Here is a 48,138-nt window from a genome sequence, read left to right as displayed (position 1 = left end):
GTCAGTGGAGGCGCATTATAGGGAGTTATTCTGAAGTGACAAGCACAAAATACAAAAAACTTTTCGTTCGCTCACTTTTCAAACTTAACGCTTATTTAAGTCGCGAATCGCCCGTTAAATGTGCGATTTCCCGCGCAAAACTGGCTACCTGCGACCAGTCGGTATAAACCACTTCTTTACGCGTATCGGTTTCTCCCCCCGTCATCTTCATAATTAGACGGATCATAAAGCGGTCATACCAGCGGTAGCGAGGGTAGCGCAGCGCGCCGGCAAAAACGGCGCACAGGTCTGGCTGCCACGGCGAGCTGAGTAAAAACTTGCGTGTGTAGCTGTTGGTCTGTGGCGTGCGCTTCTCCGCTTTACGCGCAACCAGATTGACCGAGTAAAACGCGCCTGGCATTTTGTTGAGTACTGCCGTGTGCTTTTTCACAAAGCGATCCAGCGCCGGATGGAAATGCCCGTAACGAATAGATGCACCAATCACCACGCGGTCGTAATCCTGCCAGGCAATCTGTTCCGCACGGTTCAGGTTCACCACATCCGAGTAAATACCCAACTCTTTTAATTCCGATGCAAGGTATGCGGCAATCTCACGCGTTTGTCCGTCTCGCGTAGAAAAAAGAATCAGTGTTTTCATCAATGGCTCCTTACTCGCGCCAGAATGTAGGGGTGAACAGCACCAGCAGCGTAAAGACCTCAAGACGACCAAACAGCATATTGGCGATGAGGATCCATTTCGCGACCGGGTTCATACTGGCAAAGTTATCCGCCACCACGCCCAGGCCAGGCCCGAGGTTATTCAATGTTGCGACGACGGACGCAAAGGCGGAGAAATCATCCACTCCCGTCGCGATAATCGCCAGCATACTGACGATAAAGACCAGCGCATACGCCGAGAAGAATCCCCACACCGCTTCGAGGATACGTTCCGGCAGCGCGCGGTTCCCCAGCTTAATGCTGTAGACTGCATTGGGGTGGACCAGACGCTTCAGCTCACGGTTGCCCTGCTTGAACAGCAGCAGAATACGGATCACCTTCAGACCACCGCCCGTCGACCCCGCACAGCCGCCGATAAACGCGGAACAGAGCAGAAGCACCGGCAGGAACAGCGGCCAACGGGCGATGCTGTCCGTGGTAAACCCGGCGGTCGTCGCCATCGACACCACCTGGAAGAAGGCCTGGTTTAGCGTGGTCAACGCGGAGTTATAGACATCATGGAACCACAGCACCAGCGTACAAATGATCACCAGCGTCAGCTGGACCCCAATGAACATGCGGAACTCAGGGTCACGCCAGTACACCTTCAGGCTGCGCCCGCTCAGTAAAGAGAAGTGCAGGCCGTAGTTACAGCCGGAGATCAGCAGGAAAATGGCAATGATAGTGTTAATCGTTGGGCTGTCGAAATAGCCCACGCTGGCATCGTGGGTGGAGAACCCGCCGATGGCAATCGTCGCAAAACTGTGTCCTATAGCATCAAACGCAGGCATCCCGGCAAACCATAGCGCCAGCGCGCAGGCTACCGTCAGCAAGACATAAATCAGCCACAGGGTTTTCGCCGTCTCGGCAATACGCGGCCGCATCTTGTTATCTTTCAGCGGTCCCGGCATTTCGGCGCGATAGAGCTGCATCCCCCCGACGCCCAGAATCGGCAGGATGGCCACCGCCAGGACGATGATCCCCATACCGCCGAACCACTGCAGCATCTGGCGATAAAAGAGAATCGCGTGCGGCAGCGAATCCAGCCCCACCAGCGTCGTGGCCCCGGTCGTCGTTAAGCCGGAGAAGGATTCAAAGAAGGCATCCGTGATGCTCAGGTTAGGCTGTTCAGAGAAGATAAAGGGCAGCGAACCGACGCTCCCCAACACCGTCCAGAACAGGACCACAATCAGAAAGCCTTCGCGAGATTTCAGCTCACCTTTCTGACGACGGTTCGGCCACCACAGCAGGGAGCCGATCGCCAGCGCGACAAAGAAGGTCTGGGTAAATGCCCGCCCCGCCCCGTCCCGGTAGATAAGCGCCACCAGTCCAGGGATAATCATCGTCCCGGAAAAGAGTATGACCAGCAGTCCAACGATTCGGGTTATGGCACGAAAATGCATCTCTGCCGCTTCCTTTGGTATTCAAAAGTGAGGTGGGGATTATTCTTCAATCGGCAGCAATTGCAACGAACCACGACTAAAATCAGCCAGTTTTGCTGAAAAAGCAGCCAGTTCCGCCTGAGGAAGCGCCACGCGTAATTGCACCATCGCCTGATATTCACTGTGTGCGATGACACCGTTAAACTGCCTCAGCAGCGCTTCAATACCCGAGAGCTGGGCGTAATCGCATAACAAAGTATATTCGGTGAGAGGCGTTTTGCGGGTGGTCTTCAGGATATTCAGTGCCTGCTGAACGCCGCCGCCATACGCTTTTACCAGCCCACCCGTACCTAACAGGATGCCGCCGTAGTAGCGCACCACCACGGCGGTAATTTCACCCACGCCGCTACCCATCAGCTGCGAGAGCATGGGTTTACCGGCCGTGCCCGCCGGTTCACCGTCATCGGAAAACCCCAGCTGCTGCGAATCGTCCGGCGGCCCTGCTACCCACGCCACGCAGTGGTGACGGGCGTCAGGATGCTCAGCCCGGACGGACTCGACAAACGCTTTTGCCGCCTCTACGCCGTCGGTATGCGCCAGCAGCGTAATAAAGCGGCTTTTCTTGATTTCCTCAACAAAGGTGACCGGTTCAGCCGGTATCAGCCAGCTTTCCATCAGGCCAGCTTCAGGTCTCGCGTCATATTCTCGATACCGTTTTCGTGAATCACCACGTTATCTTCGATACGAATGCCGCCAAACGGCTTCAGCGCGTCAATTTTTGCCCAGTTGAAGTGCTTGCTGAACTGGCCTTCACGCCACGGCGCCAGCAGGGATTCGATAAAGTAGATCCCCGGTTCAATCGTCAACACCATGCGCGGCTCCAGAATACGGGTGCAGCGCAGGTAAGGATATTTAGACGGTGCCGCCAGGTGCGTACCGGTATCATCCTGCATAAAGCCCGCAACGTCGTGCACCTGCAGGCCCAGCGGGTGGCCGATACCGTGCGGCATAAATGGCCCGGTCAGATCGTTCTCGACCATCGCCTCTTCGCTCATGTCTTTCACAATCTGATGCTTACGCAGCAGTTTAGCAATGCGCTGATGGAACTGGATGTGGTAGTCCACGTAGCTGGTTCCCGCCTTCATAGTGCCAATCAGCGCCAGCTGTTCATCGTTCACGTCTTTGATCAGCTGTGCAAAATCGGTATCCGCATTTGCCGCCCAGGTACGGGTCAGATCGGCCGCGTAGCCGTTGTACTCGGCCCCTGCGTCCAGCAGGAAGCTGCGCATTTCTGAAGGAACCTGGTGATCCAGTTTGGTGTAGTGCAGGACGGACGCGTGCTCGTTGAGCGCGACAATGTTGCTGTACGGCACGTCGGTATCGCGATGACCGGTGGCGGTCAGGTACGCCTGGTTGATATCGAACTCGCTCATGCCGGACTGGAAGGCTTCATGCGCCGCACGGTGACCGTTTACCGCGGTCTTTTGCGCTTCACGCATGCAGTAAAGTTCGTAGTCGGTTTTATACGCGCGGTAATAGTGGAGGTAATCCAGCACCCCTTTCGGGTTGAGCTTGTCTGCCGCAATATCCAGGCTTAATGCACGCTCCGGAACAGGACCAATATAAGCGATGTTGCCACGCGCGGCAGGCAGCTGGCCGCCAATGCCGTCCGCTTTTGGCAGCGCAATGACCTCAATTTCTTCCGTCCAGAAAGAGGTCGGCAGCGGCTCAACGTTGTGCCAGTAATCGACCGGCAGGTAGAACCACAGTTTCGGCTTGTTCACACCATCCACCAGCAGCCAGCAGTTGGGAACCTGCGTCACTGGTACCCAGGCCTTAAACTGTGGGTTCACCTTAAACGGATAAGCGTGGTCATCCAGAAAGGTATTCATCAGCTCGCCGGAGTGGATCAGCAGCGCATCCAGCTTAAAGCGGGCCAGTACATCGCGGGTACGTTCCTGTAGGGTAACGATATGATTTTTATAAAGCGAAGCCAGTGAGTCCATCATTATTCCTTTCGTTTTTTGACCTCAAGTCATCGCATCTTAGCACACCTCACTCCGCCTGCGTGATTTCCACCGACCGTGATCAATGCAGCAATTTCTTAATGAGTAATTTGCATTTTATTAACATAAATCCCACACTCCGACTCATCTGGTATGACCAGATCCACTTGCTGGATTCAGGAGACTGACATGCTCTACAAAGGCGACACCCTGTACCTCAACTGGCTGGAAGATGGCATTGCCGAACTCGTGTTCGATGCCCCCGGCTCAGTCAATAAGCTCGATACCGCGACGGTGGCCAGTCTTGGCCAGGCGCTGGATGTTCTGGAAAAACAAACTGAATTAAAAGGGCTGCTGCTGCGCTCGAACAAAGCGGCCTTTATCGTCGGTGCCGATATCACCGAATTCCTTTCGCTCTTCCTGGTGCCGGAAGAACAGCTGAGCCAGTGGCTGCACTTTGCCAATAGCGTCTTTAATCGTCTGGAAGATCTGCCTGTCCCGACCATTTCCGCCGTTAACGGCTACGCGCTGGGCGGCGGCTGTGAGTGCGTGCTGGCGACCGACTACCGCCTGGCGACGCCGGATCTGCGCATCGGCCTGCCGGAAACCAAGCTGGGCATTATGCCGGGCTTTGGCGGCTCCGTCCGTATGCCGCGCATGCTGGGCGCCGACAGCGCGCTGGAGATCATTGCCGCGGGTAAAGACGTCAGCGCAGAACAGGCGCAGAAAATTGGCCTGGTCGACGGCGTTGTAAAACCGGAGAAGCTTATTGAAGGCGCACTCGCCATTCTGCGTCAGGCCATTAACGGCGAGCTCGACTGGAAGGCCAAACGCCAGCCGAAGCTGGAGCCGTTAAAGCTCAGCAAGATTGAAGCCACCATGAGCTTCACCATCGCCAAAGGCATGGTGATGCAGACGGCGGGTAAACACTACCCGGCGCCGATCGCGGCGGTGAAAACCATCGAAGCGGCTGCCCGTTTCGGGCGCGATGAAGCGCTGAAGCTCGAAAATCAGAGCTTTGTCCCGCTGGCGCACACCAATGAAGCGCGCGCGCTGGTCGGTATCTTCCTGAACGATCAGTTCGTAAAAGGGAAAGCCAAACAGCTGACCAAAAACGTTGAGACGCCAAAACATGCGGCGGTACTCGGCGCGGGCATTATGGGTGGCGGCATCGCCTACCAGTCTGCCTGGAAAGGCGTGCCGGTAGTGATGAAAGACATCAACGAGAAATCCCTGACGCTGGGCATGACCGAAGCGGCCAAGCTGCTGAATAAACAGCTTGAGCGCGGCAAAATTGACGGACTGAAGCTCGCAGGCGTGATCTCCACCATTCAGCCCGTGCTGGAATACAGCGGTTTCGACCGTGTCGACGTGGTGGTCGAAGCCGTTGTCGAGAATCCGAAAGTGAAAAAAGCGGTGCTGGCGGAAACGGAAGACAAGGTTCGCCCGGATACCGTGCTGGCCTCTAACACCTCCACCATTCCAATCAGCGAACTGGCGAGCGTGCTGAAGCGTCCGGAAAACTTCTGCGGTATGCACTTCTTCAACCCGGTACACCGTATGCCGCTGGTCGAAGTGATCCGCGGGGAAAAAACCTCAGACGACACCATCGCCAAAGTGGTGGCCTGGGCCAGCAAGATGGGCAAAACGCCGATCGTCGTTAACGACTGCCCGGGCTTCTTCGTCAACCGCGTGCTGTTCCCTTACTTCGCCGGTTTTAGCCAGCTGCTGCGCGACGGCGCGGACTTCCGCAAAATCGACAAAGTAATGGAAAAACAGTTCGGCTGGCCGATGGGCCCGGCGTATCTGCTGGACGTTGTGGGCATTGATACCGCCCACCACGCCCAGGCGGTGATGGCGGCAGGTTTCCCGCAGCGCATGCAGAAAGACTATCGCGACGCCATTGACGCGCTGTTCGACGCTAACCGCTTCGGTCAGAAAAACGGCCTGGGCTTCTGGCGCTATAAAGAAGACAGCAAAGGCAAACCGAAGAAAGAAGAAGATCCGGCGGTGGATGGCCTGCTGGCCGACGTCAGTCAGCCAAAACGCGACTTCACCGACGATGAAATCATCGCCCGGATGATGATCCCGATGATTAACGAAGTGGTGCGTTGCCTCGAAGAAGGCATTATCGCCAGCCCGGCGGAAGCCGACATGGCGCTGGTGTATGGCCTCGGCTTCCCTCCGTTCCACGGCGGCGCGTTCCGCTGGCTGGACACGCTCGGCAGCGCACGCTATCTCGATATGGCCCAGCAGTATCAGCACCTCGGCCCGCTGTATGAGGTGCCGGAAGGGCTGCGTAACAAAGCGCGCCATAACGAACCCTACTATCCCGCAGTTGAGCCAGCCCGTCCGGTTGGCGAGCTGAAAACGGCTTAAGGAGTCACAATGGAAAAGGTTGTCATTGTTGATGCGATTCGCACCCCGATGGGCCGTTCAAAAGGCGGCGCGTTCCGTAACGTGCGTGCGGAAGACCTCTCCGCGCACCTGATGCGTAGCCTGCTGGCGCGTAACCCGGCGCTGGATCCGGCTGCGCTGGACGATATCTACTGGGGCTGCGTGCAGCAGACCCTGGAGCAGGGCTTCAACATCGCCCGCAACGCGTCGCTGCTGGCGGAGATCCCGCATTCGGTTCCGGCCGTCACCGTCAACCGCCTGTGCGGTTCGTCAATGCAGGCGCTGCACGACGCGGCCCGCATGATCATGACCGGCGATGCGCAGGCTTGCCTGGTGGGCGGCGTCGAGCACATGGGTCACGTCCCGATGAGTCACGGGGTCGACTTCCATCCCGGCATGAGCCGCAACGTGGCGAAAGCTGCGGGGATGATGGGTCTGACCGCCGAGATGCTCTCCCGCCTGCACGGCATCAGCCGCGAAATGCAGGATGCCTTTGCCGCGCGCTCTCACGCTCGCGCCTGGGCCGCCACGCAGTCCGGCGCCTTTAAGAACGAGATCATCCCCACCGGCGGCCACGATGCAGACGGCGTTCTGAAGCAGTTCAGCTACGATGAAGTCATTCGCCCGGAAACCACCGTCGAAGCGCTTTCCACCCTGCGTCCGGCGTTTGACCCCGTCACCGGTACGGTCACGGCAGGTACTTCGTCGGCGCTGTCCGACGGCGCCGCCGCGATGCTGGTGATGAGCGAAAGCCGCGCCCGCGAGCTGGGGTTAACGCCTCGCGCCCGCGTGCGTTCGATGGCGGTCGTGGGCTGCGATCCGTCGATCATGGGCTACGGCCCGGTTCCGGCTTCAAAGCTGGCGCTGAAAAAAGCGGGATTAACCGCCAGCGACATCGATCTGTTTGAGATGAACGAAGCGTTCGCCGCGCAGATCCTGCCGTGCATTAAAGATCTGGGGCTGATGGAGCAGATCGACGAGAAGATTAACCTCAACGGCGGCGCGATCGCCCTCGGACACCCGCTGGGCTGTTCCGGGGCGCGTATCAGCACGACGCTGATCAACCTGATGGAACGCAAAGATGCCCAGTTTGGTCTGGCAACGATGTGTATCGGTCTGGGTCAGGGTATCGCGACGGTGTTTGAGAGAGTGTAAGGCTATAACGTAGGCCCGATAAGCATCGCGCCATCGGGCTTTTGCCGGGAGGCGCTGCGCTTTCCCGGCCTACGAGAGGTACCTCGCCGCCGGTCGTGTCACTGGCGAAGAGAAACAGTTTAGTTGCCGTTCTTCCCGCCTGTCAGGGGCGGGTTTTTTTATTTAAATGAAGGCAAACGCATCGCCAAACAGGCGGTCTTCACGCGCATCACGTTCGTTACAGAACAGATCGCGGGCGATTTTCGCCATCTCGAAACGCCCTGCAATATAGATGTCATGTCCTGCCAGCGTACCGTGATCCTGCAGCACTGCCGTCAGTACCGTACCGCTACGCCCGCGCCAGCCCTCTTCCGGCTGCTCAACCACCGGCTCAATGCGCAGGTTAGGATGGGTGACGCTCAGCGCTTCGAGTTCGGACAGGTCATACAGGTGCTTCTCTTCGCGGCCGCCCCAGTAGATGGTGATATCACGTTCCGGGTTACGCGCCAGTGCGGTCAACAGAATAGAGCGCACGTAGGAGAAGCCTGTACCACCGGCAATCAGGATCAGCGGACGGTCTTCATCATCGCGCAGCCACGCATCACCGTGCGGAATATCCACCACGATCTCGCGCTCTTTCAGAATGCGGTCCATGACGGCCATCGCATACAGGTTAAGCTCTGACGCACCAATATGAAGCTCAATAAATTCCTGCTCCGCTGGCGTTGAGGCCATAGAGAAAGGACGCTTATCACGCTCATCCATCACGACCATCAGATACTGACCCGCGCGGAAAGAGAATGGCGCTTCTGGCACTAAACGGACGCGATATACGGTGTCGGTGATGGCATCTACCGAGGTCACTTTACAGCTTAAGGTTGTCATTCGCTCTCTCTGTCGGGAAGTCTATAGGGCTTAACGGTCAGCTCAGGGTTTACCGTTATTCATTATGGCCAGTTCGTCCCAGATCGCATCAATGCGCGCGGTCACAGCAGGATCTTTTTTGATCGGGCGACCCCATTCACGATCGGTTTCGCCAGGCCATTTATTTGTGGCATCCAGTCCCATTTTTGAGCCAAGGCCGGAAACCGGCGAGGCAAAATCCAGGTAATCTATCGGCGTGTTTTCGACTAACACCGTATCGCGCGCCGGGTCCATTCGCGTGGTAATAGCCCAGATTACGTCATTCCAGTCGCGGGCGTTAACGTCATCATCGCAGACAATAACAAATTTGGTATACATAAACTGGCGCAGGAAAGACCACACGCCCATCATCACGCGTTTCGCGTGACCAGGATACTGCTTCTTCATCGTGACCACAGCCAGGCGATACGAGCATCCTTCAGGCGGCAGATAAAAATCAACAATTTCCGGGAACTGCTTTTGCAGGATCGGCACAAACACTTCATTCAGCGCCACGCCCAGTACTGCCGGTTCATCCGGTGGACGCCCGGTATACGTGGAGTGATAAATCGCATCTTCACGCTGCGTAATGTGCGTCACGGTAAACACCGGGAAGTTATCCACTTCGTTGTAATAGCCGGTGTGGTCGCCGTAAGGGCCTTCTGGCGCCAGTTCACCCTGCTCAATGTAACCTTCCAGCACAATTTCTGCACTGGCCGGGACTTCAAGATCGTTAGAGATACACTTCACGACTTCCGTTTTCGTTCCGCGAAGCAGGCCTGCAAAGGCATATTCCGAGAGCGTATCCGGTACGGGCGTGACGGCCCCGAGAATGGTGGCCGGATCGGCGCCCAGCGCGACAGACACCGGGAAGCGTTCACCCGGACGCGCTGCACACCACTCCTGAAAATCCAGCGCGCCGCCGCGATGCGACAGCCAGCGCATGATGAGCTTATTCTTGCCAATCAACTGCTGGCGGTAAATACCAAGATTCTGGCGCTCTTTGTGCGGACCGCGCGTGACGGTCAGTCCCCAGGTGATCAGCGGCGCGGCATCTTCCGGCCAGCACTGCATGATAGGGATTTTAGTCAAATCAACCGCATCGCCTTCCAGCACCTTCTGCTGGCAGGGCGCGCCGCGCAGGCGTTTGGTGGGCATGTTTAGCACCTGCTTAAACTGCGGCAGCTTGTCGAACAGATCGCGGAAGCCTTTCGGCGGCTCCGGCTCTTTCAGGAAGGCCAGCAGCTTACCGACCTCACGCAGGGCCGTGACGTCTTCCTGCCCCATCCCCAGTGCGACGCGACGCGGTGTACCAAACAGGTTGCACAGCACCGGCATGGCGTACCCTTTCGGATTTTCAAACAGTAATGCGGGGCCACCGGCACGCAGGGTGCGGTCAGCAATTTCTGTCATCTCCAGATAAGGATCGACAGGAAGTGTTATACGTTTGAGTTCACCCTGCTTTTCCAGCAGCGTCAGGAAGTCGCGGAGATCGTGGTATTTCATGCAGTTAATCATGGCCTCTCTGTAAGCGCTTCATTATACGGCGTAAGACTGCTTGATGCTGTAATTTTGTTAAATTAGCGTGAAGTTATGCGTTCTGTCCCATTTTCGCCCATTATAATCAACTTAGCGATCCCGCCAGGGTTTTGATATGCTTGCGCCCCGAACTAAGGGAAAGAGTGATTATGCAGGCCTGGTATTTACTGTATTGCAAACGCGGGCAACTTCAGCGCGCGCAGGAACATCTTGAACGTCAGTCAGTCAATTGCCTGACGCCCGTGATCACGCTTGAAAAAATGCAGCGCGGGAAGCGCACAACCGTTAGCGAGCCGTTGTTCCCGAACTACCTGTTCGTGGAGTTCGATCCGGAGGTGATCCACACCACCACCATCAGCGCCACGCGCGGCGTCAGCCATTTTGTTCGCTTCGGCGCCCACCCCGCGACGGTTCCCTCATCGGTCATCCACCAACTGTCGATTTATCAGCAGCCCGAAGACCTTACCGACCCGGAAACGCCCTACACGGGCGATAGCGTCGTGATTACCGAAGGGGCTTTCGAAGGCCTGCAGGCGATTTTTGCCGAGCCGGACGGGGAAGCGCGCTCTATGCTGTTGCTTAATCTGCTGAACAAGCAGGTGCTGCAGAGCGTTAAAAACACCGACTTCCGCAAACTTTAAACGTTTATCCCAAACAGATTACGCACGTTGTCATCCGTCTGTGCGGAAAGCCAGTGCGGATCCTCTCCGCGCCACGTCGCGACGCGCTCAACTATGTGCCCCAGATAAGCGGGCTCATTGCGTCGCGATGCCGGTTTGGGTTGCATATCGCGCGGGAGCAGATAGGGCGCATCCGTTTCAAGGAGCAACCGGTCAGCCGGGATCGCGGGTAGCAGCTCCCGAAGCTCAAGCCCGCGGCGCTCGTCGCAAACCCAGCCGGTAATCCCCAGATAAATCCCGCGCTCCAGGCACTCCAGCGCCTCCTGCCGTGAGCCGGTAAAACAGTGCAGCACCGCGCCGGGCAGTTTCTCGACCCACGGATCCAGAAGCGCCAGGAAACGCTCATGCGCGTCGCGGCAGTGCATAAATACGGGCATTTCAAGCTCTGCCGCCAGCGCAAGCTGGGCAGTGAATGCCTTTTCCTGCTCTTCAGGCGTGGAAAAGTTACGGTTGAAATCGAGGCCGCATTCGCCAATCGCCACCACTTCTGGTGTCTTCGCCAGCCTGCGCAGGGTTTCCCCGCTTTCCGGGGTCCACTGGCTGCTGTCGTGAGGATGCACGCCAGCGGTAGACCAACAGCGTTCGTAGCGTTGCGCCAGCTGCTGCGCCTGCTCGCTCTCATGCAGGTTGGTGCCCGTCAGCAGCAGCCCTTTCACCCCAGCGGCAAACGCGCGCGCAACCACCTCATCACGATCTTTCGCAAACTGCGAGCTGGTCAGGTTGAGTCCGATATCAAACATGCGAATCCCCATATAACAACCGCCCTGACGGGCGGCTGGTTTTACTCTTCAGTGGTCTTGTCGGAGGTATCGTCTTCGTCATCCGACCGACGCCCTTTACCCACGTAGAAACGTGAGAAGAAGACACCGACCTCAAACAGGCAGTACATCGGTATGGCCAGCAGCGTCTGGGAGAATACATCCGGCGGGGTCAACAGCATGCCGACCACGAAGGCGCCGACCAGGATATACGGACGCTTCTTACGCAGGTCATCCGGCGTGGTGACCCCTACCCAGCAGAGCAGCACAATGGCCACCGGCACTTCGAATGCCACCCCAAACGCCATAAACAGCGCCATCACAAAGCTAAGATAGCTGGCGATATCCGTCGACACCTGGACGCCTTCCGGCGCGGTATGTGTCAGGAAGCCGAAGGCCAGCGGGAAGACAACGAAATAGGCAAACGCCATGCCGATATAGAACAGCAGCGAACTGGATACCAGCAGCGGAATGACCAGCTTGCGTTCGTGCTTATACAGTGCCGGCGCCACAAAGGCCCACACCTGGTACAGAATCACGGGCGCAGAGGCAATCAACGACACCCAAAAGGTCAACTTGATGGGGGTAAAGAACGGAGAAGCAACGTCTGTTGCAATCATCGTTGCGCCCAGCGGCATCTGCTTGATCAGCGGCGCAGAAACCACCTGGTAGATATCGTTGGCGAAATAGACCAGGCATAGAAAAATAACGAGAACCGCAATAATGCAGTTTAACAGACGCTTACGCAGCTCTATGAGGTGCGTAATCAGCGGTTGAGTATCATCTACAGCCATGTTTACGCTTTATCACTCGACGAGGGGGATGATTCGGAAACGGGTGCGGCGGGCTTTGCCTCGGCAGCGTTAACCACGGGCTTTTCCGGCTGCACCTGTTTTTTCACTTCGGTTTCCTGCGGCGTCTGTTCAGGCGCAGCAGCCTGATGTTCAGCGCTGGCAGGCGTGACGCCCTCACGCTGTTCTTCGCTGCCCTTCACCACCGGGTTATGGATGGTGTTCGCTTCATCGCTCGCTTTTTCAGGATCGTTGATGCTATAGGAGCGCTTCATGGATTCCGCCGCTTCGCGCAGCTCATCCATTGACGCTTTCAGTTCCGGCGTCAGGTTATCCATGCTCGCCTTCTCAACCTTTTTCAGGCTTTCCTGAAATTCCTGCAGCTTAAGCTCCTGGGCCAGTTCATTCTGAACGGTCGATGCCAGCGATCTCAGCGCACGAACCCAGCCCGCAACGGTTTTCACCGCCACCGGCAGACGCTGAGGCCCCAGCACGATCAGGCCAATCACAAAGACCAGCAGGAGCTCACTAAAACCAATGTCGAACACGACTTACATCTGCTCTTTATCGTGGCGTTTAGCGTCTTCCTTTTTGGCTTCTTCTTGCTTGTCGGTGATGGATTTAGCAGTAAAGTCAGCGTCCTGGCTGGTTTTATCCTGCTTGCTCTCATCATCGCTCATCGCTTTTTTGAAGCCTTTGATAGACGCGCCCAGATCGGAACCAATAGAACCGAGCTTTTTGGTGCCAAACAGCAGCACGACGATGACGGCAATGATCAACAATTGCCAGATACTGATACCACCCATACATGTTCCTCAGGGATAGATGATTAATAAGTCAGGTCGCATTATACGTATGCGACCTGTCGATAGCGACGCAAACTCAGCGCGTTTTTCGCCATCCGGCAAGCCAGACAACCACCCCGGCGGCCATCAGCCAGGCGGGCATCATCTGCCACTCCGGGCGGTTGATCAGCAGCAGCGTACCGCTCAGCAGCAGCGTTGCGCCAATCCCAAAGAGATAGCGTGACTGGCCCTGGCGAACACGGCTGGACTGAAGTTCGCGAGCGATTTTATCCATGCTATGCTGAAGGTTCTTGCTCTGACGCAAACTGTCATAAACCAGTTCAGGAATTTCAGGCATTTTTTCTATCCAGAACGGGCCTTTCTCTTTCAGCGAGCGCACCAGCGCCGGAATGCCAACCTGATCCTTAATCCAGGATTCCAGGAAGGGTTTCGCGGTCTTCCACAAGTCTAACTGAGGATAGAGCTGTCGGCCTACACCCTCAACGTAAAGTAGTGTTTTCTGAAGTAAAACTAGCTGTGGCTGAACTTCCATATTAAAGCGGCGAGCCGTGTTGAACAGGTTCAACAGCACATGTCCGAAGGAGATTTCCGCCAGCGGTTTTTCAAAAATCGGTTCGCAAACGGTCCGGATCGCAAACTCGAACTCTTCGACGTTGGTGTCCGGCGGCACCCAGCCGGAATCGACGTGCAGCTCGGCCACCTTACGGTAGTCGCGGTTGAAGAACGCGATAAAGTTCTCGGCCAGATACCGTTTATCTTCTTTATTCAGCGACCCCACAATCCCGCAGTCGATACCGATATACTTCGGATCCTCAGGGTGCTCGTAGCTCACGAAGATATTGCCCGGGTGCATGTCCGCATGGAAAAAGCTGTCGCGGAACACCTGGGTGAAGAAGACCTGCACGCCACGCTCGGCCAACAGCTTCATGTTCGTTCCCTGCTTCTCCAGGGCCACCACATCCGAAACCGGAATACCGTAGATACGCTCCATCACCATCATGTTCTGGCTGCAGTAGTCAGAATAGACTTCAGGGACATAAAGCATCGGGCTGTTTTCAAAGTTGCGACGCAGCTGAATAGCGTTTGCCGATTCGCGCAGCAGGTTTAGCTCATCAATCAGTGTTTTTTCATATTCCCGCACCACTTCCATCGGGCGCAGTCGGCGGCCATCAGGTAATAAACGCGGAACCCAACGGGCCAGACGGTAAATCAGCTTCATGTCGGCTTTGATGATCGGCAGAATATCCGGGCGGATCACCTTAATCACCACCTCTTTGCCGTTTTCTTTCAGACGCGCAGTGTGCACCTGAGCAATAGAAGCCGACGCCAGCGGTTCTATTTCGAAATCGTCAAACCAGGTTTCAACGGGAAGATTACCCATCGCCTCTTCGATCTGTTTCTTCGCCCTCACCCCGTCAAACGGGGCAACACGGTCCTGCAGCATCGCCAGTTCATCGGCTATGTGCGGCGGAAAGAGATCGCGGCGGGTCGACAGCATCTGCCCGAACTTAATCCATACCGGGCCAAGCTCCTGCAGCGCCAGGCGCAGGCGTTCGCCCAGCGGCTGACCTTTATGGCGGTTAGGCATCCAGAACAGCATCCGCCGCCAGATACGAAGCGGCAGCGTGATGCGCATTTTAGGGATCAGCTCGTCGAGCCCGTAGCTCAAAAAGGTACGAATAATGAAGTAGAGGCGCCGAATTTCACCAGGCGTCATTTGCCCTCCAGTTTTTCCAGCCGTTTGGTTAACGCATCAACCGCACGTTCAACAGCCGCGGTTTCTTCCGCAAACCATGCCACTTCCAGCGGTCCGGGGGCCATTCGCCACTCTTCAGTCAGTACTTCCGCCGCATAGCGTTGCTGACGTAGCAGGCTTTTACGCGCAAAGGACGCGCCACCATGAAGAACCTTCCCGATGCCTTCCGCGGCAATGTCACCGATAAACGGCGCGAGCAGCTCTGCCGGATCAAACTCCGCCAGATCGGTAAGCGCAACGAAGTTCTGCACGACCTGAATGTCGCCTTCCACTTCCAGCTCACCGCTGCGGATAAGTGCCGTTAATTGCTGGCGATCGCGCAGTTTTGCCAGCACGCTCATGTGCGTGATGACCGAGCAGTCGGCGTCACCTTCCCACGCCCCCAGAACGTCAAGCTGGCGTTCGCTGAAGACCAGCACAAGCGGCGTCGAGAACTCTTTTAAAACAATGCGTAATACCTTCCCGTTTAGCCGCTGACGCGCAGCTTTCAGCGCTGGCGCACGATAGAGAAAGGCATTCAGTACGTTTTCGATACCTGCGGAGACTAAGGGTTTAAAGGGCACGGGACACCTCCACTCAGAACTTGTAACCGCGATGCAGCGCGACGACACCCGCCGTCAGGTTGAAATATTCAACGTTCTCGAATTCAGCATCCTGCATCATGGCTTTTAAGGTGTCTTGGTCCGGGTGCATACGGATAGATTCTGCCAGATAGCGATAGCTTTCCGCATCGTTGGCCACCAGCTCACCGATGCGCGGCAGCACGTGGAAGGAATAGGCGTCGTAAGCTTTGCTCAGCGGCTCAATAATCGGTTTGGAGAATTCGAGCACCAGCAGGCGTCCACCCGGCTTCAGCACGCGATACATGGAGCGCAGCGCTTTTTCTTTATCGGTCACGTTACGCAGACCGAAGGAGATCGTGATGCAGTCAAAGGTATTATCCGGGAACGGCAGCGCTTCAGCGTTGGCCTGCACATATTCCACGTTCCTCACCACGCCGATGTTACGCAGCTTTTCGCGGCCCATTTTGAGCATGGAGTCATTAATATCGGCGAGGACAACGCGCCCGGTTTCGCCCACCAGACGAGAGAATTTCGCGGTTAAATCGCCCGTACCACCGGCTAAATCCAGCACCGTTTGTCCACGACGCACGCCGCTACAGTCGATAGTGAAGCGCTTCCACAAGCGATGAATGCCGAACGACATCAGGTCATTCATCACATCGTACTTCGCCGCCACGGAATGAAATACGTGGGCCACCATGTCAGCTTTCTGCGCTTTGGCGACAGTCTGAAAGCCAAAGTGCGTTGTGTCTTGTGAATCGTCAACCATCTCAGAGCCTGCTTATCAGTAAAATGTTCGTGAAGTGTAACAGATTGGGCGCAATTGCCCTACGTTTCAACCACCGCGAAAGAAACGCGCCGGAGTCTCGTCTGGTGATAAATCCACCGCTAACGTGTTGTCTTCACTGTTTGTCTTTTGTTCGTCCGCCCCTTCACGCAGGCGAAACTCGTCGTCCTGGGCGGTAGCCTGTTCAACCAATTCCGGATTAATCTCGCGTTTCACCTCAACCCCCAGGCTGCGGAATGATTCGGCCTGCGCCAGAAGATTGCCACGTCCTGAGGCGAGTTTTTTCATCGCCTGACGGTAGTTATCCTGCGCGCGGTCCAGGCTCTGCCCGACTGAGGACATGTCGTCCACGAAGAGGCGCATTTTGTCGTACAGCTTGCTGGCGCGGTCGGCAATCTGCTGCGCGTTGCGGCTCTGGTGCTCGTAGCGCCACAGGTTCGCAATCGTGCGTAAGGCCACCAGCAGCGTGGTGGGGCTGACCAGCATAATATTATTTTTGAGCGCTTCGGTGATGAGTTCAGGCTGCCTGTCGAGTGCCAGCAGAAACGCGGGTTCGACCGGAATAAACATCAGGACATAGTCCAGCGAGCGCAGCCCCGGTAGCTGCTGATAGTCTTTCCTTCCGAGCAGGCGAATATGATTGCGTACGGAGGCAATGTGCTCCTGCAGCGCCGATTCTCGGGTGTAGTCATCCTCCGCATTGAAGTAACGCTCATACGCCACCAGCGTCATTTTGGCGTCAATCACCACATCTTTGCCCTGCGGCAGCCGCACAATCACATCCGGCTGCATTCGCGAGCGGGCATCGTTTTCGATACTCACCTGCGTTTCGTATTCATACCCTTCCCGCAGGCCAGAGGCTTCCAGGACGCGGGTCAGCACCACTTCTCCCCAGTTGCCCTGGGTTTTGTTATCCCCTTTAAGCGCGCGGGTGAGGTTGACCGCCTCCTGCGCCATCTGGGCATTCAGCTGCTGGAGATTGCGGATTTCATGCGCCAGGGTGTGCCGCTCTCGGGCTTCCTGACCAAAGCTGTCCTGTACCTGGCGGCGGAAGCCGTCCAGCTGTTCACGCAGGGGCGTCAGCAGGCTGTTCAGGCTCTGGCGGTTCTGCTCGTCAACGCGGCGGTTGCTGTGCTCAAAAATACGGTTCGCGAGGTTTTCAAACTGTTCGCTGAGGCGCTGCTCGCTGTTGATCATCTGGCGGATTTTATCTTCCGCATGCAGCTGGGTGGACTCCAGACGGGTGGTCACTTCGCGGAGATCGGCCTCCAGTGAGGTGTTGATATCTCTCAGGTTGCGCAGCTCGTTGTTGAGTAACTCGCACTCCTCTCGCCAGTGATCACTCAGCGCAAGCTGCTGCTTTGCCGCGCTTAATTCTGCGACGATCTCTTCGCGTTCAGCCAGCTGATCGGCCTTCTGCTGTGCATGCTGATAGCTGGAAATGAGCCAGCCTATCGCCACGCCCGCCAGCGCAATCACCGCATAAATCAGGACTGAGATATCCACAATGCCCCCTGCATCAACGTATTACCCGCACAAAATAAGATTGTGCTGTATAAACGTCCAGTTTGAAAGGGTTTTCCTGCGAGGCGCTACGCAAAAAATAAAGGCCGAACGTGTCGGCCTTTGATTTCGAAAGGAGAGGATTAGATCAGGCGACGCGCGGCTTCAACCACGATTTTCACCGCATGACTTTCGGTCTGCTTCATGGTTTCAGCGTTCGGGATCTCCTGCTGAGTACGGTTGACGATAACGCCCGCCACCATACCGGCACGCAGGCCCTGGCTTGCGCACATGGTCAGCAGCGTGGCGGATTCCATTTCGTAGTTCATCACGCCCATGGACTGCCACTCTTCCATAGAGCCTTTGAAGCGGCTTACCACGCGGCCAGAGAAGGTGTCGTAACGCTCCTGACCTGGATAGAAGGTATCGGACGAAGCGGTTACGCCCACGTGAGTGGTCGCGCCAACGGATTTCGCGGCTTCAACCAGCGCGGTGGTACATTCAAAGTCTGCTACTGCCGGGAATTCCATCGGCGCAAAGTGCAGGCTTGCGCCATCCAGACGCACGGACGCGGTCGTGACCAGCACGTCGCCCACGTTGATGTGCGGCTGAATAGCGCCGGTCGTACCGATACGCAGGAAAGTACGAATGCCCAGCTGTGCCAGCTCTTCAACAGCAATAGACGTAGACGGGCCACCGATACCGGTAGAACACACGATCACGGCTTTACCATCCAGCTCTGCGCGCCAGGTGGTGAATTCTCGATGGGCTGCCAGCTTAACCGGCTTATCCATCAGCGCGGCGATCTTTTCCACACGCTCCGGATCGCCAGGGACGATAGCGAGCGTAGCCCCTTGTAAATCGTTTTTAGTGAGGCCGAGATGAAAAACATCAGACTTAGACATAGGTGACTCCTCTGTGGGTCGGTTAGTCAGAAGAAGTAAAACGGTACTTTACAGAAGCGGAAAGCATAATTTCGTGACACATCTCACCATGAATGAAAATGATTGCATTGAATTTCCATAAAAAGGTGATTTACATCACATTAACAAGTTATATCGTCAGGTGCTGCACAAAAGATAGACCGTTTAAGGCACTGTGAGTTGTTAACCTGGTGACTATATTTACCTTTGCGCTAACTCATTGGTACGGAGAATGCCATGACTGAAAAAACCGGTTTTGCACCTGCTGCGGCCCCGCATGCCTCAACCATCGTCTCAACGTCTGAAGAGGCCATCACGGCGGGTGAGACCTCTATTCCCTCGCAGGGAGAGAATATGCCTGCTTACCACGCCCGACCAAAATCGGCAGACGGTCCGCTGCCCATCGTGATCGTGGTTCAGGAAATTTTCGGCGTTCACGAACACATTCGCGACCTCTGCCGCCGGCTGGCGCTGGAAGGCTATCTGGCCGTTGCGCCAGAGCTCTACTTTCGCCAGGGCGATCCGAACGATTACAGCGATATTCCCACCTTGCTCAGCAACCTGGTCAGCAAAGTCCCGGACGCGCAGGTGATGGCCGATCTCGACCACGTCGCCAGCTGGGCGGCGCGCAACGGGGGCGATCCCCATCGTCTGCTGGTCACCGGTTTCTGCTGGGGCGGACGCATCAGTTGGCTGTATGCCGCGCATAACCCGCAGCTTAAAGCCGCTGTGGCCTGGTACGGTAAACTGGTAGGTGAAAAAACGCTCAATTCACCGAAACATCCCGTGGATATCGCCACGGAGCTGAATGCCCCCGTATTAGGGCTGTATGGCGGGCAGGACACCGGTATTTCGCTGGATTCGGTAGAGACCATGCGCCATGCGCTCCGTGCGGCCAATGCGAAGGCGGAGATCGTGGTGTATCCGGATGCCGGGCACGCGTTTAACGCGGATTATCGTCCGAGCTATCACGCGGAATCAGCCAAAGACGGCTGGCAGAGAATGCTGGCGTGGTTCAGCCAGTACGGCGGTAAAAAAGCGTAAAAAAAAGCCCGGTGGCGTCTACGCCTTACCGGGCCTACGCATCATCAAGCCTGACGCAAGTTTTGCGCCGCCTTCACCATGTTCGCCAGCGCGGCACGCGTCTCCGGCCAGCCGCGAGTTTTCAGGCCGCAGTCCGGGTTCACCCACAGACGCTCTGCCGGAATGCGCTGGGCCGCTTTTTTCAGCAGCGACTCAATCCACTCCACGCTCGGCACGTTCGGAGAGTGGATGTCGTACACCCCCGGACCGATTTCGTTCGGGTAGTCGAATTCTTCAAACGACTCCAGCAGCTCCATGTCTGAACGCGAGGTCTCGATGGTGATCACGTCAGCGTCCAGCGCGGCTATCGAATCCATGATGTCGTTGAATTCGCAGTAACACATGTGGGTGTGGATCTGCGTGTCGTCCTTCGCCACCGCGGCGTTGATGCGGAATGCCTCCACGCCCCACTGCAGGTAGGCATCCCAGTCGCTGCGGCGCAGCGGCAGACCTTCGCGCAGGGCCGGTTCGTCAATCTGGATGATGCCTATGCCTGCAGCTTCCAGATCCGCCACTTCATCACGCAGCGCCAGCGCGATTTGCTTCGCGATGGTTTCACGGGTTACGTCTTCACGCGGGAAGGACCAGCAAAGGATGGTCACCGGACCGGTGAGCATGCCTTTTACCGGCTTGTCGGTCAGGGACTGGGCGTACTTCGCCCACTCAACCGTGATCGGCTCCGGGCGGCTGACGTCACCGATGACCACCGGCGGCTTGACGCAGCGGGAGCCATAGCTTTGCACCCAGCCGTTCTGGGTAAAGACGAACCCGTCCAGGTGTTCACCGAAGTATTCCACCATGTCGTTACGCTCGGCCTCGCCGTGCACCAGCACGTCCAGCCCCAGCCGCTCCTGCTCGATAATCGCCTGCTTGATGTGTTCGGCAATCCCGGTGCGGTAGTGATTCGCATCCAGATTCCCCTTTTTGAAGTCCAGACGCAGGCCGCGGATTTCGGTGGTCTGCGGGAAGGAACCGATGGTGGTGGTCGGCCACGCAGGCAGGTTGAAGCGGGCACGCTGCGCTTCGGCGCGCACCTCATATGGGCTCTGACGCTGGCTGTCCTGGGCGGTGATGGCCGCCAGACGTTTTTCCACCGCCGGGTTATGCACGCGCGCCGAGTGACGACGTGCCTGGATCGGCGCGCTCCATGCGCTGATCGCCGCCGTGTCGCCGCTGTTCAGCGCATCGCGCAGCAGCGCCAGTTCTTCACATTTTTGCAGGGCGAAGGCAAACCAGCTTTTTACTTCAGGGTCGAGACGGGTTTCCACGCTGAGATCGATTGGGCTGTGCAGCAGCGAGCAAGAGGATGCCACCCACAGTTCACGTTTACCGACGATGTCCTTGATCTGCGCGTATTTCTCGGTCAGATCGGCACGCCAGACGTTGCGACCGTTAACCAGCCCGGCAGAAAGCAGCCAGTCAGCTGGCAGGCGCTTGTGCAGTTCTGCGACGTCATCTTTGCCGTGCACCAGGTCAACGTGCAGACCCTGCACCGGCAATCTGGTGATGGTGCTGAGGTTCGGCGTCACACCTTCAAAGTAGGTGGTAAGCAACAGCTTCACCTGCCCGTTGAGTGCATCGTAAGCCGGTTTGAAAGCATCAAGCCAAACCTGCGGCAGCTCAAGCACCAGCGCGGGCTCGTCGATTTGCACCCACTGAATGCCGCGTTTGCCCAGTTCAATCAGCACCTGTTTGTAGACCGGCAGAATGTCCTTCAGCAGGCTCAGACGATCGAACTGCTCGCCTTTGACTTTCCCCAACCACAGATAGGTCACTGGCCCCAACAGTACGGGTTTCACCTGGTGGCCCAGCGCCAGCGCTTCGTCCACTTCATCCAGAAGCTGCGTCCAGGTCAGCCTGAACTGCTGCCCTTTTACGAACTCCGGCACCATATAGTGATAGTTAGTGTTAAACCATTTGGTCATTTCCGCCGCTGCCGCTGGCTCACCCGTTGGCGCACGACCACGGCCGATGCGGAACAGGGTATCGATATCTACCGATCCATCGTTGTTCTGATGACGAGCCGGCACGTTGCCAAGCAGCAGGCTGGTCGTCAGAACATGGTCGTACCAGGCGAAATCGCCCACCGGCAGCAGGTCAATCCCCGCCTGCTTCTGCTGCGCCCAGTGCCGGGCGCGCAGCTCGCGCCCCACCGCCAGCAGTTCTTCACGGGTGGCGTTCCCCGCCCAGTAGCTTTCTTGCGCTTTTTTCAGCTCGCGACGCAGGCCAACGCGAGGGAAACCGAGAGTGTGATTGCGGATTGTCATGGTATGCCCCTTGTGAAATTCGTTATTTAGACGTCCAGATGTTTACACTTCTATAATTGGCAGGTACTGTATATTCCTCAAGCGCAAAATGTTCATGGCGAAGTGAAGGACTTTCATGATCGAGATAAAACACCTGAAAACGCTGCAAGCGTTGCGGAACTGCGGATCGCTCGCGGCAGCGGCGGCCACGCTGCACCAGACTCAGTCCGCCCTTTCTCACCAGTTCAGCGATCTGGAACAACGCCTCGGCTTCCGTCTTTTTGTGCGTAAGAGCCAGCCGCTGCGCTTTACGCCGCAGGGCGAAATTTTGCTTCAGCTGGCGAATCAGGTTCTGCCGCAAATCGCCAGCGCGCTGCAGGCGTGTAACGAACCGCAGCAGACCACGCTGCGTATCGCCATTGAGTGCCACAGCTGTATTCAGTGGCTGACCCCCGCGCTTGAGAACTTCCGCCAGAAGTGGCCGCAGGTGGAGATGGACTTTAAATCCGGCGTGACGTTCGACCCGCAGCCCTCGCTGCAGCAGGGCGAGCTGGATCTGGTGATGACGTCCGATATTCTGCCGCGCAGCGGCCTGCACTATTCGCCGATGTTTGATTATGAGGTGCGCCTGGTGCTGGCACCGGACCATCCGCTGGCGACCAAAACGCGCATCACGCCGGAAGACCTGGCAACGGAAACGCTGCTGATTTACCCGGTGCAGCGCAGTCGTCTGGATATCTGGCGTCACTTCCTGCAGCCCGCTGGCATTAGCCCGCAGCTGAAAAGCGTGGATAACACCTTGCTGTTGATTCAGATGGTGGCGGCCAGCATGGGTATCGCGGCGCTGCCGCACTGGGTGGTGGAGAGTTTTGAACGCCAGGGCCTGGTGGTCACCAAAACCCTGGGTGAAGGACTGTGGAGCCGGCTGTACGCCGCCGTGCGCGATGGCGAGCAGCGTCAGCCGATTACGGAGGCGTTTATTCGCTCAGCGCGGAACCACGCGTGCGACCATCTTCCGTTTGTGCGGAGCGCGGAGCGATCCAGCGTCGATGGACCCACAGCGAAGCCAGGATCACCGCTCCCCCAATAAGGAAGCTCGGCCAGTGCGGCTGTTGCTGCCAGATGGCAAGGTTGACCAGCAGCCCTGCAGGAACATGTACGTTGTTCATGATCCCGAGCGTACCGGCGTCGACCTGCGTCGCGCCGTAGTTCCACATGAAGTACCCCAACCCGGAAGCCACGACGCCCAGCCAGACCAGAACACCCCACTGTACGGTGGTGGTAGGCAGCTTTTGCGGGTTACCCAGCATAAACCACGCCGCCACCGCGACGATCGCGGCCCCCATGTAGAACCACGCAAACGCGTTATGCTGCGGCATCGGACGGGTTTCCATCAGGCGTTTGTAGCCCACCATGCCGATGGCGAAGCTGATGTTGGCGAGCTGGACGAACATCAGCCCGGTCCAGAAGTGATCGCTCACTTTGTCGTAGCGAATAATTGCCGCGCCAATCACCGCCAGCGCCGCACTCAGCAGATATCCCCAACGCAGGCGGCGCTTGCTAAGCAAATCGTAGATCAGCGTGATATAGAGCGGCGTTAGCACGGTGAACAGCAGGAATTCCGAGACGGACAGGTAGACGTAAGCCCGGAAGCTGAACAGGTACATGATGCCGAGCTGCATCGCCCCCACCAGCATATACAGCACAATCGTTTTCAGCGACTGCCCGCGCGTGCGCAGAAACGGCAGGAACACCAGCGCCGCCAGCCCCACGCGCATCAGCACCGAGAAGTAGCTATCGACCGAACCGGCAAGGTATTCGCCAATCAGGCTAAAGGAGAAGGCCCACAGGATAGTGGTGATAATGAGTAGCGCCACAATGCTTGTCTCTCAGAAAGAAGGACAGGCATTGTAGCGAACTCTTTAGTTGACAACTGAGCAATAAACAACCAAATGAAGATTATTCAAGGAACAGCTTGCGCAGGTATTTCGGTACCGCGTTGTCAGCGTTAGAACCAATCACCTCCAGCTCCGGGTGCAGATCTTTCAGACGCTGATGCGCGTTCTGCATGATACAGCCCTTACCCGCCATCGACAGCATTTCAGCATCGTTCATGCCGTCACCAAAGGCGATACAGTCTTTCAGCTCGAAGCCCAGACGTTTCGCGACCGCTTCCAGCGCGTGCCCTTTGGAGACGCCTCCCGCCATCACTTCCAGACAGGTCAGGGTTGAGAAGCTGACGTTGACGCGATCGCCCCAGCGGGCGTTGATCGCCTGTTCCAGCGGCAGCAGCTCTTCGTGGCTGTCGCAGGTGAAGAACACCTTGCTGATCCCTTCCGGCTCCAGCAGGCCTGGCTCGTACAGGGAGTAGTTGAATACGGCTTCCTTGAAGAAACGCATCTCATCCGGGCGGTGGCGGTTCATGAACCAGTCGTCGTCGCGGTAAACGTTCGTAACGATAGCCGGGTTGTTGTGCACCACGCCGAACAGATCGGCGGCAATATCGCGATCCAGGTTGTGGGTAAAGATCAGGTTGCCGTCGGTATCGTGCACACGCGCACCGTTGGAGGTGATCATGTACGATTTGATCTCAAGATTATCGCGGATCTGCCCCACGTCGACGTGGTGGCGGCCGGTGGCAAATACGAAGTTCACGCCACGGGCGGTCAGAAGCTTCAGGGTCTCTTTCGCGTAAGGCGACAGGGTGTGGTCAGGGGAAAGCAGCGTGCCATCTAAATCAGATGCAACAACCTGGTACATAGGGATTTCAACCTCTGGTGGAAAACAAAAATCAATTATGCCTGTTGAAAAATTCAACAATGGCGTTGAGCGCGACTGAGCGCATAGCGTCCTTTTCAAAAAGGATCTCATGGTACGCGCCGTTAATGACCAGCGGTTTTCCCCCTTCACAAGGGTGACCGGCGGCAGCGCGCAGTTCACAATAGCGGTCATGCATGCGGTTATCCACCACACGCTCTTCTTCCGCCTGAATCAGGAGTGTTGGCGTGTCGTCGTTGTCGACACCAGCCAGCACCTGCTCACCGGCAAGGATACCTTCCCGTACCCAGTGATATGTCGGGCCACCCACGCGCAGGCGGGGCTCATCGGCATAAAAACGCAGGTTACGACGATAGCGCTGGCGACTGTGCGTCAGCACGTTCATCGCAAACGGCAGCGCCCGCCAGCGTCCCGTCCCGATGGCATAGCCTTCCCGAATGCGCTGATGGCCCTCAGCCCAGTCGAGAATATGGCGTACCATCCAGTCAGGAAAGCGCATGACGATGCCATACATCGGCGCGGTGAGCGCAATGGCGTCGCACTGGTGAGCGTGGCGCTGTAAAAACAGCGTTGAAATCGCACCGCCCATTGAGTGCGCCAGAATATAGCGCTTCCGCCAGGGGCCTGGCTCGACCTCCTGCTGCCAGAACGCGGCGAGATCGTCGACGTAATCGCTGAAGTTATCCACGTGGCCGCGATGGGTATCCGATAACAGGCGCCCTGACAGCCCCTGCCCGCGATGATCGATAATCAGCACATCGAAGCCCAGATGGAACAGGTCATAGGCCAGTTCGGCGTATTTGATGTAGCTCTCAATACGTCCGGGGCAGACCACAATGACCCGGTCATTTTTCTTGTCGTGAAAACGCACAAAGCGTACTGGAATATCGCCGACGCCCGTAAACTCATCTTCCTCACGCTGGCGCCAGAAATCGGTCAGCGGCCCCATGGAGAAAGCAGCAAATGCGTTTTCTCGTGTTTCCCAGTCCTTTTTCTGCTGAAACATTGGGTTTCTACTCACCTAAGCCAAGGAATATCGTTTTTTCGTAACCGGTCACAAAATGACTCAACAATAGCGTATTGTGGCATAAAAACAGACAATTCGGGAGTTTCAAATGACCTTCGAGTGGTGGTTCGCTTACCTGCTGACATCCATCATCCTTAGCCTTTCACCGGGCTCGGGCGCCATTAACACCATGCCCACCTCCATCAACCACGGCTATCGCGGCGCGGCGGCGTCCATTGCCGGTTTGCAGACCGGGCTGGGCATTCATATCGTGCTGGTCGGGATTGGTCTGGGCACCCTGTTCTCCCGCTCCGTACTGGCCTTTGAAGTGCTGAAATGGGCCGGGGCGGCCTATCTGATTTGGCTCGGCATCCAGCAGTGGCGCGCGGCAGGCTCCATTAACCTGAATACGCTCGCTCAGACGCAAAACCGCGGTCATCTGTTTAAGCGTGCGGTTTTCGTCAACCTGACCAACCCGAAGAGCATCGTTTTCCTCGCCGCGCTGTTCCCGCAGTTTATCGTGCCGCATCAGCCGCAGGTGATGCAGTACGTAGTGCTGGGCGCGACCACCATTATCGTCGATATTATCGTCATGATTGGTTACGCGACGCTGGCGCAGCGGATTGCGGCGTGGATTAAAGGGCCTAAGCAGATGAAGGCCCTGAATAAAGTCTTTGGTTCGCTGTTTATGCTGGTTGGCGCGCTGCTTGCGTCAGCGCGTCATGCTTAGCGAGAAATGATGAGATGAATGCCGAAGCCGGCGAACAGCGCGCCGGCGAAGCCGTCGATCCACTTCGCAATACGCTGGTAGCCGCGGCGCATCGCCGGTAAGGCGAACAGACTGGCCACGATGGTAAACCAGGCAAAGGTTTCAACGACGATCAGCAGGAAGATGCCCCAGCGTGCGCCCGCACCGACGCTATCACCCACAAACAGCGAGAACACGGAGCCGAAATAGATAATCGCTTTCGGGTTCGCCAGGTTGGTCAGCAGCCCTTTTACAAAGCTGCGGCCGCCCGTTGCCAGCTCGACCTTTGGCTCTTCCGGTTTTTTCTCTTCTTTTTTCAGCGCCCCGCGCAGCATCTGGTAACCCATCCAGCACAGGTACAGCCCGCCGCCGACCATAATGATGTTATGCAGCCAGGCCATCTTCGCCAGGATCAGGTTCAGACCGAGCAGCGCAACCGCCGCCCAGACCATAACGCCCATGGTGATACCGAGCACACCCATCATCGCCTCCTTGCGGGAGCGGCTGACGGCCGTTTGCGACACGAAGAAAAAGTCAGGTCCCGGGCTCATCAGCGCAACGATGTGCACTAACGCCACGGTGAGAAATAGCATTAACATAATTAGCTCGCGGGGAAATAATTCAGTGAGTCATCATCCTGGCACCTTTTCGCCCGGCTGACTACTCCTCATCATCACCATCAACGTGGGAACGGATGAGTGCCATAAACTCTTTACCGAAGCGCTCCAGCTTGCGCGTACCGACGCCGTTGACGCTGAGCATTTCGCTGGCGCTGAGCGGCATCTGCTCGGCCATCTCAATGAGCGTCGCGTCGTTGAACACCACGTATGGCGGGATGTTCTCTTCATCAGCGATGGCCTTACGCAGCTTGCGCAGTTTGGCGAACAGCTTGCGGTCGTAGTTGCCGCCGTAGGATTTCTGCATCACGCGCGGCTTGAGGGCGACCACGCGCGGCACGGCGAGCTTCAGTTCAACGTCACCGCGCAGCACCGGACGCGCCGCTTCGGTCAGCTGTAGCGCGGAGTGCTGAGCAATGTTCTGCGTAGCAAAGCCGAGGTGAATCAGCTGGCGAATGATGCTGACCCAGTGCTCGTGGCTCTGGTCCTTGCCAATACCGTAGACAGGCAGCTTGTCGTGGCCCATATCGCGAATACGCTGGTTGTTGGCACCGCGCAGCACTTCCACCACGTAGCCCATTCCGAAGCGCTGGTTCACGCGGTAAATGGTCGAGAGCGCCTTACGCGCGTCCATCAGGCCATCGTACTGTTTCGGGGGATCCAGGCAAATATCGCAGTTACCGCACGGCTCCTGCCGCCCTTCACCAAAGTAGTTGAGCAGCACCAGACGACGGCAGGTTTGCGCTTCGGCAAACGCGCCCATCGCGTTGAGCTTGTGGCGCTCGATATCCTGCAGCTGCCCCTGCGGCTTCTCTTCCAGACAGCGGCGCAGCCACGCCATATCGGCCGGATCGTAAAACAGCATCGCTTCCGCAGGCAGGCCGTCACGCCCGGCGCGACCGGTTTCCTGATAGTAGGATTCAATATTGCGCGGAATGTCGAAATGCACCACAAAGCGCACGTTGGGCTTGTTGATCCCCATCCCGAACGCCACCGTCGCGACGACGATTTGCAGGTCGTCGCGCTGGAATTTTTCCTGCACGTCGGCACGGATGTGGTTCTCTAACCCGGCATGGTATGCCGCCGCGCTAAAGCCACGATTTTGCAGACGCGCAGCGGTGTCTTCCACCTTTGCGCGGCTGTTGCAGTAGATGATGCCGGACTTGCCGCGCTGCTCCTGGACGTAGCGCAGGAGCTGATCCAGCGGCTTGAATTTTTCCATCAGCATGTAGCGGATGTTCGGGCGGTCGAAGCTGCTGACCTGAATATACGGGTCGTTCAACCCCAGCAGGCGAACGATATCCAGGCGCGTGGTGTCATCCGCCGTGGCGGTAAGCGCCATAAACGGCAGCTCGGGGAAGCGCTGACGCAGCTGGCCGAGGGCGGCGTATTCCGGGCGGAAATCGTGTCCCCACTGGGAGATACAGTGCGCTTCATCCACCGCCAGCAGAACCGGATTCCAGTGCGCGAGATGGTCGAGGAAGTTATCCAGCATCAGGCGTTCCGGCGCGATATACAGCAGGCGGATCTGCCCGGTGCGGCACCCGGCCATCACCTCTTGCTGCTGCTCCCGGGTTTGCGTCGAGTTCAGACAGGCCGCCGCGACGCCGTTGGCGAGCAGCTGGTCAACCTGGTCTTTCATTAGCGAAATGAGCGGGGATACCACGACCGTCAGGCCGTTCAGCACCAGCGCGGGCACCTGATAACAGAGGGACTTACCGCCGCCGGTCGGCATCACCACCAGGCAGTCACGGCCTTGCAGCACCGTTTCAATGATGGTTTCCTGGCCAGGGCGGAACTGCTGGTAGCCAAAGGTTTCATGCAAAACCTGTTTAGCCAGCGACTCCTGATTCAATACTTCCGCCTGCGCCACATTAACCCCATATGCGAAAAATAAAACAGGCGCTATTTTCAGCGCCTGAGAGAGAAACTTCAACGTTTAACGCAAAAACATTCGAGCAACCTAGAGAATATCGTTCAGCATCACACCCACGCCGACGCGGGTCTGGTTGAAGTTGTAATCGATAAGCGACTCGCCGTAACCGCTGTAGACCTGCGTATAGATGCGAACGTGCTTCGTCATAGGATAGCTTAAGCCCACTTCCGCGCCGCCGTAACCGGTGTTCCAGTTATACTGCCCCTTCGCGCTCAGTACGGCATCGCCCAGCTGATAGCCGACTTTGAGCTGGTAGTAGCCCATGTATTTGGTGATGTCCGGGTTGTCATCAGTGCTTCCGACTACATACCACGGCTTCACTTCCACCATCCAGTTACCGTTCTGCGCCATCAGGCGCGTATAGGCGCGGTTCCAGCTACGGGAAGTCGGATCGGAACGGCCGTTAGAATCATGGTTAAAGCCCACTTCGACGTCACGCAGCGTCCAGCCGGCGAATTCATAATCCGTTGCGAAGCCGAGGAACAGCTGCGGCTCGTAGTTGGTTTCGCGGAACGGCGAGGATTCCCCGCTGTTAGAGAGCTGCCACCAGGACTTCTGCGTGTAAGACGCACCAAGCACTGAGTTCGGCCCCAGAATGCCGCGCCAGAACGGGAACGCGAGGCTGAGCTGAAACTTCACCTCATCTTTACGCGCATTATCAGACCAGTTATAGGAGCTTATCGCCTCTTTGTTGAGGTCGCTGGTCTGGGTGTAAATCACGTAGTTGGTGTCGTACGGATAGAGCGTGAACGGATTGTCATGCTCCTGAAGAAGGTTCGCGATAATGCTACCGTGCACGGCAGGCTTATCATGCACCTCTTTAATTGTCGCTTCCTGCGCATAGGCTGTGAGGGGCAGCGAAATCGCCGCCAGTAACCAGGCCAGATACGTCCGCATCGGTGGTGTTCTCCTGCAAAAGAGTAAAATTACCTGAATAGTTATGTGGTGAACATTCTACAGACTTCTGCGACAACTGCTGCATCCTCGTTTCTGAAAGTAGCATTCCTTGTTGCTGAGGCATAAAATCAACATTTCGTTAACAATAAGGATGTGATGCCTCATGTCAGCCATGCTTACCGCCGAAGAAGTGTTAAAACTCGTGGGCGAGATATTTGTTTACCATATGCCGTTTAACCGTGCGCTGGGACTGGAGCTGGAGCGTTACGAGAAAGACTTTGCCCAGCTGAGTTTCAATAACCAGCCGATGATGGTCGGGAACTGGGCGCAAAGTATTTTACACGGCGGCGTGATTGCCTCCGCGCTGGACGTGGCGGCAGGACTGGTTTGCGTGGGCAGTACGCTGACGCGCCATGACACCATCAACGAAGACGAACTTCGCCAGCGTCTGGCGCGCATGGGCACCATTGATTTGCGCGTCGACTATCTTCGCCCGGGGCGCGGAAACCGCTTCACCTGTACCAGCAGCCTGCTGCGCGCCGGGAATAAAGTTGCCGTGGCGCGCGTGGAATTACACAACGAAGAACAGGTTTATATCGCCAGCGCAACCGCCACTTATATGGTGGGTTGAGGCGGCAAAATCGGGTAAAATTGATTCACTTTTTTGTAACGGATTTTCCCGATGGATGCTAAACAGACGCGGCAGGGCGTTTTACTCGCCCTTGCCGCTTATTTTATTTGGGGTATCGCCCCGGCGTACTTCAAGCTAATCGCCTACGTTCCGGCTGATGAGATCCTCACTCACCGCGTCATCTGGTCGTTTTTCTTTATGATTGCGCTGATGAGCCTCAGCCGTCAGTGGTCGGGCGTCAAAACGCTGCTGCAGACCCCGAAGAAGATCTTCCTGCTGGCGCTCTCTGCCGTGCTGATTGGCGGTAACTGGCTGCTGTTTATCTGGGCAGTGAATAACCATCACATGCTCGAAGCGAGCCTGGGGTACTTCATTAACCCGCTGGTGAACATCGTGCTGGGGATGATTTTCCTCGGTGAGCGCTTCCGCCGGATGCAGTGGGTGGCGGTGATTCTGGCCTTCTGCGGCGTGCTGGTGCAGCTGTGGACGTTCGGCTCGCTGCCAATTATCGCCCTTGGTCTGGCGTTCAGCTTTGCCTTCTACGGCCTGGTGCGTAAGAAGATTGCGGTGGAAGCGCAGACGGGGATGCTGTTTGAAACCCTGTGGCTGCTGCCGGTGGCGGCGATTTATCTCTTCGGCATCGCCGACAGCCCAACCAGCCACATGGGCAGCAATCCGTGGTCGCTGAACCTGATGCTGATGGCGGCGGGCGTGGTAACTACCATTCCACTGCTGTGCTTCACCGGTGCAGCGACGCGCCTGCGTCTCTCCACGCTGGGCTTCTTCCAGTACATTGGCCCGACGCTGATGTTCCTGCTGGCAGTGGTGTTTTACGGCGAAGTGCCGGGTGCGGATAAGATGGTGACGTTCGCCTTTATCTGGGTGGCATTGGCGATCTTTGTTGCGGATGCGATTTATACCCAGCGCAGGGGGCGCAAAGGGCTGTAGGCCTTTTTGCCGGATGGCGGCTGCGCCTTATCCGGCCTACAAGATCTGTAGGCCCGGTAAGCGTAGCGCCACCGGGCGGATTCTCAAAGCCAGTTACGACGCTTAAAGTACAGATACGGTGCCAGCCCGGCGAGGATCATGAAGATAATCGCCCCCGGGTAACCAAAGCTCCACTTCAGCTCCGGCATAAACTCGAAGTTCATCCCGTAGCTGGACGCCACCAGCGTCGGCGGCAGGAACACCACGGACACCACCGAGAAGATCTTGATGATGCGGTTCTGCTCGATGTTGATAAAGCCCATCGCCGCCTGCATCAGGAAGTTGACCTTCTGGAACAGGGATTCGTTGTGCGGCAGCAGGGATTCGATATCGCGCAGGATCTCACGCGCCTGCTCCAGCTGACCGCCCGGCAGACGCGCCTTGCGCACCAGGAAGTTCAGCGCGCGCTGGGTATCCATCAGACACAAGCGCACCTTCCAGCCGATATCTTCCAGCTCCGCCAGCGTTGAGAGCGCTTCGTCGTACTCATCGCCCTGATGGCCTTCCATGATCACGCGGCTCAGCTTTTCCAGATCGCTGTAGATGTTTTCAATTTCATCCGCCAGCTGTTCAATTTTGGTCTCGAACAGATCGAGCAGCAGCTCATAGGCGTTGCCGTCCACCATCGCCTGGCTGCGGGCGCGCATGCGGTAAAGGCGGAATGCCGGTAGCTCACGCTCGCGCAGGGTAAACAGACGACCGTCGCGAATGGTAAACGCCACGGTGGAGTTGCCCGCGTGGTCTTCGGCATCTTCGAAGAAGAAGAAGGAGTGAATGTGCAGGCCGTCTTCGTCTTCAAAAAAACGGGCGGATGCTTCGATGTCTTCCAGTTCCGGGCGCGTTGCCAGGCTTTGCCCCAGCTCAGATTGTACGCGAAGGCGCTCATCGTCGTCCGGCTCGACCAGATCCACCCATACGGCATCAATGAGGGGCTGTGACTCTTCGGCTTCAAGCCGAGTCAGTCGGTTATTTTCGAGTTGAAATGCGCTCAACATGACCGGGACTCCCAATGCAAAAAATATCGGACAGTTCGGTGGGCACACAGAAACAAATTGGGTTTCAGACCATTAAACAGCCTGACTCAGCGCGACGGGAATAATGCAGTCGCTGACAACCACTAAGGCCATCAGCAAGAGGAGATAGCCTTAGGAGTTGTTCCTGGATGACAGGGAATTGAGCCAGTATCTACTGGGTGTGTCCAAGGCGAATGTCCTCTTAGCGTAATCGTGCGCGCATGTTACGCCAGCTATAACTGTGGCGTCAACACGCAACGAAACGCTGAAGGGCATTAATTGACCTTCAACGTATAAGGCTAGCAGATTATTACAAAATAATGATATTTTTCTGAAAGTTAGACTGTTTCCAGCTTCGCGTAGGCGGCCACCAGCCATTTGATCCCCTGCCCCTGGAACGCCACCTGCAGGCGGCTGTGCTCGCCGCTGCCTTCCAGATTCACAATGGTGCCTTCGCCAAACTTCGAATGGCGCACGCGCTGGCCCAGCTTGTAGCCGGTGTCGGTTTCCGCAATCGGCGAGCCCATGCGCTGATGGCTGACCGGACGGCTGATGCTCGCCCGCAGACGTACCTCTTCGACACACTCTTCCGGCAGTTCACCGATAAAGCGCGACGGACGGTGATAGACCTCTTTGCCATACAAACGGCGGGTTTCAGCATAGGTCAGCGTCAGCTTTTGCATCGCTCGCGTCACGCCCACGTAGGCCAGACGGCGTTCCTCTTCCAGACGTCCGCCTTCATCCAGCGACATCTGGCTCGGGAACATCCCCTCTTCCATGCCAACGATAAACACCTGCGGGAACTCCAGACCTTTGGCGGAGTGCAGCGTCATGAGCTGAACCGCATCCTGCCAGGTGTCCGCCTGCCCTTCGCCCGCTTCCAGCGCGGCGTGGGAGAGGAATGCCTGCAGCGGCATCAGGTCCTCGTCTTCTTCGTTGTAGCTGAACTGGCGCGTTGCCGTGACCAGTTCCTCTAAGTTCTCAATACGGGTTTGGCCCTTCTCGCCTTTTTCCTGCTCGTACATGGTGCGCAGGCCGGAGTCTTTAATCACCCGGTCGGTCTGCACGTGCAGCGGCATGTCGGCGGTTTCCTGCGCCAGGGCGTCAATCAGTTCAAGGAAGCGCTGCAGGGCGCTGGCCGCGCGTCCGGCAAGGGCCTTTTCCTGCAGCAGCTCGCGGCACGCCTGCCACAGCGTCAGCTGACGGTCGCGCGAGGCCTGACGCACCACGTCCAGCGTACGGTCGCCAATCCCGCGGGTCGGCGTGTTGACCACGCGTTCAAACGCCGCGTCGTCGTTACGGTTGGCAATCAGACGCAGATACGAGAGCGCATCTTTGATTTCCTGACGTTCGAAGAAGCGCATACCGCCGTAAATGCGGTACGGCATCCCCACCTGCAGCAGCGCCTCTTCCAGCACGCGCGACTGGGCGTTGCTGCGATAGAGAATGGCGCACTGCTCCAGCGCGCCGCCGTTTTCCTGCCAGGTTTTGATGCGGTTGACCACGAAGCGCGCTTCGTCGAGCTCGTTGAAGGCGCAGTAAATCGAAATCGGTTCGCCGTCGACGCCGTCGGTCCACAGTTTTTTACCCAGACGCCCGTTGTTGTTCTCAATCAGGGCGTTAGCCGCACTCAGGATATTGCTGGTAGAGCGGTAGTTCTGCTCCAGACGGATGGTTTGCGCGCCGGGGAAATCGTTGAGGAAGCGCTGAATGTTCTCCACCTGCGCCCCGCGCCAGCCGTAGATCGACTGGTCGTCATCGCCCACGATCATCACCTTGCCGGTATCGCCGGCCAGCAGGCGGATCCATGCGTACTGGATGTTGTTGGTATCCTGGAATTCGTCCACCAGAATGTTGGTGAAGCGTTCGCGGTAGTGCTGCAGAATGTGCGGCTTGTTGAGCCACAGCTCGTGAGCGCGCAGCAGCAGCTCGGCGAAATCCACCAGGCCGGCGCGATCGCACGCTTCCTGATAGGCCTTGTAGACGTTCTGCCAGGTCTGCTCGACCGGGTTGCCGAAGCTCTGAATGTGGTGCGGGCGCAGCCCCTCGTCTTTCTGACCGTTGATGTACCACATCGCCTGACGCGGCGGCCACTGCTTCTCGTCGAGGTTCATCGCCTTGATCAGGCGCTTCAGCAAACGGAGCTGGTCTTCGCTGTCGAGGATCTGGAAATCCTGCGGCAGGTTGGCGTCCATGTGGTGCGCACGCAGCAGGCGGTGCGCCAGACCGTGGAAGGTGCCGACCCACATGCCGCCCTGGCTGGTGCCCATCAGCTGGGCGATGCGGTGGCGCATCTCCGCCGCCGCCTTGTTGGTGAACGTGACCGCCATGATGGAGTACGGCGAGCAGTTTTCCACGCTCTGCAGCCAGGCGATACGGTGAACCAGCACGCGCGTCTTACCACTGCCCGCTCCAGCCAGCACCAGCAGGTTGGTGCGCGAGGCGGCAACCGCGTCACGCTGTTTGTCATTAAGGCTGTCGAGCAGGTAAGAAACGTCCATTGGCACCGTCACATAGTATTCAGGAACAGAGCAAAACGCCCGGTGGCGCTTCGCTTACCGGGCCTACAACAGCAAAACCCTGGTAATTTATACAATATTACTGGTGATTATATCAGCGTCGTGAGGGATGCCAACCGCGAAATTTCCACGTGCGGCAGAAGACGGCTATCGGAGGCGCTCATCAGGTCAGCGTTTTCCGGCTTGATCCAGCAGGCCTGCATGCCGCAGCGGATAGCGCCGGCCACGTCTGTGGTCAGGTCATCCCCCACGTGCAGGATCTTACCCAGCGGCAGGTTAAGCTTATCCGCCGCCAGATGGTACATGTCACTGAACGGCTTCGCGCGCCCGTGAGGACCCGCACGCAGCACGAATTCAAAGTAATCGCTGAGGCCGAACAGCTCCGGCTGGGCATTGCCGTTGGTGATGGCCACCAGCGGCCACTTTTCGGCAAGCGTCGCCAGCGTGTCGTGGGTTTCCTGCGGCACGTCGATACGGCTGCGCCATTTGGCGAAGTTTTCCATGGCCGCTTCTGCCCCAATGGCGGCATCCTGCGCGCTCAGCCCCACGTTCAGCATCGCCTGCTCAACCGCGCGACGACGCCATTCGGTCACGTCGTGGTAAATGTCCGGCTCGGTCTCCCGCAGGGACTGACGCAGCTTCTGGAAGTCCTTGTTCTGCATCGTCTTCAGCGCGGGATGGTAGTTCTGCACAAACGCCAGCGACTCCTGCTCGGTACGCAGGATCACCTCGCGGTTGTCATAAAGAGTGTCATCAAGGTCAAACGTCAGGGCTGAGATCTGACCGAGTGGGCGGTAAAAACGCATTATTTCCCCCGTTTGGCGCGTGGATGCGCCGCGTCATACACCGAGGCAAGGTGTTGGAAGTCTAAGTGGGTATAAATTTGTGTGGTCGATAGGTTCGCGTGGCCAAGCAGTTCCTGCACGCCGCGCAGATCGCCGCTCGACTCAAGCATGTGTGTTGCAAAAGAGTGGCGCAGCTTGTGGGGATGCACGTGGCTGTTCAGCCCCTGCTTAATGCCCCACTCCGCAAAGCGCTTCTGCACGTTACGCGCCGAGATCCGCTTGCCGAGTTTCGACAGGAACAGCGCATCTTCGTCGGTGCCAAACAGCCCGCGCAGGTCAAGCCAGTGCTCAATCCAGGAAACCGCATTGCGGCCAATCGGCAGGCGGCGCTCTTTGCTGCCCTTCCCCATTACCCACACTTCGCCCGATTCCAGGTCGAGATGCTTGAGATCAAGGTTGACGAGTTCAGACAAACGCAGCCCGGCACCGTACATCACCTCCAGCATCGCGCGATCGCGGACGGCCAGCGGATCGTTCAGATCGATATCCAGCAGGCGGTTTACGTCGTCAACGTCAATATTTTTAGGCAGATGGCGCGGCGCTTTCGGCGTGGCGATCCCTTTTGCCGGGTTGGCTTTTATGCCGCCCTGGCTGACCAGCCAGTCGAAGAAGCTGCGCAGCGCTGAGAGCCTGAGCGCCAGGCTCGCCGGGCTGAGATTTTTTTTACGGCTACGCACGACGAACGCGCGTACCGTCGCAGCGTCACATTGTTGCCAGCTTTTCAGGCCGATCTCGTCGGCGATCTGCATGATGGCATCAAGCTGACGCTGATAGTTAAGCAGCGTAATGGGGCTAAGCTGGCGTTCCACGCCGAGATAGCGCAGAAAGCGCGAGACGTCAGTGGCGAGCAGTCCGTCCGTCATACGCGCTCAATCCAGCGCTCCAGCAGCTCGGGCAGCATCAGGGCGATCTCCTGCAGCAGGTGCGTGGCTTGCCCCTGCTCATAGTGATGCGCGTCGCGGCTGGTAAATAAGATGACGCCCAGATCGCCATCGCGCCCCATCAGCGACATCGCCACCGAGCCAATCGCTTTGGCCTCCGGTAACACCACCAGCAGCTCAGGTCCGTTAAGCGGCCCCAGATAGTGGTGCTCATGGCCCAGACGCTGAATGCGCAGCGGTTCAAATGCCTGACGGCTCAGTGCCAGATGGGTAAATCCCGACGGTGCGCCGATGCGCCAGCGGTCAGGGAAAAGACGAATCGTTGCACCCGCCAGCCCCAGCTCGCGGGCCCAGCGGTGGAAGCGGCTGAGGAACTCGTCAAGACTGTGCGCCGACGCCAGACGCGCCTGCAGATGCAGCAGACGATAGAACAGGCTTTCGTTGGTGCTGGCCTGCTCCATCAGCAGCGTCATGTTCTCTTCAAGCTGGCTGATGTGGTTGCGCGCGCGCGCCATGTGCCATTCCACCAGCGACACGGTTCCGCGAACCGGATGCGGCACGCGCATCTCTTCGACGACGCGTGCATTGCGAATAAAAAACTCAGGATTGCGCAGCAGATAATCAACAACAGCTCTGTCGTCCAGTTCCGTCACTGTTTCCTGCAGTTCTTCCCCTGGTTGTTTCATAGATGGATAAACCCGTCATAGACATGTGCCGCCGGGCCCGTCATATACAGTGGATGACCCGGTCCTTTCCAGGCGATATCAAGCCGACCGCCCGGTAATTCCACGCGAACCTCTTCAGCCAGTAACCCCTGGGAGATGCCCACGGCCACTGCCGCACAGGCTCCGCTTCCGCAGGCCTGCGTCTCGCCCGCACCGCGCTCGTAAACCCGCAGACGAATGTGCTCGCGCTTCACCACCTGCATAAAACCGATGTTCGCGCGCTCCGGGAAACGTTCGTGGCTTTCCAGCACCGGGCCGAGCGTTTCGACCGCCGCGGTTTCCACATCATCAACCTGGATCACGCAGTGTGGGTTACCCATAGAGACGACGCCGCACAATACTGTCTGCTCGGCCGCCCGCATAATATAGGTCTTTTCCGCTTTGTTTGCGCGAAACGGCACGACGGAAGGCTCGAAGTTAGGCTCGCCCATGTTCACGCGCACCAGCTCATCATCGGTGACGCTGAGCACCATGCGACCATTGGCCGTGCTGACGCGAATATCACGCTTGTTAGTCAGCCCTTTCAGGCGGACAAAGCGGGCGAAACAGCGCGCGCCGTTGCCGCACTGGTTCACTTCGCTGCCGTCCGCGTTAAAAATACGGTAGTGGAAATCGAGGTCGGGATCGTACGGCGGCTCAACCACCAGCAGCTGATCGAACCCCACGCCCAGATGCCGATCCGCCAGACGACGGATCAGTTCCGGTGAGAAAAACACATTCTGCGTTACCGCGTCGACGACCATAAAATCGTTGCCAAGGCCATGCATTTTAGAGAACTGCATCATTTGCTCCATTGCGCGGGTACAGAACGTTGTCGTCAGAGATTAACCTGAGTCGGGCCGCCGTTGTCGCCACGGTCGTTAGTATCTGGCGTGGAAGACTCAATGCCGCTGTTAACCGGTTTCGTCGGCGGCGGTGCGGTTTTATCCGCAGGAGGAAAGTACAGTGGTCCCTTCAGTCCGCAGCCAGTCAGGCTAAACAGCGTGATGAGAACGGCAAGCGTTCGGAAAGCGTTTTTCATTATAAAGTTGCCCGTAAGTTCAAATCTGTTTCTATCATCGCAGGAGAAGACACAAAAGCAAGAGTTTGCCGCTTTCCTGCAACGGGAATTATTTAGGGTTATACTGCCGGCATCACGAAAAACAGGAACAAAACCATGAACGACAGTGAATTCCATCGCCTTGCCGACAACCTGTGGATGACCATCGAAGAGCGTCTTGACGACTGGGACGGCGACAGCGATATCGATTGTGAAATCAACGGCGGTATTCTGACCCTGAGCTTCGAAAATGGCAGCAAAATTATTATTAACCGTCAGGAGCCGCTTCACCAGGTGTGGCTGGCGGCCAAACAGGGCGGCTATCACTTCGATCTGAAGGGTGATGAGTGGGTGTGCGACCGTAGCGGCGTACCGTTCTGGGATCTGCTGGAACAGGCCGCGACCGCGCAGGCGGGTGAGGAAGTGCGTTTCAGGTAGTTTTGTTGCCCGGTGACGGCTGCGCCTTACCGGGCCTACAACGGCTCGAACCGTAGGCCGGGTAAGCATTAGCCACCCGGCGCAAAGGCTCAGGAGAAATACTGCTGCAACAGCGGCGCGGTGTCCTGATTGGCAGGCGCGGCAGGCGTGACGGCCTGAGTGCGGAACGGGATCACCTGTGCACGGCCATCGACGTTCACAATCTGGTAGAACTGCGGCAGGTTAAAGTTGATAAAGCTTGAGCCGTAGGTAAAGCGGTCATGCGAAGAGGAGTAGAAGCGGCTGACGTCGCGCACCAGCTCCTCTTTACTGCCTTCACAATGGTGATACACCTCGGCGCGGTTGGTCTCATCCAGAATGTAGATGTTGAACCCGGCATCGTCGCCCGACTCTTCAAAGAAGAACTGAATAATCCCTTCACTGGCAAAGCCGTCCACCACCTGCGGGAGCTTACCGTGGTTGGTTTCTACCTGCACCGACAGGCCATGCAGCTTGTTATGCGAAATCGCGCCGTAGAATTCAATGGCGTTTTCCAGCTTCTGTACCGAGACGTTGAGACGTTCAAAGAACAGGCCCCAGGTCTGGCCGGAGACGCGCAGCGCTTTAAAGCGCCCGGTTTCCTGACGGGTACTGGAGAGACGCAGCTCGATACACTCGGAGACCAGCTGCTGCACGCGGGTACGAATCAACCCGCGCAGGTGCTGGCTGTAGCAGAACACTTCCACGCTGTCCGGCGGCGCGGCATCCTGGTGCATCTTGCCAAGAATGGTTTTCAGCGCTTCGATCATCGCCTGCTCGCCGTTGAAGTGCAGGGTACGCACTTCGTTCCACGAGTTGCGGTACAGCAGGTCCACGCTGCCCACCAGGCAGTTTTGCTGCTCGCCAAAGCTAAAGACGTCCAGCTTGCGGAAGTCAAAATGGACCACCTGATTGCGGAAGGCCGCCGTCGGGTCGTATTCCAGGTTGACGATGATCGCCAGATGGCGAATCTCGCACGGGCTGTAGAGCGCTTTTGGCGTCGGCGCAGGCAGACGCAGCGGGAAGTGGTGCGACACATCCGCGACCATCTCCTGCAGCTTAGCGAGATCGACCACCTCGTTGCCTTTGATAAACAGGCGCGTGCGCGAGGTGAGCAGGCCGTTAAACCAGGCCCAGGCCACCAGCTTGTTCAGATAGCGGTTATATTCCAGCGGCTGATGGCTGATGATGGAATCCATGCTTGGCGCACGGTTGTACAGATACCACCCGGTGCGGTTCGCGCGGCCCGGCGGCACGTAGATAAACGTCAGGTTCGGTTCTGACAGGTCAGGCGAAATCTGCGGGTTAACCAGCGTGACTTTACCCGGCAGCGCTTCAAACGCGGCGTACAGCTTACGGGTCAATACCCCGATGTCCTGCGGGCTGGCGGAAACGCTGAGGTTGTTACGGCGCGCAAAGCGGATCAGATTACGGTAGCTTTGCATCATCGCATCGAGCAGTTCGTTGTGCGCTTCACGCACCTGATCGATTTTCCAGTTGGCCCGGTTGTCGAGCATGGACAGACGCGCGTCGTCCCATCCCCACTCTTTGACTAACTGGCTGACCACTTCACGACGCCAGCCCACGCAGGCGCGTTCGCGGCTCAACTTCTCACAGACTTTGAGATAGAAACATCGACGTACCAGGTCCAGACGCGTGGTGTCATCAATGGCTTTCAGGTATTCGGTTACGCGCTCCAGCATCATGCAGTAGGCGTCCAGCCCGAAGGAGACGATCTCCCCGTCGTGCAGGCGCTGCTTGATGTCTTTCGCCAGCAGGCGCGGCGTCGGGTATTCCCAGGAGTAGGCTTCAAGCAGCAGCGTTTTCAGCACCGCTTTGTACGGTGAGTCGATACTCTTATAGAGCTGCCAGAGGCTTGCGCCGAAATACTCTTCCGCAGACAGTGAGCTGAGACCGCCGAGGTCCAGCCATTCGTTTGGCGTCAGTACGCCCTGCGCGTAAAGCGACATGACGTAGTCATCGTAATGCTCTTCTTCTTCGCACGGGACCATATTCCACAGAATACGCTTCCCGGCCAGACGCACAGCAGTACGGTAGAATTCATCCAGCAACAGGATGTGCTGGGTCGAGCCGCAGTCCTCACCACCCAGACTGCCGCTTTCGTTATGGCGGAAACGGTTTTCATCAATCAGGAAGAAGCTCACTTCCACACCGAGCGATGCCGCCCAGCTCTCCAGCAGGCTGCATTTACGCTGCAGCAGCTGACGCTCTTCGTTATCGAGCCAGGACTGATGGCAGACCCAGATGTCCAGGTCCGAAGAACAGCTTTGCCCTACCGATGAGGTGCTCCCCATTGAGTAAACGCCGGTAATCGGCAGTTCACCTTTTGGGGACTCCTGCGGCGGCATGCCGCGGTAGAGTTCCAGCTCGTTCAAATAATGCTGTTGGGTTTCATCAGGCGTGAAAAGGCAAATGCCCTGGGGAACGTTACCATCAAGGTAGCCAGGCATCAGCGGGTGGTGATAGTGCAATAATGTCGGCAGCAGACTGTATACCTGCTGGAAAGCAGGGCCCATAGCAGCAAGCGCGCGATCCACACGCAGTTGATTTATGGCATCCAGTCTCTGTTTCAGAGTCTCAATATAGAGGTACAAGACGTATCGCCTGATGTTTCCGGGTGTCGCAGCTATTCAAAACACGAGTAACAGCGGACCCGCAGTATTTCAAAAAGATAACCGTTACCCTTTTTCGCCCTTATCATTTTTGGTGGTACCGACGAAAAAATGGTCTAAAACGTGATCAATTTAACACCTTGCCGATTGACCGTAAAGAAAGATGCGCTACATACAAGTGTAGCACCGTTCTGTACGTGTAAATTCCTGAATACGGCTCTGGCTGACGAATACGCCGCCTTGTCCCTCTCACTCTTCATCAACCGTAAAACTGCCATCCCAGAGTCAACAATGTTAGGATGGTTAGCGATTGATAATGACGGTAACAAGCATGTTAGACAATGTTTTGAGAATTGCCACACGCCAAAGCCCTCTCGCGCTCTGGCAGGCACATTATGTGAAGCAGCGCCTGGAAGCCTGCCACAGTGGATTGCGCGTCGAGCTGGTGCCGATGGTCACGCGCGGTGACGTGATCCTCGATACGCCGCTGGCGAAAGTGGGCGGCAAGGGCCTGTTTGTCAAAGAACTGGAACTGGCATTGCTTGAGAACCGCGCCGATATCGCCGTACATTCGATGAAAGATGTGCCCGTCGAGTTCCCGGAAGGGCTGGGGCTAGTGACCATCTGCGAGCGCGAAGACCCGCGCGATGCGTTTGTCTCTAACCGCTATGACTCGCTCGACGCGCTGCCAGCGGGTAGCGTGGTTGGCACGTCGAGTTTACGCCGTCAGTGTCAGCTGGCGGAGCGTCGTCCTGACCTGATCATCCGCTCGCTGCGCGGTAACGTCGGCACGCGTCTGGGCAAGCTGGATAACGGCGATTACGATGCCATTATTCTCGCCGTTGCCGGCCTGAAGCGTCTGGGGCTGGAAGAACGTATTCGCGTAGCGCTGCCGCCAGAGCTCTCACTGCCCGCTGTTGGCCAGGGTGCCGTCGGCATCGAGTGCCGTCTGGACGATGCGCGTACTCGCGAGCTGCTTGCCCCACTGAATCATGAAGAAACCGCTACGCGCGTAAAAGCGGAGCGGGCGATGAATACCCGCCTCGAAGGCGGGTGCCAGGTGCCAATTGGCAGCTATGCTGAATTGACGAATGGCGAACTGTGGCTGCGCGCGCTGGTAGGCGCCCCGGACGGTTCGCAGATGGTGCGCGGCGAACGTCGCGGTAACGCGCAAGATGCCGAGCAGCTTGGCGTGTCGCTGGCGGAAGAGTTACTGGATAACGGCGCCCGCGAGATCCTGGCTGACGTATATAATGGAGAGCCCCCTGCATGAGTATTCTCGTCACCCGCCCTTCTCCCGCAGGAGAGCAGTTAGTGAGCCGTCTGCGCGCACTGGGGCAGGTGGCCTGGAGTTTTCCGCTCATTGAATTCTCCCCCGGTCGCGAGCTCTCTGCGCTCGCCGACCAGATGAATACCCTTCAGGACGGTGACCTGCTGTTTGCGCTGTCGCAGCATGCCGTGGAATTTGCCCACGCACAGCTGCAGCAGCAGGACATGGCCTGGCCAACCGCCCCCGGCTATTTCGCGATTGGCCGCACAACGGCACTGGCGCTGCATACCGTAAGCGGCGCGGACGTTCGTTACCCGTTAGATCGGGAAATCACTGAAGTCTTGCTACAATTACCTGAATTACAAACTGTTGCCGGAAAGCGTGCGCTCATTTTGCGCGGCAATGGGGGGCGCGAGCTGCTGGGCGAAACGCTGCGTGAACGTGGTGCGAACGTGACGTTCGTTGAGTGCTATCAGCGCTGTGCAAAACACTACGATGGCGCGGAAGAGGCGATGCGCTGGCACGCGCGAGGCATCAATACACTGGTGGTCACCAGCGGTGAAATGTTACAACAGCTTTGGACGCTGATACCGCTTTGGTATCGCGAAAACTGGTTACTCCGCTGTCGGCTTCTGGTCGTCAGTGAGCGTCTGGCGAACCAGGCCCGGGAACTGGGCTGGCAGGATATTCGGATCGCTGATAACGCCGACAACGATGCGCTGCTGCGCGCATTACAATAACTCTCAAATGGGAAGCCATAATGACGGAACACGACAAATCCTCCGCCGTGGTTGAAGAGACCAGGGAGACTGTGGAGACGACGCCACAGCCAGAGACGACTGAGAAAACCGCTGAGAAGAAAAACGGCAGCAACAAAACAAGCCTCACGCTGAGCGCGATTGCCATCGCCATTGCGCTGGCAGCGGGGGTTGGCCTGTACGGGCTGGTGAAGCAACAGAGCGCTAACCAGACGTCCACCAGCGATGCGCTGGTGAATCAGCTCACTGCCCTGCAAAAAGAGCAGGAGACGCAGAAAACCGAGCTGGAAGCCGTGATTAAGCAGCAGGCCGCCGCGCTTGCCGAAGCGAACAGCAAACAGGAAGAGCTGACCAAACAGCTGGGTGAAGTTCAGCAGAAAGTCGCCACGATTTCCGGCACCGATGCCAAAACCTGGCTGCTCTCGCAGGCTGACTTCCTGGTGAAGCTCGCCGGACGTAAGCTCTGGAGCGATCAGGACGTCACCACTGCCGCCGCGCTGCTGAAAAGCGCCGATGCAAGCCTGGCAGACATGAACGACCCGAGCCTCATTACCGCCCGTCGCGCGATTACCGAAGACATCGCCAGCCTCTCCGCCGTTTCGCAGGTGGATTACGACGGCATTATCCTTAAAGTGAATCAGCTGTCGAATCAGATTGATAACCTGCAGCTGGCGGATAACAACGACGACGACTCCCCGATGGATTCCGACGGTACAGAGCTTTCCAGCTCGCTGAGCGAATGGCGCATAAACCTGCAGAAAAGCTGGCAGAACTTTATGGACAGCTTTATCACTATCCGCCGTCGCGACGAAACTGCCGTACCGCTGCTCGCGCCGAACCAGGACATCTATCTGCGCGAGAACATTCGTTCCCGCCTGCTGGTGGCGGCCCAGGCCGTGCCGCGTCATCAGGAAGAGACCTATAAACAGGCGCTGGATAACGTCTCAACGTGGGTACGCGCTTACTACAACACCGATGATGCGACGACCACCGCCTTCCTTGAAGACATTGATAAGCTGAGCCAGCAGAACATCACCATGAACGTGCCGGACAAGCTGACCAGCCAGCCGATTCTGGAGAAACTGATGCAGACGCGCGTGCGTAACCTGCTGGCGCAGCCGGGCGTGCCGGCTGAGCAGACGAGCGGAGCGGCACCTGCTCCGGCTCCTGCGCCTGAAAGCGCACCGCAGGGAGAGTAACGATGCTAAAAGTCCTCTTACTCTTTATCCTGCTGATCGCCGGGATCGTCCTGGGACCTATGCTTGCGGGTCATCAGGGTTATGTCCTGATCCAGACCGATAACTACAACATTGAAACCAGCGTAACGGGTCTGACGATCATTCTGATCCTTGGCGTGGTGGTGCTGTTTGCGATCGAGTGGATCCTGCGCCGTATTTTCCGTACCGGTGCCCATACCCGCGGCTGGTTCGTTGGCCGTAAGCGCCGCCGCGCCCGTAAACAGACCGAGCAGGCGCTGCTTAAGCTCGCAGAGGGTGACTATCAGCAGGTTGAAAAGCTGATGTCGAAAAACGCCGACCATGCCGAACAGCCGGTGGTGAACTATCTGCTGGCGGCCGAAGCGGCGCAGCAGCGTGGTGACGAAGCCCGCGCTAATCTGCACCTGGAGCGTGCGGCTGAGCTGGCTCACGGCGACCCGATTCCGGTGGAAATCACGCGCGTTCGTCTGCAGCTGGCACGCAATGAGAATCACGCGGCTCGCCACGGCATTGACCGTCTGCTGGAAGTCGCGCCGCGTCATCCGGAAGTGCTGCGCCTTGCCGAGCAGGCCTATATTCGTACCGGCGCCTGGGGCTCACTGCTGGACATCATTCCGTCGATGGTGAAGGCCGAGGTGGGCGACGATGAACATCGTGATGAGCTTCAGCGTCTGGCGTGGATTGGCCTGATGGATCAGGCGCGCGCAGACCTGGGAAGCGACGGTCTGAAAACGTGGTGGAAGAATCAGAGCCGTAAAACGCGTCAGCAGGTTCCTCTGCAGGTGGCGATGGCGGAACATCTCATCGAGTGTGACGATCACGACACGGCTCAGGAGATCCTCCTCGACGGTCTGAAGCGTCAGTACGACGATCGTCTGGTGATGGTGATCCCGCGCCTGAAAACCAACAATCCTGAGCAAATCGAAAAAGTGCTGCGTCAGCAGATTAAAACCGTCGGCGATCGACCGCTGCTGTGGAGCACGCTCGGCCAGTCGTTGATGAAGCACGGCGAATGGCAGGAGGCGAGCCTCGCCTTCCGTGCAGCGCTGAAGCAGCGTCCGGACGCCTTCGACTACGCCTGGCTTGCCGATACGCTGGACAAGCAGCATAAGCCGGAAGAGGCCGCCGCCATGCGCCGTGACGGGCTGTTGCTGACCCTGCAAAACAACGGTACCCAGCAATAATCAAAAAGGAGGCCAAACGGCCTCCTTTTTTTATCGCCTTTCTGCTGCTACATTCTTTACACCTGCATCCGCAAACGAGCCCGCCAATGTAACGATCTCTTTTCATTAACTTTTTCTCACACACGCGCACATTCTGCAGCGTGGATTAAATCGTTTTTGAAAGGAAATCGTCATGAACTCGCTTCTCTATGCGCTGATTGAAGCGCTGCGCTGCCACCGCTGGCTGCGCCTCCTTGCTTGTGCTTTTATCTTTTCTTCGCTGGGGAATGGCTTAACCCAGGTCGTGGTCTTCGGCTTGCTGTTAGCATGGTCAGCCCCGCCCGCACTGCTCACCCTCGCTTTTCTTTTCGCTACGGTGCCGGGGTTTATCGGGAGTACGATCGGCGAAAAGCTGTGCTCCCGATGTTCTCCGATCGCCCTGCTGATACTGACCGAGGCGCTGGGATTGCTCGCCCTGCTCTTTCCCCTCCTTGGTGTGGGTTATCACAGCGTTACCGCGTTACTCGCCGTGCAATCCACCGAAGCGCTGCTCAGCGGGATGAGCTGGCCCGCGCTGACGTTGCTCTTCAAGCGCGGTCTCAGCGAAGCGGAGCTGCCTGCTGCGACCTGTCTGGAAAATGTGATTTTTGCTTCTCAGGTTTTGCTGGGGACCGGCCTGGGCGTGATGCTGTTTCAGAAGATATCCGTATTTACCCTTCTGGCCATTGATGCCGCCAGCTTTCTCGGGTCACTGCTCATGCTATGGCTGGCTGGACGCCGGTTTTCAGCGCCATCACTCCCGTCCCTCGAGGAAGAGGAAGCCCCTGCGGCATTACGCTGGCGGACGTTGACCGTTCGGCAGAAACGCAGTCTGCTCATCCTGCCAGCGCTGGCGGCCGTCGGCTCGCCGGCCATGGCACTGCTTCCGGCACTGGCACAGCAAATCCATCCTCAGGATGCGGCGGGCCTTGCTCTGCCGCTGCTTTTCGCAAGGAGCCTGGGACAGCTTTGCGGCCCCATGTTGCTAAAAAAAGAGAGCCTGACGCGCTTTGCCGCTCGCACGCCACGCATCATCGTTTGTCTCGGCATCTTTCTGGCCGCTTATGGAATGCTGCCGTTGTTGTCCGGGTGGATGGCATGTGCGCTGGGGATGATCTTTATCGCGCATCTGGCTTCGAATGTTCTGTTCGCGGCCGGGACGTTTGGCGTTCTCAGTAGTTTTCATATTACGCAAACCGCTTCGGCCAGTGGTAAAGCCTGGCGCTGGCAAACGCTCAGCGCCTCTCTCTTCACCGGCATCGCAGCGGCAGTGGCTGCCGGGTTTGGCTCAGTAGCCGCACTCTATGCTGTCTCGTCAGCGGCCCTGGTGATGGTTGCCCTGATCGTGCGCCGGTATCGGGAATAAGGCATAAAAAAACGCCTGCTATAAAAGCAGGCGTTAAAACAGGTCTGTAAGACAACATATTTGGTGCTTCACTCAACGTTATGTCCATGGTGTCTGATGAGGCCGAAGCGACATCTGTCAGTGGACGATAAGCACCGTAAATGGCTCTGCGTCATTCCGGAGTTTATGAGGCACGAAGGCGAACATAAGAGATGGAATGAGCATCTACACGCATATTATTGCACGTAACGTGCCAACATGACACGCAGAACTTTTACATGACGCAACATTTTAAGATAAAAGGAAATTATGCTGTTAAGCGTCGTCTTAATCGCTACAACATATCGGTCAACGCAGAAATATGTCGCCAGGAGGAGACAGCAAAACCTATGGATAGTAAATATGTTTATTTTCAATGCATTATATGTCGCTGAATCGCGACAATGAAACAGGGCGCTGTCGGGGAATCACTACAGGGGTGAAAAGTGGCACAAAACAAAAAACCCCGCCGAAGCGGGGTTCAAAATTGGTCGGCGAGAGAGGATTCGAACCTCCGACCCACTGGTCCCAAACCAGTTGCGCTACCAAGCTGCGCTACTCGCCGATGTACTGCTTTTTGAATTTTTAGTTCAATTCATTTAAAAAGTCGTGGTGCGAGGGGGGGGACTCGAACCCCCACATC

45 protein-coding genes and 2 tRNA genes (1 of these 47 cut by a window edge) are annotated in these 48,138 nt (G+C 57.3%); 14 read left to right on the top strand and 33 right to left on the bottom strand.

What is annotated here, in order from left to right; translation table 11 throughout:
- Window positions 1-91 precede the first annotated feature (91 nt).
- Genes hemG through pepQ form a run of 4 tightly spaced genes read right to left on the bottom strand, consistent with a single transcriptional unit; the run spans window position 92 to window position 4,084 of the window.
- The gene (gene hemG / locus HMPREF3143_RS13400) at window positions 92-637 is read right to left on the bottom strand and encodes a menaquinone-dependent protoporphyrinogen IX dehydrogenase (RefSeq protein WP_008501510.1); all 546 of its coding nucleotides are present in this window, start codon (window positions 635-637) and stop codon (window positions 92-94) included.
- Between the two features lie 10 nt (window positions 638-647).
- Window positions 648-2,099, bottom strand: coding sequence for a Trk system potassium transporter TrkH (trkH, locus tag HMPREF3143_RS13395; protein ID WP_008501511.1), 1,452 nt, complete (start codon window positions 2,097-2,099; stop codon window positions 648-650).
- Window positions 2,100-2,138: 39 nt separating this feature from the next.
- On the bottom strand, window positions 2,139-2,753 hold the full coding sequence (locus tag HMPREF3143_RS13390; RefSeq protein WP_008501512.1) for an IMPACT family protein: 615 nt from the start codon (window positions 2,751-2,753) through the stop codon (window positions 2,139-2,141).
- Window positions 2,753-4,084 (bottom strand): Xaa-Pro dipeptidase, encoded by a 1,332-nt coding sequence (gene pepQ, locus HMPREF3143_RS13385; RefSeq protein WP_008501513.1) that lies wholly within the window; start codon window positions 4,082-4,084, stop codon window positions 2,753-2,755. The genes HMPREF3143_RS13390 and pepQ overlap by 1 nt, the downstream gene beginning before the upstream one ends.
- A gap of 189 nt (window positions 4,085-4,273) precedes the next feature.
- Here pepQ and fadB point away from each other — a divergent pair, with 189 nt between their 5' ends.
- Both fadB and fadA read left to right on the top strand, forming a co-directional pair.
- Window positions 4,274-6,463 (top strand): fatty acid oxidation complex subunit alpha FadB, encoded by a 2,190-nt coding sequence (fadB, locus tag HMPREF3143_RS13380; RefSeq protein WP_070533359.1) that lies wholly within the window; start codon window positions 4,274-4,276, stop codon window positions 6,461-6,463.
- 9 nt (window positions 6,464-6,472) lie between these two features.
- Window positions 6,473-7,636 carry an acetyl-CoA C-acyltransferase FadA gene (gene fadA, locus HMPREF3143_RS13375; protein WP_008501515.1) on the top strand — a complete coding sequence of 388 codons (1,164 nt, stop codon included), beginning with the start codon at window positions 6,473-6,475 and terminating at the stop codon, window positions 7,634-7,636.
- 162 nt (window positions 7,637-7,798) lie between these two features.
- On the opposite strand, the gene fre is transcribed toward fadA, so the two are convergent.
- Both fre and ubiD read right to left on the bottom strand, forming a co-directional pair.
- Window positions 7,799-8,500: an NAD(P)H-flavin reductase gene (gene fre / locus HMPREF3143_RS13370; protein ID WP_023293558.1), complete on the bottom strand. Its 702-nt coding sequence runs from the start codon at window positions 8,498-8,500 to the stop codon at window positions 7,799-7,801.
- Window positions 8,501-8,542: 42 nt separating this feature from the next.
- Complete coding sequence (gene ubiD / locus HMPREF3143_RS13365) at window positions 8,543-10,036, bottom strand: 4-hydroxy-3-polyprenylbenzoate decarboxylase (protein WP_008501517.1); 1,494 nt, start codon at window positions 10,034-10,036, stop codon at window positions 8,543-8,545.
- A 170-nt stretch (window positions 10,037-10,206) separates the two neighbouring features.
- On the opposite strand from ubiD, the gene rfaH reads away from it, so the two are divergent.
- On the top strand, window positions 10,207-10,698 hold the full coding sequence (rfaH, locus tag HMPREF3143_RS13360) for a transcription/translation regulatory transformer protein RfaH (RefSeq protein WP_008501518.1): 492 nt from the start codon (window positions 10,207-10,209) through the stop codon (window positions 10,696-10,698).
- Here rfaH and tatD read toward each other — a convergent pair.
- The 9 genes from tatD to udp form a co-directional block, all read right to left on the bottom strand.
- Window positions 10,695-11,477 carry a 3'-5' ssDNA/RNA exonuclease TatD gene (tatD, locus tag HMPREF3143_RS13355; protein WP_070533357.1) on the bottom strand — a complete coding sequence of 261 codons (783 nt, stop codon included), beginning with the start codon at window positions 11,475-11,477 and terminating at the stop codon, window positions 10,695-10,697. The two genes, rfaH and tatD, sit on opposite strands and share 4 nt — an antisense overlap.
- A gap of 41 nt (window positions 11,478-11,518) precedes the next feature.
- A complete protein-coding gene (gene tatC, locus HMPREF3143_RS13350) occupies window positions 11,519-12,289 on the bottom strand; it encodes a Sec-independent protein translocase subunit TatC (protein ID WP_008501520.1) in 771 nt (256 codons plus the stop codon).
- A 2-nt stretch (window positions 12,290-12,291) separates the two neighbouring features.
- Window positions 12,292-12,834, bottom strand: coding sequence for a Sec-independent protein translocase protein TatB (gene tatB, locus HMPREF3143_RS13345; RefSeq protein ID WP_008501521.1), 543 nt, complete (start codon window positions 12,832-12,834; stop codon window positions 12,292-12,294).
- Window positions 12,835-12,837: 3 nt separating this feature from the next.
- Entirely contained in the window at window positions 12,838-13,092 is a 255-nt protein-coding gene (gene tatA / locus HMPREF3143_RS13340) for a Sec-independent protein translocase subunit TatA (RefSeq protein ID WP_070533354.1), read from the bottom strand.
- A gap of 76 nt (window positions 13,093-13,168) precedes the next feature.
- Window positions 13,169-14,809: a ubiquinone biosynthesis regulatory protein kinase UbiB gene (gene ubiB, locus HMPREF3143_RS13335; RefSeq protein ID WP_008501523.1), complete on the bottom strand. Its 1,641-nt coding sequence runs from the start codon at window positions 14,807-14,809 to the stop codon at window positions 13,169-13,171.
- A complete protein-coding gene (gene ubiJ / locus HMPREF3143_RS13330; protein ID WP_046092450.1) occupies window positions 14,806-15,411 on the bottom strand; it encodes a ubiquinone biosynthesis protein UbiJ in 606 nt (201 codons plus the stop codon). The genes ubiB and ubiJ overlap by 4 nt, the downstream gene beginning before the upstream one ends.
- A gap of 13 nt (window positions 15,412-15,424) precedes the next feature.
- Window positions 15,425-16,180 carry a bifunctional demethylmenaquinone methyltransferase/2-methoxy-6-polyprenyl-1,4-benzoquinol methylase UbiE gene (gene ubiE / locus HMPREF3143_RS13325; RefSeq protein ID WP_070533352.1) on the bottom strand — a complete coding sequence of 252 codons (756 nt, stop codon included), beginning with the start codon at window positions 16,178-16,180 and terminating at the stop codon, window positions 15,425-15,427.
- A gap of 66 nt (window positions 16,181-16,246) precedes the next feature.
- Window positions 16,247-17,704: a DNA recombination protein RmuC gene (rmuC, locus tag HMPREF3143_RS13320; protein WP_021242858.1), complete on the bottom strand. Its 1,458-nt coding sequence runs from the start codon at window positions 17,702-17,704 to the stop codon at window positions 16,247-16,249.
- Window positions 17,705-17,844: 140 nt separating this feature from the next.
- Window positions 17,845-18,606 (bottom strand): uridine phosphorylase, encoded by a 762-nt coding sequence (udp, locus tag HMPREF3143_RS13315; RefSeq protein ID WP_003860792.1) that lies wholly within the window; start codon window positions 18,604-18,606, stop codon window positions 17,845-17,847.
- A 255-nt stretch (window positions 18,607-18,861) separates the two neighbouring features.
- Here udp and HMPREF3143_RS13310 point away from each other — a divergent pair, with 255 nt between their 5' ends.
- Complete coding sequence (locus tag HMPREF3143_RS13310; protein WP_070533350.1) at window positions 18,862-19,668, top strand: dienelactone hydrolase family protein; 807 nt, start codon at window positions 18,862-18,864, stop codon at window positions 19,666-19,668.
- A gap of 44 nt (window positions 19,669-19,712) precedes the next feature.
- Here the strand turns inward: HMPREF3143_RS13310 and metE are convergent, their stop codons facing one another.
- Window positions 19,713-21,974, bottom strand: a complete 2,262-nt coding sequence (metE, locus tag HMPREF3143_RS13305; RefSeq protein ID WP_070533348.1) for a 5-methyltetrahydropteroyltriglutamate--homocysteine S-methyltransferase — start codon at window positions 21,972-21,974, stop codon at window positions 19,713-19,715.
- 115 nt (window positions 21,975-22,089) lie between these two features.
- On the opposite strand from metE, the gene metR reads away from it, so the two are divergent.
- A complete protein-coding gene (gene metR, locus HMPREF3143_RS13300; protein ID WP_070533346.1) occupies window positions 22,090-23,043 on the top strand; it encodes an HTH-type transcriptional regulator MetR in 954 nt (317 codons plus the stop codon).
- Here the strand turns inward: metR and HMPREF3143_RS13295 are convergent.
- The 3 genes from HMPREF3143_RS13295 to pldB all read right to left on the bottom strand — a co-directional run bounded on the left by HMPREF3143_RS13295 (window position 22,931) and on the right by pldB (window position 25,737).
- On the bottom strand, window positions 22,931-23,830 hold the full coding sequence (locus HMPREF3143_RS13295) for a carboxylate/amino acid/amine transporter (RefSeq protein WP_070533344.1): 900 nt from the start codon (window positions 23,828-23,830) through the stop codon (window positions 22,931-22,933). The genes metR and HMPREF3143_RS13295 overlap by 113 nt on opposite strands.
- 82 nt (window positions 23,831-23,912) lie before the next feature.
- Window positions 23,913-24,713 carry a sugar/pyridoxal phosphate phosphatase YigL gene (yigL, locus tag HMPREF3143_RS13290; protein ID WP_021242854.1) on the bottom strand — a complete coding sequence of 267 codons (801 nt, stop codon included), beginning with the start codon at window positions 24,711-24,713 and terminating at the stop codon, window positions 23,913-23,915.
- Between the two features lie 31 nt (window positions 24,714-24,744).
- Window positions 24,745-25,737, bottom strand: coding sequence for a lysophospholipase L2 (pldB, locus tag HMPREF3143_RS13285; protein WP_008501532.1), 993 nt, complete (start codon window positions 25,735-25,737; stop codon window positions 24,745-24,747).
- Window positions 25,738-25,846: 109 nt separating this feature from the next.
- On the opposite strand from pldB, the gene rhtB reads away from it, so the two are divergent.
- Complete coding sequence (gene rhtB, locus HMPREF3143_RS13280; protein ID WP_070533342.1) at window positions 25,847-26,467, top strand: homoserine/homoserine lactone efflux protein; 621 nt, start codon at window positions 25,847-25,849, stop codon at window positions 26,465-26,467.
- Here rhtB and rhtC read toward each other — a convergent pair.
- The 3 genes from rhtC to pldA form a co-directional block, all read right to left on the bottom strand.
- Complete coding sequence (gene rhtC, locus HMPREF3143_RS13275; RefSeq protein WP_010426287.1) at window positions 26,464-27,084, bottom strand: threonine export protein RhtC; 621 nt, start codon at window positions 27,082-27,084, stop codon at window positions 26,464-26,466. The genes rhtB and rhtC overlap by 4 nt on opposite strands.
- 61 nt (window positions 27,085-27,145) lie before the next feature.
- Complete coding sequence (recQ, locus tag HMPREF3143_RS13270; protein WP_021242852.1) at window positions 27,146-28,975, bottom strand: ATP-dependent DNA helicase RecQ; 1,830 nt, start codon at window positions 28,973-28,975, stop codon at window positions 27,146-27,148.
- Between the two features lie 90 nt (window positions 28,976-29,065).
- Entirely contained in the window at window positions 29,066-29,935 is an 870-nt protein-coding gene (gene pldA, locus HMPREF3143_RS13265) for a phospholipase A (RefSeq protein ID WP_008501537.1), read from the bottom strand.
- Window positions 29,936-30,098: 163 nt separating this feature from the next.
- Between pldA and yigI the strand changes: the two genes are divergently transcribed.
- Together yigI and rarD are read left to right on the top strand one after the other, a co-directional pair.
- Window positions 30,099-30,566, top strand: coding sequence for an acyl-CoA thioesterase YigI (gene yigI / locus HMPREF3143_RS13260; protein WP_008501538.1), 468 nt, complete (start codon window positions 30,099-30,101; stop codon window positions 30,564-30,566).
- Window positions 30,567-30,617: 51 nt separating this feature from the next.
- Window positions 30,618-31,514: an EamA family transporter RarD gene (gene rarD, locus HMPREF3143_RS13255; RefSeq protein ID WP_008501539.1), complete on the top strand. Its 897-nt coding sequence runs from the start codon at window positions 30,618-30,620 to the stop codon at window positions 31,512-31,514.
- An 83-nt stretch (window positions 31,515-31,597) separates the two neighbouring features.
- Here the strand turns inward: rarD and corA are convergent, their stop codons facing one another.
- The 8 genes from corA to HMPREF3143_RS13220 form a co-directional block, all read right to left on the bottom strand.
- Entirely contained in the window at window positions 31,598-32,548 is a 951-nt protein-coding gene (gene corA / locus HMPREF3143_RS13250) for a magnesium/cobalt transporter CorA (RefSeq protein ID WP_008501540.1), read from the bottom strand.
- A gap of 150 nt (window positions 32,549-32,698) precedes the next feature.
- The gene (gene ysgD, locus HMPREF3143_RS26095) at window positions 32,699-32,755 is read right to left on the bottom strand and encodes a YsgD/CorL family protein (protein ID WP_212743980.1); all 57 of its coding nucleotides are present in this window, start codon (window positions 32,753-32,755) and stop codon (window positions 32,699-32,701) included.
- Between the two features lie 149 nt (window positions 32,756-32,904).
- The gene (uvrD, locus tag HMPREF3143_RS13245) at window positions 32,905-35,067 is read right to left on the bottom strand and encodes a DNA helicase II (protein ID WP_070533341.1); all 2,163 of its coding nucleotides are present in this window, start codon (window positions 35,065-35,067) and stop codon (window positions 32,905-32,907) included.
- A 107-nt stretch (window positions 35,068-35,174) separates the two neighbouring features.
- Entirely contained in the window at window positions 35,175-35,891 is a 717-nt protein-coding gene (gene yigB / locus HMPREF3143_RS13240; RefSeq protein WP_070533339.1) for a 5-amino-6-(5-phospho-D-ribitylamino)uracil phosphatase YigB, read from the bottom strand.
- The gene (gene xerC / locus HMPREF3143_RS13235; protein WP_008501543.1) at window positions 35,891-36,793 is read right to left on the bottom strand and encodes a tyrosine recombinase XerC; all 903 of its coding nucleotides are present in this window, start codon (window positions 36,791-36,793) and stop codon (window positions 35,891-35,893) included. The genes yigB and xerC overlap by 1 nt, the downstream gene beginning before the upstream one ends.
- Entirely contained in the window at window positions 36,790-37,497 is a 708-nt protein-coding gene (locus HMPREF3143_RS13230; protein WP_008501544.1) for a DUF484 domain-containing protein, read from the bottom strand. Before HMPREF3143_RS13230 ends, xerC begins: the two co-directional genes overlap by 4 nt.
- Window positions 37,494-38,318 carry a diaminopimelate epimerase gene (gene dapF / locus HMPREF3143_RS13225; protein WP_008501545.1) on the bottom strand — a complete coding sequence of 275 codons (825 nt, stop codon included), beginning with the start codon at window positions 38,316-38,318 and terminating at the stop codon, window positions 37,494-37,496. Before dapF ends, HMPREF3143_RS13230 begins: the two co-directional genes overlap by 4 nt.
- A 35-nt stretch (window positions 38,319-38,353) precedes the next feature.
- The gene (locus tag HMPREF3143_RS13220) at window positions 38,354-38,557 is read right to left on the bottom strand and encodes an LPS translocon maturation chaperone LptM (protein ID WP_021242847.1); all 204 of its coding nucleotides are present in this window, start codon (window positions 38,555-38,557) and stop codon (window positions 38,354-38,356) included.
- Between the two features lie 135 nt (window positions 38,558-38,692).
- Here HMPREF3143_RS13220 and cyaY point away from each other — a divergent pair, with 135 nt between their 5' ends.
- Complete coding sequence (gene cyaY / locus HMPREF3143_RS13215) at window positions 38,693-39,013, top strand: iron donor protein CyaY (protein ID WP_008501546.1); 321 nt, start codon at window positions 38,693-38,695, stop codon at window positions 39,011-39,013.
- An 89-nt stretch (window positions 39,014-39,102) separates the two neighbouring features.
- On the opposite strand, the gene cyaA is transcribed toward cyaY, so the two are convergent.
- On the bottom strand, window positions 39,103-41,646 hold the full coding sequence (gene cyaA / locus HMPREF3143_RS13210; RefSeq protein ID WP_070533337.1) for a class I adenylate cyclase: 2,544 nt from the start codon (window positions 41,644-41,646) through the stop codon (window positions 39,103-39,105).
- Window positions 41,647-41,995: 349 nt separating this feature from the next.
- Between cyaA and hemC the strand changes: the two genes are divergently transcribed.
- The 5 genes from hemC to HMPREF3143_RS13185 all read left to right on the top strand — a co-directional run bounded on the left by hemC (window position 41,996) and on the right by HMPREF3143_RS13185 (window position 47,477).
- Window positions 41,996-42,937 (top strand): hydroxymethylbilane synthase, encoded by a 942-nt coding sequence (gene hemC, locus HMPREF3143_RS13205; RefSeq protein ID WP_032622927.1) that lies wholly within the window; start codon window positions 41,996-41,998, stop codon window positions 42,935-42,937.
- The gene (gene hemD / locus HMPREF3143_RS13200) at window positions 42,934-43,674 is read left to right on the top strand and encodes a uroporphyrinogen-III synthase (RefSeq protein ID WP_021242845.1); all 741 of its coding nucleotides are present in this window, start codon (window positions 42,934-42,936) and stop codon (window positions 43,672-43,674) included. The genes hemC and hemD overlap by 4 nt, the downstream gene beginning before the upstream one ends.
- Window positions 43,675-43,694: 20 nt before the next feature.
- The gene (gene hemX, locus HMPREF3143_RS13195; protein ID WP_023326285.1) at window positions 43,695-44,891 is read left to right on the top strand and encodes a uroporphyrinogen-III C-methyltransferase; all 1,197 of its coding nucleotides are present in this window, start codon (window positions 43,695-43,697) and stop codon (window positions 44,889-44,891) included.
- 2 nt (window positions 44,892-44,893) lie between these two features.
- Window positions 44,894-46,093, top strand: a complete 1,200-nt coding sequence (hemY, locus tag HMPREF3143_RS13190; RefSeq protein WP_070533335.1) for a protoheme IX biogenesis protein HemY — start codon at window positions 44,894-44,896, stop codon at window positions 46,091-46,093.
- Between the two features lie 172 nt (window positions 46,094-46,265).
- Window positions 46,266-47,477 carry an MFS transporter gene (locus HMPREF3143_RS13185; RefSeq protein WP_044597486.1) on the top strand — a complete coding sequence of 404 codons (1,212 nt, stop codon included), beginning with the start codon at window positions 46,266-46,268 and terminating at the stop codon, window positions 47,475-47,477.
- Between the two features lie 506 nt (window positions 47,478-47,983).
- Here HMPREF3143_RS13185 and HMPREF3143_RS13180 read toward each other — a convergent pair.
- Both HMPREF3143_RS13180 and HMPREF3143_RS13175 read right to left on the bottom strand, forming a co-directional pair.
- Window positions 47,984-48,060, bottom strand: a tRNA-Pro gene (locus HMPREF3143_RS13180).
- Window positions 48,061-48,105: 45 nt separating this feature from the next.
- A tRNA-OTHER gene (locus HMPREF3143_RS13175) sits at window positions 48,106-48,138 on the bottom strand; it runs 53 nt beyond the window's last position.

The organism is Enterobacter sp. HMSC16D10, assembly GCF_001807145.1.
Classification (GTDB): Bacteria; Pseudomonadota; Gammaproteobacteria; order Enterobacterales; family Enterobacteriaceae; genus Enterobacter; species Enterobacter roggenkampii.
The sequence above is the reverse complement of the archived record's forward strand: the minus strand, read 5'-3'. Positions and strand labels throughout refer to the sequence as shown.

What these genes read in the sequence shown, in the direction of transcription:
- hemG (WP_008501510.1), bottom strand. Translation starts at nt 637, where the DNA reads ATGAAAACACTGATTCTTTTTTCTACGCGAGACGGACAAACGCGTGAG.
- trkH (WP_008501511.1), bottom strand. Translation starts at nt 2,099, where the DNA reads ATGCATTTTCGTGCCATAACCCGAATCGTTGGACTGCTGGTCATACTC.
- HMPREF3143_RS13390 (WP_008501512.1), bottom strand. Translation starts at nt 2,753, where the DNA reads ATGGAAAGCTGGCTGATACCGGCTGAACCGGTCACCTTTGTTGAGGAA.
- pepQ (WP_008501513.1), bottom strand. Translation starts at nt 4,084, where the DNA reads ATGGACTCACTGGCTTCGCTTTATAAAAATCATATCGTTACCCTACAG.
- fadB (WP_070533359.1), top strand. Translation starts at nt 4,274, where the DNA reads ATGCTCTACAAAGGCGACACCCTGTACCTCAACTGGCTGGAAGATGGC.
- fadA (WP_008501515.1), top strand. Translation starts at nt 6,473, where the DNA reads ATGGAAAAGGTTGTCATTGTTGATGCGATTCGCACCCCGATGGGCCGT.
- fre (WP_023293558.1), bottom strand. Translation starts at nt 8,500, where the DNA reads ATGACAACCTTAAGCTGTAAAGTGACCTCGGTAGATGCCATCACCGAC.
- ubiD (WP_008501517.1), bottom strand. Translation starts at nt 10,036, where the DNA reads ATGATTAACTGCATGAAATACCACGATCTCCGCGACTTCCTGACGCTG.
- rfaH (WP_008501518.1), top strand. Translation starts at nt 10,207, where the DNA reads ATGCAGGCCTGGTATTTACTGTATTGCAAACGCGGGCAACTTCAGCGC.
- tatD (WP_070533357.1), bottom strand. Translation starts at nt 11,477, where the DNA reads ATGTTTGATATCGGACTCAACCTGACCAGCTCGCAGTTTGCGAAAGAT.
- tatC (WP_008501520.1), bottom strand. Translation starts at nt 12,289, where the DNA reads ATGGCTGTAGATGATACTCAACCGCTGATTACGCACCTCATAGAGCTG.
- tatA (WP_070533354.1), bottom strand. Translation starts at nt 13,092, where the DNA reads ATGGGTGGTATCAGTATCTGGCAATTGTTGATCATTGCCGTCATCGTC.
- ubiB (WP_008501523.1), bottom strand. Translation starts at nt 14,809, where the DNA reads ATGACGCCTGGTGAAATTCGGCGCCTCTACTTCATTATTCGTACCTTT.
- ubiE (WP_070533352.1), bottom strand. Translation starts at nt 16,180, where the DNA reads ATGGTTGACGATTCACAAGACACAACGCACTTTGGCTTTCAGACTGTC.
- udp (WP_003860792.1), bottom strand. Translation starts at nt 18,606, where the DNA reads ATGTCTAAGTCTGATGTTTTTCATCTCGGCCTCACTAAAAACGATTTA.
- HMPREF3143_RS13310 (WP_070533350.1), top strand. Translation starts at nt 18,862, where the DNA reads ATGACTGAAAAAACCGGTTTTGCACCTGCTGCGGCCCCGCATGCCTCA.
- metE (WP_070533348.1), bottom strand. Translation starts at nt 21,974, where the DNA reads ATGACAATCCGCAATCACACTCTCGGTTTCCCTCGCGTTGGCCTGCGT.
- metR (WP_070533346.1), top strand. Translation starts at nt 22,090, where the DNA reads ATGATCGAGATAAAACACCTGAAAACGCTGCAAGCGTTGCGGAACTGC.
- yigL (WP_021242854.1), bottom strand. Translation starts at nt 24,713, where the DNA reads ATGTACCAGGTTGTTGCATCTGATTTAGATGGCACGCTGCTTTCCCCT.
- pldB (WP_008501532.1), bottom strand. Translation starts at nt 25,737, where the DNA reads ATGTTTCAGCAGAAAAAGGACTGGGAAACACGAGAAAACGCATTTGCT.
- rhtB (WP_070533342.1), top strand. Translation starts at nt 25,847, where the DNA reads ATGACCTTCGAGTGGTGGTTCGCTTACCTGCTGACATCCATCATCCTT.
- rhtC (WP_010426287.1), bottom strand. Translation starts at nt 27,084, where the DNA reads ATGTTAATGCTATTTCTCACCGTGGCGTTAGTGCACATCGTTGCGCTG.
- pldA (WP_008501537.1), bottom strand. Translation starts at nt 29,935, where the DNA reads ATGCGGACGTATCTGGCCTGGTTACTGGCGGCGATTTCGCTGCCCCTC.
- yigI (WP_008501538.1), top strand. Translation starts at nt 30,099, where the DNA reads ATGTCAGCCATGCTTACCGCCGAAGAAGTGTTAAAACTCGTGGGCGAG.
- rarD (WP_008501539.1), top strand. Translation starts at nt 30,618, where the DNA reads ATGGATGCTAAACAGACGCGGCAGGGCGTTTTACTCGCCCTTGCCGCT.
- corA (WP_008501540.1), bottom strand. Translation starts at nt 32,548, where the DNA reads ATGTTGAGCGCATTTCAACTCGAAAATAACCGACTGACTCGGCTTGAA.
- uvrD (WP_070533341.1), bottom strand. Translation starts at nt 35,067, where the DNA reads ATGGACGTTTCTTACCTGCTCGACAGCCTTAATGACAAACAGCGTGAC.
- yigB (WP_070533339.1), bottom strand. Translation starts at nt 35,891, where the DNA reads ATGCGTTTTTACCGCCCACTCGGTCAGATCTCAGCCCTGACGTTTGAC.
- xerC (WP_008501543.1), bottom strand. Translation starts at nt 36,793, where the DNA reads ATGACGGACGGACTGCTCGCCACTGACGTCTCGCGCTTTCTGCGCTAT.
- HMPREF3143_RS13230 (WP_008501544.1), bottom strand. Translation starts at nt 37,497, where the DNA reads ATGAAACAACCAGGGGAAGAACTGCAGGAAACAGTGACGGAACTGGAC.
- dapF (WP_008501545.1), bottom strand. Translation starts at nt 38,318, where the DNA reads ATGCAGTTCTCTAAAATGCATGGCCTTGGCAACGATTTTATGGTCGTC.
- HMPREF3143_RS13220 (WP_021242847.1), bottom strand. Translation starts at nt 38,557, where the DNA reads ATGAAAAACGCTTTCCGAACGCTTGCCGTTCTCATCACGCTGTTTAGC.
- cyaY (WP_008501546.1), top strand. Translation starts at nt 38,693, where the DNA reads ATGAACGACAGTGAATTCCATCGCCTTGCCGACAACCTGTGGATGACC.
- hemC (WP_032622927.1), top strand. Translation starts at nt 41,996, where the DNA reads ATGTTAGACAATGTTTTGAGAATTGCCACACGCCAAAGCCCTCTCGCG.
- hemD (WP_021242845.1), top strand. Translation starts at nt 42,934, where the DNA reads ATGAGTATTCTCGTCACCCGCCCTTCTCCCGCAGGAGAGCAGTTAGTG.
- hemX (WP_023326285.1), top strand. Translation starts at nt 43,695, where the DNA reads ATGACGGAACACGACAAATCCTCCGCCGTGGTTGAAGAGACCAGGGAG.
- hemY (WP_070533335.1), top strand. Translation starts at nt 44,894, where the DNA reads ATGCTAAAAGTCCTCTTACTCTTTATCCTGCTGATCGCCGGGATCGTC.
- HMPREF3143_RS13185 (WP_044597486.1), top strand. Translation starts at nt 46,266, where the DNA reads ATGAACTCGCTTCTCTATGCGCTGATTGAAGCGCTGCGCTGCCACCGC.